This is a genomic window from Alteromonas sp. 009811495, assembly GCF_028865455.1.
In the GTDB taxonomy this organism is placed as follows: Bacteria; Pseudomonadota; Gammaproteobacteria; order Enterobacterales; family Alteromonadaceae; genus Alteromonas.
Genome location: NZ_CP113972.1, coordinates 3,690,036 through 3,747,706, shown reverse-complemented (window position 1 = coordinate 3,747,706; position 57,671 = coordinate 3,690,036). Strand labels below are relative to the sequence as shown.

At 44.2% G+C, this 57,671-nt stretch carries 47 protein-coding genes, 4 tRNA genes and 1 pseudogene (2 of these 52 cut by a window edge); 37 read left to right on the top strand and 15 right to left on the bottom strand.

Annotated elements, in window-relative coordinates:
* The 17 genes from OZ660_RS16870 to OZ660_RS16790 form a co-directional block, all read left to right on the top strand.
* A protein-coding gene (locus tag OZ660_RS16870) for a sulfotransferase domain-containing protein (RefSeq protein WP_274741723.1) crosses the window boundary here: on the top strand, positions 1-380 show its end. Its footprint begins 1,261 nt before the window's first position; 380 of the gene's 1,641 nt are visible here — the last part of the coding sequence; the start codon falls outside the window, past its left edge; its stop codon occupies positions 378-380.
* Between the two features lie 18 nt (positions 381-398).
* Positions 399-593 carry a hypothetical protein gene (locus OZ660_RS16865; protein WP_274741722.1) on the top strand — a complete coding sequence of 65 codons (195 nt, stop codon included), beginning with the start codon at positions 399-401 and terminating at the stop codon, positions 591-593.
* A 113-nt stretch (positions 594-706) separates the two neighbouring features.
* The gene (locus OZ660_RS16860; RefSeq protein WP_274741721.1) at positions 707-2,263 is read left to right on the top strand and encodes a methyl-accepting chemotaxis protein; all 1,557 of its coding nucleotides are present in this window, start codon (positions 707-709) and stop codon (positions 2,261-2,263) included.
* 90 nt (positions 2,264-2,353) lie between these two features.
* Entirely contained in the window at positions 2,354-3,361 is a 1,008-nt protein-coding gene (gene murB, locus OZ660_RS16855) for a UDP-N-acetylmuramate dehydrogenase (RefSeq protein WP_226434616.1), read from the top strand.
* Positions 3,358-4,344 (top strand): bifunctional biotin--[acetyl-CoA-carboxylase] ligase/biotin operon repressor BirA, encoded by a 987-nt coding sequence (birA, locus tag OZ660_RS16850; RefSeq protein ID WP_274741720.1) that lies wholly within the window; start codon positions 3,358-3,360, stop codon positions 4,342-4,344. Before murB ends, birA begins: the two co-directional genes overlap by 4 nt.
* Positions 4,334-5,092, top strand: coding sequence for a type III pantothenate kinase (locus OZ660_RS16845; RefSeq protein ID WP_274741719.1), 759 nt, complete (start codon positions 4,334-4,336; stop codon positions 5,090-5,092). The genes birA and OZ660_RS16845 overlap by 11 nt, the downstream gene beginning before the upstream one ends.
* Before the next feature lie 121 nt (positions 5,093-5,213).
* Positions 5,214-5,289 (top strand) — tRNA-Thr (locus OZ660_RS16840).
* Between the two features lie 7 nt (positions 5,290-5,296).
* A tRNA-Tyr gene (locus tag OZ660_RS16835) sits at positions 5,297-5,381 on the top strand.
* A gap of 33 nt (positions 5,382-5,414) precedes the next feature.
* Positions 5,415-5,489: transfer RNA gene (locus tag OZ660_RS16830), tRNA-Gly, on the top strand.
* Positions 5,490-5,496: 7 nt separating this feature from the next.
* Positions 5,497-5,572, top strand: a tRNA-Thr gene (locus tag OZ660_RS16825).
* Positions 5,573-5,640: 68 nt separating this feature from the next.
* A complete protein-coding gene (gene tuf, locus OZ660_RS16820; RefSeq protein ID WP_071816175.1) occupies positions 5,641-6,825 on the top strand; it encodes an elongation factor Tu in 1,185 nt (394 codons plus the stop codon).
* Between the two features lie 523 nt (positions 6,826-7,348).
* Positions 7,349-9,922 (top strand): bifunctional diguanylate cyclase/phosphodiesterase, encoded by a 2,574-nt coding sequence (locus OZ660_RS16815; protein WP_274741718.1) that lies wholly within the window; start codon positions 7,349-7,351, stop codon positions 9,920-9,922.
* A gap of 73 nt (positions 9,923-9,995) precedes the next feature.
* Positions 9,996-11,333, top strand: a complete 1,338-nt coding sequence (locus OZ660_RS16810) for an alkaline phosphatase PhoX (RefSeq protein WP_274741717.1) — start codon at positions 9,996-9,998, stop codon at positions 11,331-11,333.
* Positions 11,334-11,425: 92 nt separating this feature from the next.
* The gene (locus OZ660_RS16805; protein WP_274741716.1) at positions 11,426-11,596 is read left to right on the top strand and encodes a hypothetical protein; all 171 of its coding nucleotides are present in this window, start codon (positions 11,426-11,428) and stop codon (positions 11,594-11,596) included.
* A gap of 255 nt (positions 11,597-11,851) precedes the next feature.
* A complete protein-coding gene (locus OZ660_RS16800; RefSeq protein ID WP_274741715.1) occupies positions 11,852-12,904 on the top strand; it encodes a chemotaxis protein in 1,053 nt (350 codons plus the stop codon).
* A gap of 62 nt (positions 12,905-12,966) precedes the next feature.
* Positions 12,967-14,019: an aldo/keto reductase gene (locus OZ660_RS16795; RefSeq protein WP_274741714.1), complete on the top strand. Its 1,053-nt coding sequence runs from the start codon at positions 12,967-12,969 to the stop codon at positions 14,017-14,019.
* A 111-nt stretch (positions 14,020-14,130) separates the two neighbouring features.
* Positions 14,131-15,285, top strand: a complete 1,155-nt coding sequence (locus OZ660_RS16790) for a Na/Pi symporter (protein WP_202262558.1) — start codon at positions 14,131-14,133, stop codon at positions 15,283-15,285.
* 47 nt (positions 15,286-15,332) lie between these two features.
* On the opposite strand, the gene OZ660_RS16785 is transcribed toward OZ660_RS16790, so the two are convergent.
* Positions 15,333-16,496: a DcaP family trimeric outer membrane transporter gene (locus OZ660_RS16785; RefSeq protein ID WP_274741713.1), complete on the bottom strand. Its 1,164-nt coding sequence runs from the start codon at positions 16,494-16,496 to the stop codon at positions 15,333-15,335.
* Between the two features lie 265 nt (positions 16,497-16,761).
* On the opposite strand from OZ660_RS16785, the gene acs reads away from it, so the two are divergent.
* Positions 16,762-18,708, top strand: a complete 1,947-nt coding sequence (gene acs, locus OZ660_RS16780; protein ID WP_274741712.1) for an acetate--CoA ligase — start codon at positions 16,762-16,764, stop codon at positions 18,706-18,708.
* Between the two features lie 15 nt (positions 18,709-18,723).
* Positions 18,724-19,368, top strand: coding sequence for a response regulator transcription factor (locus tag OZ660_RS16775; protein ID WP_202262555.1), 645 nt, complete (start codon positions 18,724-18,726; stop codon positions 19,366-19,368).
* 35 nt (positions 19,369-19,403) lie between these two features.
* Here OZ660_RS16775 and OZ660_RS16770 read toward each other — a convergent pair whose 3' ends face one another.
* The 4 genes from OZ660_RS16770 to rimK form a co-directional block, all read right to left on the bottom strand.
* The gene (locus OZ660_RS16770) at positions 19,404-20,351 is read right to left on the bottom strand and encodes an amino acid ABC transporter substrate-binding protein (RefSeq protein WP_274741711.1); all 948 of its coding nucleotides are present in this window, start codon (positions 20,349-20,351) and stop codon (positions 19,404-19,406) included.
* Between the two features lie 71 nt (positions 20,352-20,422).
* Positions 20,423-20,857 (bottom strand): ATP-dependent zinc protease family protein, encoded by a 435-nt coding sequence (locus OZ660_RS16765; protein ID WP_159627707.1) that lies wholly within the window; start codon positions 20,855-20,857, stop codon positions 20,423-20,425.
* A gap of 17 nt (positions 20,858-20,874) precedes the next feature.
* Entirely contained in the window at positions 20,875-21,894 is a 1,020-nt protein-coding gene (locus OZ660_RS16760) for a succinylglutamate desuccinylase/aspartoacylase family protein (RefSeq protein WP_159627744.1), read from the bottom strand.
* A 62-nt stretch (positions 21,895-21,956) separates the two neighbouring features.
* Positions 21,957-22,862, bottom strand: a complete 906-nt coding sequence (gene rimK, locus OZ660_RS16755; protein WP_202262553.1) for a 30S ribosomal protein S6--L-glutamate ligase — start codon at positions 22,860-22,862, stop codon at positions 21,957-21,959.
* Positions 22,863-23,092: 230 nt separating this feature from the next.
* Here rimK and OZ660_RS16750 point away from each other — a divergent pair, with 230 nt between their 5' ends.
* The gene (locus tag OZ660_RS16750) at positions 23,093-23,722 is read left to right on the top strand and encodes a mechanosensitive ion channel family protein (protein ID WP_226433902.1); all 630 of its coding nucleotides are present in this window, start codon (positions 23,093-23,095) and stop codon (positions 23,720-23,722) included.
* Between the two features lie 35 nt (positions 23,723-23,757).
* On the opposite strand, the gene OZ660_RS16745 is transcribed toward OZ660_RS16750, so the two are convergent.
* Positions 23,758-27,204 (bottom strand): PAS domain-containing hybrid sensor histidine kinase/response regulator, encoded by a 3,447-nt coding sequence (locus tag OZ660_RS16745; RefSeq protein WP_274741710.1) that lies wholly within the window; start codon positions 27,202-27,204, stop codon positions 23,758-23,760.
* 258 nt (positions 27,205-27,462) lie between these two features.
* On the opposite strand from OZ660_RS16745, the gene OZ660_RS16740 reads away from it, so the two are divergent.
* The 4 genes from OZ660_RS16740 (at position 27,463) to OZ660_RS16725 (ending at position 32,081) form a co-directional block, all read left to right on the top strand.
* On the top strand, positions 27,463-27,729 hold the full coding sequence (locus OZ660_RS16740; protein ID WP_159627715.1) for a DUF4212 domain-containing protein: 267 nt from the start codon (positions 27,463-27,465) through the stop codon (positions 27,727-27,729).
* Between the two features lie 3 nt (positions 27,730-27,732).
* A complete protein-coding gene (locus OZ660_RS16735; protein ID WP_202262550.1) occupies positions 27,733-29,439 on the top strand; it encodes a sodium:solute symporter family protein in 1,707 nt (568 codons plus the stop codon).
* Between the two features lie 100 nt (positions 29,440-29,539).
* The gene (locus OZ660_RS16730) at positions 29,540-31,369 is read left to right on the top strand and encodes a DUF294 nucleotidyltransferase-like domain-containing protein (RefSeq protein WP_274741709.1); all 1,830 of its coding nucleotides are present in this window, start codon (positions 29,540-29,542) and stop codon (positions 31,367-31,369) included.
* Positions 31,370-31,400: 31 nt separating this feature from the next.
* Positions 31,401-32,081, top strand: coding sequence for a 3'-5' exonuclease (locus OZ660_RS16725; RefSeq protein ID WP_274741708.1), 681 nt, complete (start codon positions 31,401-31,403; stop codon positions 32,079-32,081).
* On the opposite strand, the gene OZ660_RS16720 is transcribed toward OZ660_RS16725, so the two are convergent.
* Positions 32,070-32,489, bottom strand: a complete 420-nt coding sequence (locus tag OZ660_RS16720) for an MAPEG family protein (RefSeq protein ID WP_274741707.1) — start codon at positions 32,487-32,489, stop codon at positions 32,070-32,072. The two genes, OZ660_RS16725 and OZ660_RS16720, sit on opposite strands and share 12 nt — an antisense overlap.
* A 217-nt stretch (positions 32,490-32,706) precedes the next feature.
* On the opposite strand from OZ660_RS16720, the gene OZ660_RS16715 reads away from it, so the two are divergent.
* Entirely contained in the window at positions 32,707-33,861 is a 1,155-nt protein-coding gene (locus OZ660_RS16715) for a tetratricopeptide repeat protein (RefSeq protein ID WP_274741706.1), read from the top strand.
* A gap of 62 nt (positions 33,862-33,923) precedes the next feature.
* Here the strand turns inward: OZ660_RS16715 and OZ660_RS16710 are convergent, their stop codons facing one another.
* From OZ660_RS16710 to OZ660_RS16690, 5 genes are all read right to left on the bottom strand, one after another.
* Positions 33,924-34,763 carry an isopenicillin N synthase family oxygenase gene (locus OZ660_RS16710; protein WP_202262545.1) on the bottom strand — a complete coding sequence of 280 codons (840 nt, stop codon included), beginning with the start codon at positions 34,761-34,763 and terminating at the stop codon, positions 33,924-33,926.
* Positions 34,764-34,931: 168 nt separating this feature from the next.
* Complete coding sequence (locus OZ660_RS16705) at positions 34,932-36,143, bottom strand: NupC/NupG family nucleoside CNT transporter (RefSeq protein WP_159627729.1); 1,212 nt, start codon at positions 36,141-36,143, stop codon at positions 34,932-34,934.
* A gap of 12 nt (positions 36,144-36,155) precedes the next feature.
* Positions 36,156-36,779: a uridine kinase gene (gene udk / locus OZ660_RS16700; protein ID WP_014950808.1), complete on the bottom strand. Its 624-nt coding sequence runs from the start codon at positions 36,777-36,779 to the stop codon at positions 36,156-36,158.
* 179 nt (positions 36,780-36,958) lie between these two features.
* Positions 36,959-37,909: a hypothetical protein gene (locus OZ660_RS16695; protein ID WP_274741705.1), complete on the bottom strand. Its 951-nt coding sequence runs from the start codon at positions 37,907-37,909 to the stop codon at positions 36,959-36,961.
* On the bottom strand, positions 37,906-38,802 hold the full coding sequence (locus OZ660_RS16690) for a PhnD/SsuA/transferrin family substrate-binding protein (protein WP_159627733.1): 897 nt from the start codon (positions 38,800-38,802) through the stop codon (positions 37,906-37,908). Before OZ660_RS16690 ends, OZ660_RS16695 begins: the two co-directional genes overlap by 4 nt.
* A gap of 382 nt (positions 38,803-39,184) precedes the next feature.
* Between OZ660_RS16690 and OZ660_RS16685 the strand changes: the two genes are divergently transcribed.
* Together OZ660_RS16685 and OZ660_RS16680 are read left to right on the top strand one after the other, a co-directional pair.
* Positions 39,185-42,394: a TonB-dependent receptor gene (locus OZ660_RS16685; protein WP_202262543.1), complete on the top strand. Its 3,210-nt coding sequence runs from the start codon at positions 39,185-39,187 to the stop codon at positions 42,392-42,394.
* A 186-nt stretch (positions 42,395-42,580) separates the two neighbouring features.
* On the top strand, positions 42,581-43,264 hold the full coding sequence (locus OZ660_RS16680) for a type 1 glutamine amidotransferase domain-containing protein (RefSeq protein WP_274741704.1): 684 nt from the start codon (positions 42,581-42,583) through the stop codon (positions 43,262-43,264).
* Positions 43,265-43,338: 74 nt separating this feature from the next.
* Here the strand turns inward: OZ660_RS16680 and argR are convergent, their stop codons facing one another.
* Positions 43,339-43,803, bottom strand: coding sequence for a transcriptional regulator ArgR (argR, locus tag OZ660_RS16675; protein ID WP_159627740.1), 465 nt, complete (start codon positions 43,801-43,803; stop codon positions 43,339-43,341).
* 236 nt (positions 43,804-44,039) lie between these two features.
* Here argR and mdh point away from each other — a divergent pair, with 236 nt between their 5' ends.
* A complete protein-coding gene (gene mdh / locus OZ660_RS16670) occupies positions 44,040-44,978 on the top strand; it encodes a malate dehydrogenase (protein WP_274741703.1) in 939 nt (312 codons plus the stop codon).
* A 360-nt stretch (positions 44,979-45,338) separates the two neighbouring features.
* Here the strand turns inward: mdh and OZ660_RS16665 are convergent.
* A pseudogene (locus tag OZ660_RS16665) lies at positions 45,339-45,584 on the bottom strand (DUF2071 domain-containing protein); the annotation flags it as partial.
* A 147-nt stretch (positions 45,585-45,731) separates the two neighbouring features.
* Between OZ660_RS16665 and OZ660_RS16660 the strand changes: the two are divergent.
* A complete protein-coding gene (locus OZ660_RS16660; RefSeq protein ID WP_274741702.1) occupies positions 45,732-46,763 on the top strand; it encodes an alpha/beta hydrolase family protein in 1,032 nt (343 codons plus the stop codon).
* A gap of 63 nt (positions 46,764-46,826) precedes the next feature.
* Here OZ660_RS16660 and ppc read toward each other — a convergent pair whose 3' ends face one another.
* Positions 46,827-49,448, bottom strand: a complete 2,622-nt coding sequence (ppc, locus tag OZ660_RS16655) for a phosphoenolpyruvate carboxylase (RefSeq protein ID WP_274741701.1) — start codon at positions 49,446-49,448, stop codon at positions 46,827-46,829.
* Between the two features lie 233 nt (positions 49,449-49,681).
* On the opposite strand from ppc, the gene OZ660_RS16650 reads away from it, so the two are divergent.
* The 8 genes from OZ660_RS16650 to nqrF form a co-directional block, all read left to right on the top strand.
* A complete protein-coding gene (locus OZ660_RS16650) occupies positions 49,682-50,302 on the top strand; it encodes an FKBP-type peptidyl-prolyl cis-trans isomerase (protein WP_269752166.1) in 621 nt (206 codons plus the stop codon).
* 260 nt (positions 50,303-50,562) lie between these two features.
* Positions 50,563-51,741 (top strand): enoyl-ACP reductase FabV, encoded by a 1,179-nt coding sequence (gene fabV, locus OZ660_RS16645; protein ID WP_274741700.1) that lies wholly within the window; start codon positions 50,563-50,565, stop codon positions 51,739-51,741.
* Between the two features lie 501 nt (positions 51,742-52,242).
* Positions 52,243-53,583, top strand: a complete 1,341-nt coding sequence (locus OZ660_RS16640) for a Na(+)-translocating NADH-quinone reductase subunit A (RefSeq protein ID WP_159627753.1) — start codon at positions 52,243-52,245, stop codon at positions 53,581-53,583.
* Positions 53,584-53,586: 3 nt separating this feature from the next.
* Positions 53,587-54,789 (top strand): NADH:ubiquinone reductase (Na(+)-transporting) subunit B, encoded by a 1,203-nt coding sequence (locus OZ660_RS16635; RefSeq protein WP_159627755.1) that lies wholly within the window; start codon positions 53,587-53,589, stop codon positions 54,787-54,789.
* Complete coding sequence (locus tag OZ660_RS16630) at positions 54,779-55,543, top strand: Na(+)-translocating NADH-quinone reductase subunit C (protein ID WP_274741699.1); 765 nt, start codon at positions 54,779-54,781, stop codon at positions 55,541-55,543. The genes OZ660_RS16635 and OZ660_RS16630 overlap by 11 nt, the downstream gene beginning before the upstream one ends.
* A gap of 10 nt (positions 55,544-55,553) precedes the next feature.
* A complete protein-coding gene (locus tag OZ660_RS16625; protein WP_014950795.1) occupies positions 55,554-56,186 on the top strand; it encodes an NADH:ubiquinone reductase (Na(+)-transporting) subunit D in 633 nt (210 codons plus the stop codon).
* 3 nt (positions 56,187-56,189) lie between these two features.
* Positions 56,190-56,798 (top strand): NADH:ubiquinone reductase (Na(+)-transporting) subunit E, encoded by a 609-nt coding sequence (gene nqrE / locus OZ660_RS16620; protein ID WP_014950794.1) that lies wholly within the window; start codon positions 56,190-56,192, stop codon positions 56,796-56,798.
* Positions 56,799-56,817: 19 nt separating this feature from the next.
* A protein-coding gene (gene nqrF, locus OZ660_RS16615; protein WP_202262536.1) for an NADH:ubiquinone reductase (Na(+)-transporting) subunit F crosses the window boundary here: on the top strand, positions 56,818-57,671 show its 5' portion. It continues 379 nt past the right edge of the window; the window shows 854 of its 1,233 coding nt (coding positions 1-854); it begins with the start codon at positions 56,818-56,820; its stop codon lies off the right edge, out of view.

Below are 57,671 nucleotides of genomic sequence, written 5' to 3'. Positions count from 1 at the left end.
TGATGAGTAAAAGCGACTTTATTAATCTTAATGATTCATTAGAACGAGAAAAAGAAAGGCTCATTAGTATAGCACCTGAGCTGGATGAGAAGCGCTTTACACAATTACTAACTTCATACAGAAACGCTGAAACTTTAAGTAGTGACGCAATTAATGAAGATTTTGCATACGTCATTGGAGGTTTGTGCAGAGATTATAAGTTGATTGCCTATTACTTATATTACCAGAGTTACCGGCATCAAAAAATTGAGTTGTATGAGAGCTTGAAGAAAAATTTGGTATCAAAGGTTGTAGCTTTTCTAGCGTTTCACTCATTACCAATAATGATACGTATTAAAAAGGTTGTTCAACGTCTCAGGAGTGCAAAATTACGTCTTTAGTTATATAAAGATTTTGCAATGTGCAATCAGCATGCGAAGTTTGATAAAGCATTGCTGCTAAGTAATGATTATCGAGTTAATAATCTAGTGCTCAGTAAAGAACAGGTTGATGATCTGGTGTCAAATGGTGCTATTTACGATGCCAGAAGGCCGCGAAATATTTATATCAATGGTTGGATGGTGCTGCATACCGACGAGTTAGTATCAGAATAACAACGTTTTAAATTGTTTACTTTTATTTAACCCCATAATACCAAGCGCTTATAGAAAAATAATGCACTGCACACTACAGTTAATTGATCTAAGTAAAATGTGGGGTGTAACTTGTGAAACATTTAGTGTTGGCGCTAGGTACAGGCACAATAACCGCATTGCTGATATATTTTGAAGCAAGCATGGTCATTTCTGTAGTAACCATCTTCTTAGCTGTTGCCTTGGGCTCATATGTTGCTAAAGACAAGAGTGACGGTAATCACAGTGATTCTCCCCATGTTACCAAACGCGGTAGCGAAGACGTTAGACATTCCAAAGAAGCGAACAACATCAGTGATGCCGCTAGCAGAATAGCAATAGGTGGGGCTTCTATTTCTTTTTTTCTTGAGCAATTGTCAAGTGCGCTCAGAGCTCAAGTAACGAGCATCAGCGAAATGTCATCTAGACTTCAGCATATTGAATCCTCGGGCGTGGAATTGGATACACTCGCTAAAGGTGCGTCTATCTCAATGAATGAATCTGATGAAAACACACAACAAGGCACAAAACTTCTTAAGGAGTTATCTTCACAACAGCAAAAACTGGTAATTAATATTAATGAATCATCTGCTGCGCTTACCGAACTGAAGAGTAAGGCAGAAGGTATTAGCACTATCACAAATACTATTAATCAATTAGCTGACCAAACCAACATGTTAGCACTAAATGCTGCTATTGAAGCGGCCCGAGCGGGAGAGCAGGGCCGCGGTTTCGCGGTAGTTGCTGATGAGGTGAGAGATCTAGCAAAGAAGACAGCAGACGCTACATCAGGTATAGAAAATTTACTTCACGATATGAACACTAGTAGTCAATCGGCAGTAGAGACTATGGAGTCAGTACTGACTTCTAGTAATGAGATGAACACGTTGTTAGATGAAAGTGAAAAAGCTATATCGCACGCAGGTTCACTCTCTACACAAGCGCGTGATGCCGTAAATACAATGCAAGAACGTGTAGAAGTAAATACGGAGCACAGTTCGGGTATAGGCGCGAATATTTCAGAACTTCAGACGACTACAGAAAACTTAGATACAGATTTATCTGATGTATCGCGTCAGGCCCTCCTGTTGAGTGAGCAAGCAGAGGATATTTTTAGACTGTTAGAACATTTTGATGTAAACGACAAAAACAGTATGGTACGCGATATAGCAGTATCAACAGCTAAAGCAATAGGTAAGCGGTTTGAAAAGGCTATTGAAGAAAATGAAATCTCTCAAGAAGCATTGTTTTCTTTTACTTACTCCCCCATAGCAAATACAAACCCAGTAAAACACTCTACACCGTTTGACACGTTCACCGATTCTGTACTGCCCACTATTCAAGAGCCTATTTTGGATGAGCACACATTTATAATATATGCGGGCGCCGTTGATAAGAATGGATATTTTCCTACGCACAACAAAAAATTTAGTCAGCCGCTAACAGGAGACTATCAGACAGATCTGGTCAACAACCGAACTAAGCGATTGTTTAATGATCCGACGGGCAGTCGATGTGGAAGCAATACCTCTGCATTTTTGTTACAGACCTATAAACGCGATACTGGAGAAATTATGCATGATCTCTCGGCACCAATTTTTGTTTACGGTAAACACTGGGGTGGTTTCAGAATAGGTTATAAAGCTAATTAAATAGGGCTTTGTTTTATTTGCTCCAATACGCTTTTATTTACGCTTTGCTTCCCATACCATTAGCGCATTGTTCGCAGCAAGTATAATGATATGCCGTCACTACAATCTTTCAGTACCTTCGGGCTTAATGCTTCTTGCAACGCTATTGAGCGTTTCTCCGATGTTCAAACGTTCTTGTCACTCTATGATAAAAATAAAACAACTTATCTGTTAGGTGGTGGCAGCAATACTATTTTTGCTGATGACTTCAACGGCACTATTTTATTAAATCAAATAAAAGGTATTAGCCACTACGATACTGAGGAATATCATTTTTTGAGAGTAGGGGCTGGTGAAAATTGGCATGAATTTGTGAGCTTATGCATGCAAGAAAAGTGGTATGGGCTCGAAAATCTTGCTCTTATCCCTGGTTCTGTAGGTGCGTGCCCTATCCAAAATATTGGTGCTTACGGACGAGAAGTAAATGCGTTTATAGACACTGTTGAGGTTGTTCTCCTTGAAACCGGCGAGCAAGTTAAAATTAGCAATGATCAGTGCGAGTTTGGCTACAGAGATAGCGTGTTTAAAAACGCATTAGCCAATAAAGTACTTATCACCCACGTTAATTTCAAATTACCCAAAAACATTCAGCCGGAAACCTCTTATGGTGAGCTACAAGCATTGCCGTCGCCGACACCTGAAGCGATTTATGACAAGGTAATTGAAATAAGAAAAAGCAAGTTGCCTGACCCTGCTAAATTGGGCAATGCAGGAAGCTTCTTTAAAAACCCTATCATTAGCCGCTCGCAGTTCGAAAACATAGCAAAAGAATATGAGGTCGTACCGCATTTTGATGTCAAAGACAAAGATGGCGATGCTATAAAAGTTAAAGTACCTGCTGCTTGGCTTATCGATAAAGCAGGTTTTAAGGGAAAAACGCTAAATGGTGTAAGGTGTCACCCTACGCAACCTTTAGTATTGACCAATATTGGTGGCGCTACGGGTAGCGATATTCTAACCATGGCAAGAGATATCATAGCTAGCGTACAAGAAAAATTTGGGGTCGCCCTAGAACCAGAAGTGCGCCTATTGGGAAACAAAGGACTTATTTCGCTATGAGACAGGCATCAAAAGCAATAAGAAAACATATTTTAGCTCTGTTGTCAGATGGGCAATTCCACTCAGGTGAAACCATTGCACAGCAGGTTGGCTTATCAAGAACGGCAGTAGCGGGTCATATTTCCCAATTAGCGGATTGGGGGTTAGATGTTTTTAAAGTAAAAGGCAAAGGCTATCGTTTAGAGCGAGGATTTCCGTTGTTAAGTGCAGACAGCATTAAAAAACATTTGGGTAACACCAAGCGAGCAATGATTGATGTGGAGTCGGTTCTTCCTTCTACCAATACTGAATTAAAAAAGCGCATTTCGAATAATCGAGATGATCTAGAAAATGGCGATGTCATTTTTGCTGAAATTCAAACCGCCGGTAGAGGCCGTCATGGGCGCACTTGGTTAGCGCCTGTCGGCGGAAGCCTTACTTTTTCTATGTATTGGTCATTTCCAGACGGCTACCAAAGTATGGCTGGGTTATCCTTGCTTGTTGGATTGGCGGTTTGTGATGCACTAAAAGAGTTTGGTGTGAACGATGCCGAATTAAAGTGGCCTAATGATATTTACTTGCAAGGGAAAAAACTCGCAGGTGTGTTAATTGAAGTAGAAGGGCAAATAGGTGCTACCGCACATTGTGTTATTGGTATTGGTCTAAATGTGTGTGTTCCTGATAACCAATATGATGTTGGTCAGCCCCACAGCGACTTAGCTTCCTATCTTGGCACTATACCCGATAGAAATGAACTTGCAGCTGAAGTTATCAAATCTTTGTGGGCTTATTTACCAAAATTTACCCAACAAGGCTTTGGTCCATTCGTTCCACATTGGGAAGCGTTAGACCTTTATGCGGATAAACGAATTGTTTTACAAATGGGTGAAAAACGTTTTTCAGGTATTGACCGAGGTGTTGACGCTAGTGGTGCGCTTTTAGTTGAGACCCAAGATGGCATAACACGCTTTCATGGTGGTGAGGTTAGCCTTCGTGGTAACTAATGAAAATAATATCGACGAAAGTCAGGTGATATTAGTCGATATTGGTAACACTAAAATAAAATATACCCTATTAAGTGATGTTGAAAACGAACCTTACAGCGGCGAAGACTCAGCCGCTTTGTTTTCTTTCATCGATAATATGCAAAATATTACGCATTTATATATCGCGTCGGTAAGAAATCAGGAACTGGTTGATGAAATTTCAACCATGTGTGGCAAGCGAAAAATTATTCTTGTAGAAAAGCACACAGAAAAGGAAGCCTTCGGTATAAAAAATAGTTACGACAACGAACAAAAAATGGGCGTTGATCGATGGCTTGCAATGGTAGGCGCAGCAGAAAAAGCAAAAAATGCATTTTTTGTCATGGATGTGGGTACGGCGATTACTGTCGATTTTGTTGTTGATGGTCAACATTTAGGCGGTTGGATCGTACCTGGTTTCCATGTAATGAAAGATTCTTTAGTGGCATCGACCAAAAAGGTGTTCGCAAATGATGAAATTCCAACCACCTTTGGGGTAGGAAACGATACAGAAGAATGTGTCGCTAAAGGGTGCCATGCAGCCCTGTATGGTGTTTATTTGAGCGCGATTGATTACATATCAAGCAAACGATCCAATTTTGACGTAATTTTAGGGGGTGGAGACAAAAAAATGTTTGCATTCTTAAAATCTGCTGATAACATGCGCCTCGCTCATTTGGTGATGCAGGGTCTTGCCCGCTACGCTCGAAGTGAACTGATAAAGTAAACCTCGACGTAAGTTTTTGATTAGTTGAAAAATTGGTCAAAAAAGAAAATTGAAAAATTTTCAAAAAGACACTTGCACAGAGTTAAACAATACTCTAGAATGCGCACCCACTTGATGTAGTGCCGACTTAGCTCAGTTGGTAGAGCAACTGACTTGTAATCAGTAGGTCGCCAGTTCGATTCCGGCAGTCGGCACCATCAATCTGGAGGGGTACCCAAGCGGTCAACGGGAGCAGACTGTAAATCTGCCGGCTCAGCCTTCGCAGGTTCGAATCCTGCCCCCTCCACCACTTTCTTATGAGGTGGCCAGAGAATTAGGATTTGCGGGCATCGTATAATGGCTATTACCTCAGCCTTCCAAGCTGATGATGCGGGTTCGATTCCCGCTGCCCGCTCCAAATCAGTGCTGATATAGCTCAGTTGGTAGAGCGCACCCTTGGTAAGGGTGAGGTCGGCAGTTCAAATCTGCCTATCAGCACCAGTATATTTCTCCCCAGCTCATGTAAAATTTCATAAATTTTTTAATGTAACTTTGCTGGGATAATAGAAATGGCAAAAGAAAAGTTTGAACGTACGAAACCCCACGTAAACGTGGGTACAATCGGCCACGTTGACCACGGTAAAACTACCCTAACTGCAGCTATCACTACAGTTCTTTCTAAAACTTACGGCGGTAACGCTCAGGCATTCGATCAAATCGATAACGCGCCTGAAGAGAAAGCTCGTGGTATCACCATTTCTACTTCACACGTAGAATATGACACTCCTACTCGTCACTACGCACACGTAGACTGCCCAGGACACGCTGATTACGTTAAAAACATGATCACTGGTGCTGCTCAGATGGACGGTGGTATCCTAGTAGTAGCTGCGACTGATGGTCCTATGCCACAGACTCGTGAGCACATCCTACTTGGTCGTCAGGTTGGTATTCCTTACATCATCGTATTCATGAACAAGTGTGACATGGTTGACGATGAAGAGCTTCTAGAGCTAGTAGAAATGGAAGTTCGTGAACTTCTTAACGAATACGAATTCCCAGGTGATGACCTACCAGTTATCCAAGGTTCAGCTCTTAAAGCGCTTGAAGGCGACGCAGAGTGGGAAAAGAAAATCATCGAGCTTGGTGAAGCGCTTGATTCATACATCCCAGAGCCAGAGCGTGCAATCGACAAGCCGTTCATCCTTCCAATCGAAGACGTATTCTCAATCTCAGGCCGTGGTACTGTTGTAACTGGTCGTGTTGAGCAAGGTATCGTTAAAGTTGGTGAAGAAGTAGAAATCGTAGGTATCAAAGAAACTACTAAGACTACTTGTACTGGTGTTGAGATGTTCCGTAAGCTTCTTGACGAAGGCCGCGCGGGTGAGAACGTTGGTGTTCTTCTACGTGGTACTAAGCGTGACGAAGTTGAGCGTGGTCAAGTACTAGCGAAGCCTGGTTCAATCACTCCACACGTTAACTTCGAAGCAGAAGTATACGTACTATCTAAAGATGAAGGTGGCCGTCATACTCCATTCTTCAAAGGCTACCGTCCACAGTTCTACTTCCGTACAACTGACGTAACTGGTGCTGTAGAGCTTCCAGAAGGCGTAGAAATGGTAATGCCTGGTGACAACCTTAAATTCAAAGTTGAGCTAATTGCTCCGATCGCGATGGAAGAAGGTCTTCGTTTCGCAATCCGTGAAGGTGGTCGTACAGTAGGTGCTGGTGTTGTATCTAAGATCCTAGACTAATCTAGACTTAGCAACATAAGCCCAAAAAAGCGCACTTAGGTGCGCTTTTTTTATGCTTTCTGGAAAGTTATGAAATCAATATGCCGTTTCAAACACGCGGTGAACCCATCCCTGGGCGCTCTGCCACAGCATCCATGCTGTGGAAGGTTTGAAACGGCATATTGATTTCACTCCCTCAGCAGTAGGAATAAGCTTGTGGGAGAGGAGAGAACACGCCGTAAAGCCATCCATGGCGGCTTCGCAGCTGCATCCATGCAGCTGAGAGTTCTAGATTGAATAAGCGCCACCCCTTTAGCATTTAATAAGCTTGTGGGAGAGGAAGGAACACGTCGTGAACCCATCCTTACCACTCTGAGTTCTAGTCTCGCCTGATGTACCGTTAGTCTATTTGAAAGTGCTTTTTGAGCGTCTACTCTTATTATTTGATTCAACGCAAATAAATCTCATTTGATTGCAGGTAGGGTTAGCGCCCTCCATGCCCCACGTTGCCTTGGCAATAAAACGCTAATCTTTTTTAGAGGAAATGATGCACTCACTAAAGCCAGTGTTCGATGAAGATGATTTCATTTCGTTAGTAAATCAAAATGCGAACAGTATTTATGAAGACCTCACTTCGCTCAATAGTCAGATAAATGCTGACTATTTGTTTCTTGGTGTGCGCGTAAAACAAAGTGTTAAGGTACTTGTGAGCGTTAGTAACGAAGCGCCACTCAATGACTTCAGTTATAGCTTAGTGGGCTCGCCATGTGAGCATGTTTTAGAGCATGGGGCATGTGGTTTTTCAAATGCTATTCAAACGCAGTTTCCAAATGATGAGGTGCTCAAACGACTTAATGGTGAAGCTTACTTAGGCGCAGGTGTTTTTAATGAAAATAACGAAAACGTGGGTATTCTCGTTGCGCTTTATTGTTCCGAGCAGTCTGGTATCTCGCAGTGGCTTTATGGGTTTGCAACGCAAGCCAAACTTATTGGTATGCATATTCAAAAGCGTTATTTGGAGATGTGCACTAATCATCACTTAGCGCTATTGGAAGAGGTCAGTGACATTTCTAACACCGGTGCGTGGGAATACTACCCTGACGAAGAAAGGTTGTACTGGTCAGCACAAACATATCGAATTCATGGTTTGCCTATTGGCCATCCAATTTCACCGCAAAAAGCAATGTCATTTTATTCATTAGCGTCGCAAGCGGAAATTAAAAAAGCATTTTCTACACTCTTAAATGACAAAGTTGCCTACGACCAAGAGTTTCAAATTGTAGATTCACAGGGGCAGCTAAAGTGGGTAAGAACCTCTGGAAAAGCGCAATTAAATAGCGAAGGAGCGACCACACGTTACTATGGCGCCTTTGAAGATATCACTGAGTTCAAAAAAACAGTCGCCATAAGTGAAGAGCGAGCGCTGCGTATTCAGAATATTCTCAATAGTATTAACGATGCAGTTATTAGCGTTAATGCGAGCGGTATTATTTGTCACTGTAACGCTGTAGCGTCACGTATTTTTGGATATTCAATTGACGAGTTGATATCGCAGCCCATAGAACTATTAATGCCAGAACCCTACGCTTCGAATCACAAGAAGTATATGCATCACTACGAGAAAACGGGTAATGCCAGAATTATGGGAGTGGGCAGACAGCTTCCAGCTAAGCGAAAAGATGGTTCTGTTTTTCAAATGGAGCTATCACTGTCTGAAAGTGCTGATATGGGAGAGAAGCGCTATGTAGGGGTTATACGAGACATTAGCGAACGTATTGAAGCGCAAGATACAATTTACAATTTGGCTTATACCGATTCGGTTACCCATTTACGCAATAGCCAGTGGTTTCAAAAAGAATTTCAGGACTTAATATTACGCTCTGCCATGCGTAACGAGTATGTTCACGTAATGCTTCTTGATATGGATAACATGGCGCAAATTAATACTCGCTTAGGTTTCATAAATGGTAACAAAGCCTTGCAAGTGATTGCAGAGAAACTGCTGTTTATCATTGGCCACGATTATGAGCTTTACAAGTTTACCAACGACCGATTTATTGTCCTTTCCAGCAAAACGTATCGCAAAGAAGAGTTGCACCGCTTTGAACCCGCACTTATCGAAAATGCGCTGTTAAACCCCCGCCATTTTGAAGTTGATCTTGAGGACAATCAGTGGGCGCTAAGTGCGTCTTTGGGCAGTGCAATATTTGACCCCAAAGAGCAGAGTTTCGAGCGTGTTATTAATGTATTGGAACTTGCTGTTAAGCGTGCAAAAAGTTCTGCTCCTTTTGGCTTGTGTCACGTGTCGAGTGATGGCATTGAAGAGTTTGATCGCTATGTGGCGATTAAAACCGCGTTGAAGGGCGCTATTGAGAATGATGAGTTAAGCTTAGCGCTACAACCACAAGTAGACCAAAATGGAGCGCTGACATCGTTTGAAGCGCTTGTACGTTGGCATTCTCCTGATCTGGGCATTGTGAGTCCTGCAGACTTCATTCCTATTGCAGAGGAAAGTCATGCTATTTGTGAAATAGGGCAGGTAGTGTTAGATAAATCCCTTGAAGCATTAAGGAGTTTTATAAGCCGGGGCATGGATGCGAGTATTGCCATTAACATTAGTGCACGACAAATTGTATTACCAGACTTTACCTCTTCATTACTGTCAAAAATCACTCAATACGCTATTGCTCCGCAGTTGCTCATGCTAGAACTTACAGAAACAGCGTTAGTAGCAGATATACAGTTGGTAAAACAAACCATGCTCGAACTAGCGCGTTACGGTTTTCGTTTTTCGGTTGACGATTTCGGAACAGGCTATTCAAGCCTTGCCTACTTGAAAGAACTGCCAATTAGTGAACTTAAGATTGATAAGTTTTTTGTGGATGATATATGCGAAAAAAACAGTGGCAAGGCATCGCAAATCGTCGATGCTATCATTGAAATGTCTAAAGCACTCAAGGTGACATGCATTGCTGAAGGGGTCGAAACGCAGGCACAACTCGACTATTTAATTGCGAAAGGTTGCGACCGTTTTCAAGGGTACTATTTCTCAAAACCGTTGCCGGTTGAATATTGGCAAAATATAACCTCCCCTACATTACCGATAGGGACTAGTTAACGTTTGATTGTGATATTGTAACAAAAGTGAGGTATGCTAGCGCTATAGCAAAAGTTAATTGTGGAATAGTGGCATGATTACACGTCGTCAGTTTATTGTTGGTTCTATTGCTTTTTCAGGCCTTGCGGCCAGTGCATTTGGAAAAAACACTTCTTTTACCAACATGCGAACCGCGAATATATATGGCGCATTAGTGCCAGATAGTAATGGTTTATTGGACTTGCCAGAGGGATTCAGCTACACGGTTATTTCTGAATTTGGTCAAGTTATGTCTGATGGTTTGCATGTACCAGATAGAGCTGATGGAATGGGGTGCCTTCCCATCGACAATGCCAAAAATAAGGTCGCCCTTATTCGCAATCACGAGCTACACCCAAAGCATATTGAACTTCAACCCCCTTCCATTCAATCACATGTCAACGAGTTGGCTTACGATACCTACCCCAATGGCATAGCTTTGCCTGGGGGGACCACTACGCTTATTTATAATACCGAAACAAAAAAGGTCGAGCGTGAGTTTGTTAGTCTGGCGGGAACCGTTCGCAATTGTTCAGGTGGTGTTACTCCTTGGGGAACGTGGTTGACTTGCGAAGAAACGGCAGACACACCCAATGGTACTGTGAGTAAAAATCACGGTTTCGTATTTGAAGTGCCTGCGAGTGCCTCGAAAACAGTTAAAGCAAAGCCCCTAAAAGCCCTTGGACGGTTTGTTCACGAAGCAGCGTGTGTAGACCCCACAACCGGATACGTGTATTTGACGGAAGATAGGGGAGATAGTCTACTTTATCGCTTTGTACCCAATGAATACGGAAAGCTTGAAGCCGGAGGTAGCTTACAAGCACTTGTTGTTAAAGGTCGCCCCCAATTTGATACACGTAATTGGCAACAGTCAGCGATGGGCGTTTCACAGTGGCTAGATGTGGAATGGGTGACGTTAGAGAACCCAGAAAGTCCGGAAGATGACTTACGCAAACAAGGTTATGAAAAAGGAGCAGCCTTGTTCGCGCGTGGTGAAGGAATTCATTGGGGAGACGGCGAGATGTACTTTTGTTGTACCAATGGTGGGGTTAAGCAACTAGGACAGGTTATGCGCTTAGTTCCCGTAACTGATGGACCTGACAAGCTACAGCTCTTTTTAGAAAGTGAAGATAAAAACCTTTATAACTTTGGAGACAATCTTACGGTTTGTCCAAACGGCCACTTATTGGTGTGCGAGGACCAGTATACCGATATAGTTGATAACCACTTACGTGGTATTACACCAAATGGTGAGGTATACAATTTTGCCAAACTACATGCGCAAACTGAATTAGCTGGCGCATGTTTTTCTCCAGATGGGAATACGTTATTTGTAAATGTGTATTCTCCCACAAAGACGCTGGCTATATCAGGCCCGTGGTTTAAAGGATAATCGCATTCATCGATTGTTTTGATTTAATTGTTTCGCTTTAATTAATTTGGGCGATTAATGATAATCCTTGTAACTTAACAAGGAGAGCAACAATGAGTGCATTATTAAAAAGATTATCAAGTAAAAGCCGCAATGTGGCGACTGTTCAAAGCGACACCAGAACGCAGTGTAATTACGCAAATAACTACTACGGCGACCAAGTTTGTGTAGCAGTAAAACCGGTAAAACCGCGTATTAACTTTCACGTAGGTATTCAAATATAAGTGAGCAGAATGGCTGCTCACGACCCCTCTATCGTTTGCTTTTTTGAAGTATATTGCCTTTCACACGACGTGATCGTCGTTAATTAGTCTACGCCTTCATCGTTAACTTTCATTCAAAGTTGCGACGAAGGTTTAATAAAAAATGTCATGTTTCCCACTTATAGTAAACGTAGTGCTTTTCATTACTTTGACTCGTATTTTTCAGCCACGCGATGTCAATGTACTTACCTGATTTCTCCTTAGAGGAGCGCGTTTATGAAATTCGATTCAATTAAGTCTCGCTTAGTGTTAATGACTCTCATCTGTGTAATGGGGATGAGCATGTTAGTAGTGAGTCAGCATTATTTTACTCAACGACTCATTGGCCTAAATCAACAGCGTGATGTCTTGCTTAGGATGGGACAAGATTTGCTGCAAATGCGCCGACATGAAAAAGATTTCTTGCTGCGGCACGACAGGCGTTATTTTGAGAAATTTACCGAGCGCTCGACGCTGTTTAGCACTCGCTTGGATACCTTGGTCCCCACATTCAATGAATACAAGCTTCCCATCACCGATGTTGAAAGCTTGTCGGTTTCTATAGATGCTTACAGCCGCACTTTTCAGCAAGTTGTGTCCTTACAAGAGCGTATTGGGTTAAGCAACGAACAGGGACTTCGCAAGCGGATTATCGATATTGAAGAAACACTCACATCAAATATTAGCAACCCATATTCTATAAGTCTGTTTACTGACTTGAAGCTTGCAGTGCGTAACTTTCAACTGACTCATGAAGGGCAGTATGCAAAGCAGTTAGATGTGTTAAGTCGCCAATTGCTCAGTGTAAATAGTGAGGGCGGTGAGCTTCTAATAGCACTTAGCCAATATCAAACTGTGCTGAAAGAACTTGTAGCAACTTATACCGCATTTGGCCTTACCCACAACGAGGGTTTACGTGGAGAGTTTAGGCAAAGCGCTCATAATGTGGAATCTCAACTAAAAATGATCGATGGCGCTCTGCAACCCATAATTGAACAACAAGAAGCACAAGTGCGTATCTACAGTTTGGGTATTGCAGCGCTAACATCCATCGTATTAATTCTGGTTTTAATCAAGAGTTTTGCGACATTCCATCGCGCTTTTGCTAACTTTGTGATGTTCTTTTGCCGCTCTAAACGGCAGTACCAAAAAATAGATACGCGTCAGCTTGGCTTTGCTGAATTTAAATCATTGGCTGAGTTAGCCAATGAGATGGTGGAATCACGCCAGGATATTGAGGCTAGGCTTGCAAGTGCTGAGGCTGAATTGGCCAGTAAGAAGGCGTCATAGCAAAGCGAAAGTATTGAGACTATACGAATAATTTCGCATGTTTAATTTGAAGGTAGTACAACATGAAATTCAATCGCTTAGGAACTAGCGACTTATCAGTGTCTGAGGTGTGTTTAGGCACGATGACATGGGGAATTCAAAATACGCAAAGCGATGCTGATCAGCAAATTGCTTGCGCGCTAGACAATGGCGTGAATTTTATCGATACAGCGGAAATGTACCCTGTACCACCCAATAAAGAGACATACGGTGATACAGAGCGAATTTTAGGAAATTGGCTCTCAAGAAACCATGCGAAACGTTCAGACATGGTATTGATGACAAAGGTAGCAGGGAGTGGTCTTCGTTATATACGAGAAGGTGGGCCAATTACAGCCGATGCTGTAACACGCGCATTAGACGATTCACTAGCTCGACTTCAAACTGACTATATTGATGTTTATCAACTGCATTGGCCAAATCGCGTTACACCGCATTTCGGTAAGCACTGGCCAGATAATACCGACCCCACAAAAACAGATCGCAACCGCGAGGTTGAGGGAATGCGAGATATTCTTAAGGGCATTCAGCAGGCTTTGGAAGCAGGTAAGATAAAACATTGGGGCTTGTCTGACGATACGCCTTGGGGAATTCATACATTTCTTAAATTATGTTGCGAGATGGACATTGAGAAGCCTGTCTCTATACAAAACGAATTTAGCTTATTGCACGCTAAAGACTGGCCATATCTTATAGAGATGTGCGCACTTGAAGATATTGCTTACTTGCCGTGGTCGCCTTTGGCAACGGGAATGTTAAGTGGAAAATATCAAAATGGCGCAAGACCAGAAGGTTCTCGCTGGACACTTGCGCAGCGCATGGGGTTATTTAGAGACAAAGCACCCGCGCAGGCGGCAACTGACAAGTATGTGGCGATTGCCAAGAGTATTGACATTACACCGTCACAGTTGGCCTTAGCATGGTGTCAGCAAGTACCTGGCGTAACGTCGACTATTATTGGCGCAACGTCAATTGAACAATTGAAAGAAAATATAGCGGCGTTCTCGTTGCAGCTGCCTCAAAAAACGCTAGAAGAGGTGCACGATGTATTGCGAGCGTACCCTCTAGGGTTTTGATACGCGATTAAAAGTCGATTTCTTAACCTTCAAAATGGCGAGCTCAGGCTCGTCATTTTTGTGTAATATGCACGTCATACTATGAGTCTTTCTGTATGCATACGAAAGACTATGTCCACAATAGATCCCCAATTGGCCGACCAGGCCGCATTAGATAATAACCACAATTGGCAGCGCTGGCTTGTACTTGCCTTACTTGTTTACCTGATGCTTATTGCGGTGAGCATGATAGGTAGCGGTTTTAAATATGCCACGGGCGATCACGCAAGAGAACTCTTTAACTTTGCATCGAACCCCATAATGGGGTTGATTATAGGCATGGTGTCAACCGCACTGATTCAGTCTTCTAGTACGGTTACATCCATTATTGTTGGGATGGTTGCTGGTGGACTTCCTATCACTATTGCGGTGCCCATGATGATGGGAGCGAACATTGGTACAAGTATCACGAACACGCTGGTAAGCCTTGGACACGTAGCGCGAAAAGAGGAGTTCCAACGCGCTTTTAATGCCGCGACCATCCACGATTTCTTTAATGTGTTATCAGTACTTATTTTCTTACCGCTTGAAATGGCATTTGGTATTTTAGAATACTTAAGTGGTCAACTGGTGGCATTGCTGCACACGGGGGAGGCATTGGGGCTTAATGGGGTAAACCCTATTAAAGCGGCAACGCAGCCGGTGACTGATTTTGCAACGCAATCGCTACAGTTTCTTCCCTCCATCTATCCTGGCGTGGCCAAAATTATAATTGGTATTGCTTTAATTATGCTCTCCATTACCTATATGGGGAAAATCATGAAGGCATTAATGGTAGGTAAAGCGAAAGAATTACTGCATAGAAGTATTGGGAAAGGCCCGTTGTCAGGCATTGCATCAGGTGCAGTGATGACCGTGTTGGTGCAGTCATCTTCAACCACCACATCATTGATGGTGCCCTTAGTTGGGAGTGATATTTTAAAAGCACGAGACATCTATCCGTTTACGCTAGGTGCTAATATTGGTACTTGTATTACAGCGCTTATAGCAGCACTTGGCGTAGTAGGTGTAAATAGCGGGTTTGCACTTCAAATTGCGTTGGTCCATCTCATCTATAATGTACTCGGAGTGGTCATTATTTATGGCATTCCAGTGCTGCGAAATATTCCACTTACGTTATCGTATCAATTGTCTGTTATCGCGTCAGAAAGAAAACTCTATGGCGCAGCGTACATTGGTGGTTTATTTTTTGTGATGCCTTTGGGCATTATATTTACCACTATGTAAAAACAAAAAAAACGGCGCATGTGCGCCGTTTTTTATTCCATACGTTTTTAGAAAGCGTACTTTGCTGATACTTGAATTCGGTTCATGTCACCCTCTAAACCAGACTCTACTTCTCTGTGAGCAAAGGCGTATTCAGCACCTACAGTAAGGGCTTTGGTTGGTGAATATAGGTAATTAACACGTGTGCTGTAAGTGCTTTCAGTAACACCAAGACCCGTTAGTGCTACATCATTGTCGGCCTCAAATGCTGAAAACATTATGCTACTGCGTGCTTTTTCACTCCACACATGACGATATGCAATGCCATAACCGGTTGTATCAATGGTTTCTAAGTCACCATTTTCAGTACGCACTGCACCGTTTGCGGCGTTTAGCGCTGAGTAACGACCCAAACCTGAACCGGTGTGGAATGTGAAACGAATGTCATCACCATTTGAAAGCTTGTACTTACCCGTTACAGATACGCCGTAACTGGTTTCATCGGCATCGATATCGCCTGCGTTGTCATAAGAGAGTTGGCGAAGTAGGCCAGCTACTTTCCAATAACCCCAATCGTGTTTAGAGGTGTAGGCCGCAACAAAGTCTGGAAAGCTATTGTCATCACTTACAATGCGTCCACCGCCACCAAATGGTGTGATAGTCGATTCAGGGTTTTCCAGTGCAAGCTGTAAGCCGCCGTTAGTGTATCGAACCATGACCTGACGACCAAAGGTAATACCGTCAGTTGTACCAATGAAATCAAGCGATTCGGGCAGTGCACCTACATCCATGAAAGTGGTCCAAGTTTGACCTACCAACCAGTTTTTATAGCTAATATAAGCATGGCGTACACGAGGGAGGTAAGAGTTACTAATACGTTCATTACCACCATCGGTCACCACGAAGTCGAGTTCGAATACACCATTAATTGTGTCACCTTCAGCTGTAGGCGTTGAAGTAGCAAAGCGAAAGCGTGAAGTTCTAATGTGCGCATCAAATTGCGCGTCTTCGTCAACGCCACCGACCGGAGTCAGTGAAGGGATGTAAAAGTCTCGTCCAACGCTGCCTGAGGCTATTGTGCCGTCTGAGTAATCACTCAGCATCGCGTCTACTTTTACGTAACCTGTGAATTTCACACTTGTGTCGCCGATCGTGGCTGCATGCACTGCGCCGCTTGATGCTGCTAAGCAAAGCGCTACTGCTGTTGCTGTGGTTTTTATTTTAGCTTTCATCGTGTATTCCAAAAAAGTGGTTAATTAAATGTAAATTCAACGTTAACATTGCTAATTGTGTACGTATTATCTCAAAATTAAATAAGCCCTTGGTCGCATAAGACTATAGTCGTACAAGGAAAGGTCGTTCTATCCATAAATAAAAGTACTTTTCGCATTTATAAGTCTGTTAAGACCAAAGTCTCATTTTGCTTTATGGGTGAATGGCTAGAGTGTTTCACCATACAACAAGATTTTTACATATTTGATTGTGGAGGCAATTTTTATGACCACCAGCAAAACCTATGCTGTACCTGACAACATTCTTCAGTCTACCCACCTGACGGCCTCTCAATACGATGCAATGTATAAGCAGTCGGTAGAGCAACCAGAAGCTTTTTGGGCTGAGCATGCTGGCGCACTGGAGTGGTATTCAGCGCCAACTAAAGTCAAAAATACAGTATTTGGTGAAAGCGATGTATCAATAAAGTGGTTTGAAGATGGTGAATTAAATGCCAGCTATAACTGCATTGATAGACACCTCGCTGACAACGCCACCAAAGTGGCATTTCACTGGGAAGGCGATTCACCAGAAGATAGTCAAGATATTACCTATCAGCAAGTTCACTATGAGGTGTGCAAACTTGCGAATGCGTTAAAGGCGATGGGTGTTGAAAAAGGCGATCGCATTGCCATTTACATGCCCATGGTGCCAGAGGCAGCTTATGCCATGTTGGCTTGCGCAAGAATAGGTGCTGTACATTCAGTGATTTTTGGCGGATTTTCGCCAAATGCTATTGCCGACCGCATAAATGATAGCGCGGCTAAAGTGGTGATTACGGCTGATGAAGGACGACGTGCCGGTCGTACAATCCCATTAAAAGCTAACGTCGATAAAGCACTTGCTGGTGACGCTTGTCCTTCTATTAACCACGTTCTCGTGCACAAGCTGACAGGTTCAGAAGTAGAGTGGAACAGTGAACACGACGTTTGGTGGCATGATGCTGTAGAAGGTTGTTCGGCGCAGTGTGAGCCAGAGGTAATGAATGCAGAGGACCCGCTGTTTATTTTGTACACATCGGGCTCAACAGGCACGCCTAAAGGCGTTGTTCACACCACCGGAGGGTACCTTTTATATTCAGCAATGACATTTAAATATGCGTTTGATTACAAGCAAGACGACGTATATTGGTGTACGGCCGACGTTGGCTGGATCACAGGCCATAGCTACATGGTGTATGGCCCTATGGTAAACGCGGCGTCGCAGGTATTTTTTGAAGGGGTGCCTACTTACCCTGATGTTAAGCGTATTGCACAAGTGGTTGAGAAGTATAAAGTAAATAGCCTATATACTGCACCCACAGCCATTCGCGCACTTATGGCCCATGGTGATGTACCTGCCGAGGGATGCGATCTCTCATCATTGCGTCTTTTGGGTACAGTCGGTGAGCCTATTAACCCTGAAGCATGGGAATGGTATCACCGCGTTATTGGTAAAGGTCGCTGTCCTATCATCGATACATGGTGGCAAACTGAAACTGGCGGTCACATGATCTTACCATTACCTGGCGCCACAGAATTGAAACCAGGCTCAGCAACGCGTCCTTTCTTCGGTATTCAGCCAGCATTATTCGATGCTGATGGCAATGAACTAGAGGGAGTGGCAGAAGGTAATTTGGTGATTAAAGATAGCTGGCCAAGCCAAGCTAGAACGGTTTATGGTGATCATCAACGCTTTATCAATACTTACTTCAGTGCATATAAAGGCGTGTATTTCACGGGTGACGGGGCCCGTCGTGATGAAGATGGCTTCTATTGGATTACGGGGCGCGTTGATGACGTATTAAACGTATCAGGTCACCGCCTAGGTACGGCAGAGATTGAAAGTGCGCTGGTGGCTCATCCGAAGGTTGCCGAAGCGGCAGTTGTGGGTTTCCCTCATGACATCAAAGGGCAAGGTATTTACGTATACGTAACGCCGAACGAAGGGGTAGAGGCCGATGAGGCACTCACTAAAGAGCTTAAAGCGTGGGTGCGCCAAGAGCTTAGTCCTATAGCAACTCCGGACATGATCCAATGGTCACGAGGGTTACCGAAAACGCGTTCAGGTAAAATTATGCGCCGTATTCTTCGTAAAATTGCCGCTAACGAGCACGAGCAGTTGGGAGATACTTCTACGTTGGCGGATCCATCGGTTGTTGATACACTGATAGAGGAGAGACTTAACAAGTAATCAAGGACATAGACGATGATAACGCTTTTGATCGCAGACGATCACCCGCTGTATCGCGATGCACTGAGAGGGGCATTGTCGTTGTCATTGCCCGCCTTAACATTGAAAGAGGCTGGCGACTTGAATACTACGGTCGATATTCTCAATAATGACGATATCGACCTGTTACTTCTCGACTTGCATATGCCGGGCAGTAACGATCTGTTCGGCTTACTCCACATTCGTAAGCTTTTCCCCGATCTACCCGTAGCAGTGGTTTCTGGTACAGAGGACACCGCGCTTATTTCAAAGATAATCAGTGTAGGTGCACTGGGGTTTATTCCTAAAACTGCCAGCGCCCACGACATTGCGAATGCGGTAGAGGCAATCCTCGATGGTGACGTTTGGTTACCTGACAACATAAGTGAAAATGTTGATGAAGTGGACGAGGCATTCTCTGAATTAGCAGACAAAGTTGCTTCGCTTACTCCTTCTCAGTACAAGGTACTTTGTTACATGCGAGATGGCCTATTAAACAAGCAAATTGGGTACAACTTGGATATTGCAGAGGCTACTGTTAAGGCCCACGTAACGGCAATATTTAAAAAGCTTGGTATCAACAACCGAACTCAAGCTGTACTTATCGCATCGCAATTAGAGCTAGAACCACCCTCGCAATAGCTATGTAAAGCTTGCGTTTAAAAGAGTGTAGGTACTCACTCTATTTGGTTTTGCGGAGGCAGGCTTTGGTGAGCGGTTTCCAATGATTGTGAAAATTCGGGTAAGAAGCGTTCGAGTGCTAGTCGGCTCTGCTCGCTTAATAATGGGTTTTCTATTTCGATAACTGTTCGTCCTTCAAGTAGCGACACGCTTTGTTGGTAACCTGGCTGTTGCGTCAACAGTGTTTGAAATCGGCCGGTTTCAAATAAAATGAGTAAGCCTTGTGCAATTCGTCCCGCTAGCTGGTGGTTATCGCTGCCCACAAAGAAAAAGATAGGGCTGGGGTAGGACACAACAAGGCTATCTTCGATTACCAGTCCGCGACTCAAACTCTCATCACTGAGCTCTTCTTGAATCTCCATTGCACTGCGCGGAAACATATCCGCGAACCCCTCAGAAACAATTTTGAATGACGCGCGATAAGTGGTCTCTAAGACAGGTATATTGTTGGCCTTAAATATTTTTGTATCAGGCCAATCGTACCCTAAAACAGCGCGGTATGATTGAAGTGCTTCAAGGCTTTTCACTTGGCTGAAGCGGGTATCGCCTTCGCGCACAAGCAATATGCGTTTACCAAATAGCCCAGCCATAATCGGAATGCGAACTGGAAGAAAATGTTGCTCACGTTCAATAGAGGTGACGCTCCATGTTACGTCGAGCATGCTGTGTTCTAAACTTCGTAGCTGTCTTTCTTGTGCCGTTTCCTGAGTGCTGACAACCAATTCAAACGTACCGTAACTGTCTTCGGTGACTTCTAGCGCTTCGGTGAGTAGTTGCTTTGCATACGCATATACTGCATCGCGACCGGGATGAACATTTGGCAACCTTAATACGCTGTGTGGCAGCTCATTGTTAACCACACTCGGTTGATTCTGTGCGACTGCACTGGTCAATGGCAAAAGTACTGCTCCTAGAAGCAGCACCGGGGTGAGTTTGAGAGTCATCTCAATGTCCATATTTCATTTTCTGACTCTTAAGTACCCCTACAACTCCTTGGAGTACTTAAGCTGAGTAGTTAATCTTTACCGGTCAGTAAGAAATCAAATTCAGGGTCGACTATAAATTGACCGCTCATCGCTTCACGACCTAATAGCATTAAGTAAGTCATTTCAGAGCGATCGGTCAGCGTTAACTGAATATCCCACTGGTTTCCGTCCATAATTATAGGCGTAATTATGACATAACGCTTTTCTAGCGTTGCCGTTGAGCTTTTTACGCGTTTTTGCCCTTCAACACGCGCTTCGCGACGCACCACACGATCTACATTGTGGATATCCGGATGAATGTCGAATTTGATCCAAAGTTCATCATCTTTTTCAAACTCTTCAATATTGTCCACGTGCAGCGATGAAGTGGCTGCACCGGTATCAACACGCACGTTTAGGTCTGTTATTGCAAGCTTTGGTAAATCACAAAGCTCAACTGCGCCTACAATTTTTTTGTCTTTCATGGGTTTTTCTACCAATGCTATTCAATAGTGCCTTGTTGGGGCGGCAATAAATTGTCTTGTAATAATTCTACGTGCTCAGCCACTGTATCAGGCTCTGAGAAGTAGGCAATGTGATAAACCGCTTCACCTTCTTGAGTAAGCGGAATGTTTTGTTTACCAATAACCACACCTTCTGCCGGACTTTCCAACGTACCTAAATAGTTACCGAACGGGTCTGCGATAATGGCTAGCTTATCGCCTTTTGCAACGTGGTCACCAAGCTGCGCTAAGTGGGTTACGAAGCCACTTTCAGGAGCTCGCACCCAGCCACTTTGTCGCGCAATAAAGCGTTCAATGCTATGCCCTTTACTACGACTCTTGTTCAGCATGCCTAAGTGACGCATGGTGTTAATAATTCCCTTTACGCCTGCGCGAATAGAAAACTCGTCATAGCGCAACGCTTGACCTGCTTCATACAACAGCATTTTTACACCGCTCTCGCTAGCGGCTTCGCGCAAAGAACCGTCTCGTAATTCGGCATTCAATAGCACGGGTACGCCAAAAGCCTTGGCCATTTCAAGTACATCTTCGTCATCAAGATCTGCTCGTATCTGGGGAAGGTTACTTCTATGAATTGCACCTGTGTGTAAATCTATGCCGACATCACACTTGCTCACAATTTCTTTGAAAAACAGGTTAGCTAATCGACCCGCTAGCGACCCTTTTTTACTACCTGGAAAGCTGCGATTAAGATCGCGCCTGTCGGGCAGATAGCGAGATTGATTCAATACGCCGTAAACATTTACCATTGGCACGGCTATTAACGTGCCACGAATGCGTGAAATCGCCTTGGAGCGAATTAGTCTACCTACAATTTCAATACCATTGAGTTCATCACCATGAATAGCGGCACTGACAAACATGGTTGGACCTGGGCGCTTTCCCCGTTTTACATAAACGGGGATGCTCATACTGGTAGCCGTATACAAGGGCGGCATTTCCAGTTCAATTTTCTTAGTTTCACCTGGTGCTACGTCTACATCACCAATTGTGAGCATGTCTTTTACTGCATTTCTTGCCACTAACGTTTTCCTATTTCTAACGTTGCGCTACTGCGATGTTAGCCTTTACCACGCGTTTTTGTTTTATGGGGCTCTGCACTTTTTTCAATAAATTCGATGATCATGGCGGCCACATCTTTATTGGTTGCTTTTTCAATACCTTCTAAGCCTGGTGATGAGTTAACTTCCATAACTACCGGGCCGTTATTAGAGCGAAGAATATCGACACCACAACAATTTAATCCCATTGTTTTCGCCGCATCTACGGCTGTTTTGCGTTCCGCTGGGCTTAAACGTACCAAGCTTGCTTGGCCGCCGCGGTGTAAATTAGAGCGAAACTCGCCGGGAGCCGCTTGTCGCTTCATGGCTGCGACCACTTTTCCGCCCACAACGAAACAACGAATATCAGCGCCGCCAGCTTCTTTAATGAATTCTTGTACCAAGATACTGGCATTTAAACCCATAAAGGCTTCAATAATCGACTCAGCTGCTTTTTGTGTATCAGCAAGTACAACGCCGATACCCTGGGTGCCCTCTAGTAACTTAATGACAACCGGAGCTCCGCCAACGGTTTTAATTACGTCGTCAATTTTATCGGGATGGTGTGCAAAGCCAGTACGAGGCATGCCAATACCTTTTCGCGATAAGAGCTGTAAAGAGCGTAATTTGTCGCGTGAACGGCTTATAGCAACCGACTCGTTAAGGCTATACGTCCCCATCATTTCGAATTGACGTACTACCGATGTACCATAAAAGCTTACTGATGCACCTATACGTGGAATAACGGCATCATAATACGGAAGCTTTTTACCATGGTAGCGCACAGACGGCCGCGCACTCGTTATGTCCATGTAGCAGTGCATTGTGTCGATAACGTCCACCTGATGTCCGCGTGCTTGTCCCGCCTCCACTAAGCGTGAAGTGGAGTAAAGACGTGGATTTCTTGAAAGTATTGCGATACGCATTATAAAAAGCCTGTAATTTGTGTTTGATAATTAGAATCTTTTCTTACTTACCCATACCACGTTAGAACGTGAATATAAATTAGACAAGTATTTTTGCGCGCATACTAATGTAAGGTGCAAAGTGTGTCTTACGAATTATTCTTGTTGTGTCGATTGCTTTTAATGCATGAAGTTCTGCCATATTCGCGATAGCATAAAAGAAAACGTTTCTACTTTTAGGGTTTTGTTTAATGAATGAGTGGTGGCACGCGTTTATGACGTGGTTAATTGAATACCAGTCAAACGTAGTGTGGAGCGGTGTGGTTTTACTAGTTTATTTGGCAATGTCGCGAAAGCTTTTGCCAAAACTTGAAACCAATATCGAAAAATCTAAGTTAAAGTCGAGCAGTGCGATTAAAGGACTATTTGCTGCAAGAGTGTTGGTCGCTACGCTGTCTCTAGCATTGCTATTATTGGCTTGGGGTATCGATTTCTCCGGTCTACTAGTGTTGTCGACCTCAATCCTGACCGTAACGGGTGTAGCCTTATTTGCTAGTTGGTCTCTTATCAGCAACATCACTGCTTACTTTATTCTTTTGACCAACGTTGCGTACCGAAGAGGCAACTATGTGCGTATTTTGGACGGTGACAATTATATTGAAGGTGTCATCGCTGATTTAGGTCCATTTAGTACTCGTCTTGTAACCGCAGACCGAGAAACTTTGATGTATCCCAACAACCTTATTCTAACTAGACCTGTTTTGCTTAACCCTAAAGCGAAGTGGGGAACGATGGGCAAGGTTGTGGCTAAATCTGCAATTGAACCGCCAGCCCAAAAGGTTGAAGAAAATAGAGTACCTGAAGAATTTTTAGGTAAATAATATACTCATGCTGTTATGGGCGATGCATATCGCCCTTAACTCACATTTTTCGCTTCTCGAATATAACGCGTCATACTTTGCAATAATGCTCTAAGCTTTGCCGGCTTCAAAGGTTTAGACAAAAAGTTTACGCCTTGCGCTTTGCATTGTGTAACTAAGCTTTCATCTGGCGTTGCTGTGATAAGCGCAGCAGGTACCACAACATTCAGTCGCGTTCTAATTTCTTCAATCAGCGCTAGCCCATTCTTTTTATCATCGTGACTCAGCTGATAATCCATAAGCAATATCTGCGGCTGAATGGTCTCGCACAGGGTTAATGCATCTTCCCAGTTATTGGCAAGCGCCACATTTATTCCCCACTTGGTGAGTAGGGTTTGCATGGCGTCGAGATTCTCTCTTTGGTCGTCTACACATAAGACATCCATACCACTGAACGTAGTGTGCCGTGCTTTTGTCGACTCGCCCGTAGACACCTTTGGCATCGCTTTTTCAAGAGAAAAGGCAAAACAGCTGCCCTTACCAACTTTGGAATTAACTTGAATATCACTGTTTAGCTGCAGGCTAAGTCGTCTAACTACACCTAGCCCAAGTCCAAGGCCGTGCTCTTTACTGTCGTTAACGCGAAAGAAGTCGCCAAAAATACTGCTTTTTTTCTCGCCTGATATACCGATGCCGGTATCCATTACTTTAAAGTGAACCCTATTCCCTAAAGGCTTCACGATGAAGAGTACTTTGCCTGTGTCGGTATACTTTACGGCATTTGAAAGTAAGTTTTGTACAATGCGATATAGATAGGTTTTGTCTGCGGTAACCCAGCAAGGTCTCATTTTGGCGGTGAAGCGCAAACCTTTTTCTTTGGCACGCATGGCCATCTCATCCACAAGAGGTGATAACAATGCACATACATCAATTGCTTCAAGCTCCGGTTTCATCTCCCCTTGATCTAAGCGCGCGATATCAAGCAAGGTGCCTATTAGGTTTTCACTTGAGGTGACACTGTGATTGAGCTTTTGAATAATCTCGTGAGCTGAGTCTGATAAGTCTTGTTCTTCAAGTGCACTGGCGTACAGTTTGGCCGCATTGAGGGGTTGCAACACGTCGTGGCTTGCCAGTGCTAAAAAGCGCGTTTTGCTAGCGTTGGCATCTTCAGCCGCCTTTCTTGCACGAATAAGTTCTTTTTCCGCTTCTGAACGGCGCTCTATTTCAAGGCGCAACTCGGCATTAATAGAATGCACTTCTTCGGTACGCTTCTTAATTCGCGCTTCTAGATCGATGTTGGACTCTTCAAGTGCCTGCTGAATCTCGACGTGACCGGTAATGTCATTAAAACTCGTTACAAAGCCACCGCCAGGCAGTGGGTTGCCAACCATCTCGATTACGCGTCCGTCTTTGCGTTGTCGCGTAAAGCGGTGGGGCATGCCTGAGCGCAAATGCCCTAATCGTTTTTCGACCTCAGCTTCCACATTGTCGGTGCCAAATTCGCCCTGAGAGGCGTTGTATCGAATTAACCGCTCAATGGGGGTACCTACTGCAAGTAAATTATCTGGGTATGGATATAAGTCTGCATAGCGTTTGTTCCACGCCACTAGATTCAAGTGTTTATCGACAACACTGATGCCTTGGTCCATATTTTCGAGCGATGTTAATAGCGCAGTCATATTGAACTGCATTGCTTGGGTGGTATCGTCGAAAAAGTTAATGATTTCAGTGAAGTCCATCTTCTTTCCACGAAGTGCACTGTCGAGTAATACTTTTGCACTCGACGCACCAATCACGCCTCCTAGAGCACGCTCACAAAATGAAAGAAAAGACTCGTCGGGCGTAGCTTCATGCTTAAGCTCGCAATGATTTAGCTGCTGATATTGCTCAAGCAATTGTTCACAGCGACCCGTTCCCATGAATGTTGATAGTAAGGTTATAAGGTCAGAAACCGTGACATTAGTCGCTTGGGTTTTAACGGTATTGTTTGCAGATATTGCAGGGGAAACGAAGGCCTCGGCCTGTATTCGGTCGATAAGACGTTGAGGGGCGAACCAAGAAAAAATGGTATATACCAGTGTATTTGCCGCCAAACTTATCATCGCTCCTTGGCTAATAAGCTCATTTTGTTCCAATTGTGATACTTGCTCACTCACAATGGGAAGGACTAGCCATAGCACCCATATAACAAGGCCTATCATTAGACCTGCATAGACACCGTGCGCATGTGCTCGTTTCCAGTATAGACCACCAACAATGGCAGGGAGTAATTGAATAACTAAAGAGAATGCGATAAGGCCAATTGAGTGTAACGAACGGCTGCCAGTCATTTGCTGGTGGTAGAAAAATGCCATCAATAGAATAAAGGCAATAACAATTCGGCGAATAAGTCGTATACGGCTAGATAGATCCTGCTTGTTATCTGCTTGTCCACTAAAGGCAAGAATGCGCGGCAAAATAACATCATTGGTTAGCATTGTACTCAACGTCAACGTGGCAACGATGATCATTGCCGTTGCCGCTGATAAACCGCCTACAAAAACGATAACTTGTAAAAGTGCAGACTCTGAAAAGACCGCAAGGGATAATACATACGAGTCAGGCTCGATACCGGTATCTACAAAAATGGCCTTGCCGGCAATGGCAATAACAGGGATAACGGCTGATATAACGGCAAGATATAAAGGGAACAACCATCGTGCAGTGCGTATATGACCTAAGCTTAGGTTATCGATAATGGCTACATGGAATTGTCTGGGAAGACAAATAATGGCCGCAGCAGCCATCACAGTTTGCGCTATAAATGAAAAAGAGCCGAACTGAGAAAGGGCTGCTTCGTTGACGAAGCTCTCAAAGAAAGGCCCAGTTTCTGTGCGTTTCCACGCACTGTAACCCACAAAGGCAACGAGCACTAATGCCAATAATTTGATGGTTGATTCAAATGCTATAGCAAGCATTAAGCCTCGGCGGTACTCAGTTACATCGGCTTGTCGGGTTCCAAAGTAAATAGCGAATACCGCAATAAATATAGTGGCAGCCAGAACAATGACATCGCTATTAGATTGCTGCGTCAGTAACTGAAACGTAGCACCTACCGCTTTCAGCTGCAGTGCAATATAAGGGATGGTAGCAAGTAGGGCGATAAGCGTTACTACCAATGCCACCGTTTGGCGTTTTCCGTATCGAGACGCAATAAAGTCGGAAATAGTGGTAATGTGCTGCTTCTTACTTACCAAAGTCATCTTGTAAATGAACTTATAGCCCAATGCGTAAACCAAAATTGGACCTAGCATTATGGGCAGGTAAATCCATGTATCGCGACTGGCTTGGCCTACCATGCCGAAAAAAGTCCAAGCGGTGCAATAAATGGCTAACGCGAGTGAGTAAATGGCTGGGTGTGAAGTTATAGCGCGCGCTTTAGTAGAGTTTTTCTCTCCCCAACTTGCTAATGAAAACAGCAAAAATAGGTAAAGCACTGCCAGTGTAACCCAACCAAAAACCATAACTTTCCTTTTAACCTTGTGTTAACAATCTAATCGACATTATAAACGTTTCGACCATAGTCTTACCTACGACCATGGTCTCATTTTGAATTCTCATAGCCAGGTCTAGAGTAATACGCGAGCTCCTAAATGCTTGACTTTGCTGCATTGGGTGGTTTTTACAACCCACCATGTTATGCGGCAATAACGTTAACAAAGCCGGGCGTTAGGAAAATGTAAAAACATAACAACTAGTTAACCTGACATGAGGGTGAAACAATGGCATTTAGAAACGAAGAAGACAAAAAAGCTTATTGGAGGGAGAACCTATCACTCCTTGCCAAGCTTTTGGTCGTATGGTTCATCGTATCATTTGGCGCCGGCATACTGTTTGTCGATGCATTAAACGAAATTCAATTCTTTGGCTTTAAACTGGGCTTCTGGTTTGCTCAGCAAGGCTCTATTTATGTGTTCGTTGCTTTGATTTTTGTCTATATGGCAAAAATGAACGCGATGGATAAACGCTACGGTGTAGACGAGGAGTAAGCCATGGACGTTCAAACACTCACATTTATCATTGTTGGTGCATCATTCGCACTATACATTGCAATTGCAATTTGGGCACGTGCTGGCTCAACAAACGACTTCTACGTAGCGGGTGGTGGCGTGCCTCCTGTGATGAACGGTATGGCTACCGCAGCCGACTGGATGTCAGCAGCGTCGTTTATCTCTATGGCAGGTCTTATCTCGTTTATGGGGTATGACGGTGCGGTTTACCTTATGGGCTGGACAGGTGGTTATGTATTGCTTGCGCTATGCCTTGCACCTTATCTACGTAAGTTCGGTAAATTCACGGTACCAGACTTTATTGGAGATCGTTACTATTCACAAACCGCGCGAACCGTTGCCGTATTCTGCGCCATCTTTGTTTGCTTTACCTATGTTGCAGGTCAAATGCGTGGCGTAGGTGTAGTATTCAGTCGCTTCTTAGAAGTAGACATTGTGGCAGGTGTGGTAATCGGTATGGTTATCGTGTTCTTCTACACCGTACTAGGCGGTATGAAAGGCATTACCTATACACAGGTAGCGCAATACTGCGTACTGATTTTTGCTTATATCGTTCCAGCCGTATTTATTTCAATTATGGTAACAGGTCACATTCTTCCGCAAACAGGTTTTGGTGCCACACTTGCTGATGGTTCCGGAATGTACATGCTGCAGAAACTCGATATGCTGTCCGTAGAATTGGGCTTTAACGAATACACCTCGGGCACAAAATCCACTATCGACGTATTCTTTATTACTTTCGCGCTAATGGTGGGTACAGCCGGTCTTCCTCACGTAATCGTTCGTTTCTTCACTGTTCCAAAGGTTCACGACGCACGTAAGTCAGCAGGTTATGCGTTGGCGTTTATCGCACTACTTTATACAACAGCGCCATCTCTTGCTGCATTTGCTCGCGTGAACATGATTGAGACAATCAATGGTTCTGAAATGACGGGTACGAGCTATGCTGAGGCACCATCGTGGATCAAGAACTGGGAGCAAACTGGCCTAATCGGTTTTGAAGATAAAAACGGCGATGGCAAGATGTTCTACTCAGGCGATGAGCGCAACGAGATGAAAGTTGACCGCGATATCATGGTATTAGCCAACCCTGAAATTGCGAATCTGCCAGCATGGGTTATAGCACTCGTCGCGGCTGGTGGTGTAGCAGCAGCGCTGTCAACATCTGCAGGCTTATTATTGGTTATCTCCACGTCAGTGTCGCATGACCTATTGAAACGAAACTTTATGCCGAATATCACCGACAAAGCGGAGCTTATGTATGCGCGATTGGCAGCGGGTGTGGCCATTGTAATTGCAGGTTACTTCGGCATTAATCCCCCGGGCTTTGTGGCGCAGGTGGTCGCTTTCGCCTTCGGCTTAGCGGCATCAAGTTTCTTCCCAGCTATTATCATGGGTATCTTTAGCAAACGTATGAATGACAAGGGCGCTATTTCGGGCATGATTTCTGGTCTTGCTTTCACAGCAACCTACATCATTTACTTCAAGTTTGTTAACCCAGCGGCCAATACACCTGAAAACTGGTGGTTCGGTGTGTCGCCAGAAGGTATCGGAACACTTGGTATGATGGTGAACTTTGTTGTGGCATTCCTTGTGTTCAAGGTAACTGACGAAGCGCCTGAAGAGATTCAAGAACTCGTAGAGAGCATTCGTTATCCGAAAGGAGCAGGCGAAGCGTCAGTTCACTAGGAAGTAAATCTCTGAAAAAGCAATATTGCCAACCTACTGACGCGAGTGAGTAGGTTGGTTTTTTGTTTCACACAAGGTTGTGACATGTTGAGGACAACATATGGCAGCAATTGCAAAGCAGGTTGAAGATTTCCTTTCTACTTCAGCGCCATTTGATGTGCTGGAGGATGAGCAAAGAGCGCATTTGATCAAAGGTGCTGAGATAATTTACCTTACTGCTGATAATGCAACTGATCTTAGCCAAGATGCAGCAAAGCTTTATTTAATACAAAGTGGACAATTCTCTGTAGAGGATGGTCAAGGTGCAATACGCCATTTAAGTGAAGGCGATTATTTTGGTTATCCGGCCATTATGGACAATCGCAAAACGGCATTATCGGTAACGGTAGATAGTCCTGGCTTAGTGTTTTGTTTTGAGGCCGAACGGGTTACGTCATTATTAAAAATCTCTGCAATAGGGAACTTCTTTGTTGGGCTTCGCAATAATGCACTGCAAAATAATGCTATTGCCGATAGCAATTCCATGTGGCTTTACAAGGGGTTGACCGATGTAATTAGTAAAGCACCCGTCTCGGTTAACACAAGCACACCAATCTGCAATGCAGCGCAATTGATGACCGAGCAAAAAGTATCGTCGCTTTTGGTAACCGACGGCACCAAGCTTGTCGGTATTGTGACTGATAGAGATTTGCGCTCAAGGGTTGTGGCGACATCATTAGACACCCATTTACCCGTCAGCGAGATTATGACGGTTAACCCAACGCAAATTAACGGCAATAGAACCTTATTTGACGCCATGGCGTTAATGACTGAAAAAAACATCCATCATCTTCCCGTCATTGACCATTTGTCATCTCAACCGTTAGGTATGATAACGGCGAGCGATATTATTAGGCATCAACGGGGTAACGTTTTATTCATTATTGGTGAGCTCTCAAAAGCGGAAAACTTATATGAGTTAACGCGCCTTTCTTGGCAGCTACCTCATTATTTCTCTGCTCATGCAAAGCGAGCGGGTGATTTTGATATCGCAGGAAAAATACTATCTCAAGCAACGGATATTATGACGCGCAAGCTCATTGGTTTTTTCCAGCAAGAGCATGGCAAAGCGCCAATGATGTTTGCGTGGTTGGTGTATGGCTCGCAGGCTCGTGAAGATCAAACTATGGGATCAGACCAAGATAATGGTCTGCTACTGGCGAGTGAGCCTAACCAACAGCAAGCGAAGTACTTTGCTGATATGGCAGAGTATGTATGTAACGGTTTAGCAAAATGCGGGATCAAACTGTGTGACGGTAATATTATGGCGAGCAATCCTGCGCTTAGGCTTTCACTGTCACAAGCCATAGACGAAGCAAAGCAGTGGGTTGCTGCGCCTACAAAAGATGCCATCATGCATTTCAATATCTATTTGGATGTACGCTGTGCAGCAGGAGATAGTAGCTTGTTCAAAGCAATGCAAAAACAGCGAGCACCCTTACTTAAACAAAATATGTTTTTGGCAGCCTTGGTGCGCCACAGCAATGATGTAGCAGTACCCCTATCTACATTTCAACGCTTTACTTACGAAAAAGGACGTAAACACAAAGACAGTATTGATCTTAAGACACGGGCCGTTGCACTTATCAATAATATTGCGCGCATTTATGCTCTAGCTGACGGGCAATTGATGCCAAATACTCTTGCAAGATTAGAAGCGCTATCTGAGTCATCTCAATTATCTAAAAGAGATGCAGCAAACCTCAAAGATATATGGTTATTCTTAAATAGGCTTAGGTGGCGACATCAGCTGGAAAATAAAGTTACTGATAACTGCGTCTCAGTAAGCACATTATCATCTATAGAAAAGCATCAACTAAAAGCAGCATTTAAAGCCATTGAGCGCACTAACCAAGCTATGGTAATGAAATTTTCTGGTGGTATGGGGTAAAAATGTGTGAGTTCGTAATGAAGGTCAAAATGTGATTTCACAACTAATTTCGTCTTGGTTTTCTAAATTGAGTCCAAACAATGCCATTGCAACTCAAACTAATACAACGTTAAGCGAATGTCGGTTCGTCGCCATTGATTTAGAATTGACGAGCTTAAACCCGACAACCACAGCGATTACTTCTGTAGGGTACGTAGAAGGGCAAAACGCAAGACTCAATCTATCAAGCTGTGGCTATTGCGTAGTGAATACATCTGAGGACTTAGGGCAAAGCCCCGTTATTCACGGTCTTACCCATGACCTAGTATCACAAGGCGTAACCCTTAAACACGCGATGAACGCGTTATTGCCTCTGTTAGAGGGCAGTATTCTTGTTTTTCACAACGCAGCACTAGATTTAAGTGCGTTGGATAGGGCATTTGAAGCACTAAACCTGCCCGATATTGAAGTTGTTTATGTCGATACGCTAAAACTCGCTATGTATCAGCTTAATAAACAACACCAAGTGTTGCCGAACAACAGTGCAACACTCGGTGTGTGTCGACAACGTTTAAACCTTCCTGCGTTCCCTGAGCATAATGCCCTTGACGACGCACTGGCCACATTAGAGCTCTTATTTGCACAGTTAAACCAGCTTGGGGTGACATCAGGCGATACGCTTAAATCACTATCGCATACTCAGGCTCTAGGGCGATATAAGCTAGGTAAATAACGCGTAGAAGGCCAGCGCAAAAACGCCTGCGGTACAAAGTACACCAAGCATATAGAAATAGCTCCTCGGGCTGGGATTCTTTTCGGTGGCAATGGCGTAATAAAGGGTCATATGAATGATGCGAGCAGCGGCATAGATCCATACCAACCAAGCCAAAACGGTAGTGGGAGCGCCAAGCAGAATACACAGTAAAGCGGGTATCACAAACTGATGAATATTCTCTAGCGAGTTATGAAATGTTCGGTGGCTTCTAAACACAAAGCTGTCGTGAGAGAGCGACTTGCTCACCTTACCTGGAACATAATGTGACTGCTTGCGGTGCGCTACTGCGGCAACGATATTTTGCAGAAATACGGTGGCTAGGATCACCAGCAAACCGGCAATACTATATGAGTAAACAATAAACATATGAATCTCCATTTCTTCAAAATCGTTACGCGGCAGGTGAAGAGATGGATCGAAAGCTAGTCGATGATTAACTTTCTGTAACTAGGCTGCGTTTGACGACCAGTTTACAAGCTATTGCGATTAAGCGACAAAGTGAGCTAAAAACGGGATGTAAAAAAAATGTAAATATAGGCGCTAGGACTATACTTAATGTATCGAGTAACAAGAGGTGCCTGTGATGAATACTCGAATAATTATAGTGGTCTTATGTACCCTTCTTGTAGCCTGTCAGTCGACAGAACGAAAAGTGACAAGTGCGTCGCCAACATTACTTGATGACAGTTTATTTCCGTCGTACGGACTATTCCCCGTTGAAACCCCAGAAGAAATTTTTTACCTCGATGAAGAGGCGCAGCAGTTTGCCGAACGTGCTGTATACGAAAGCAGTGCTTCGGAAAAAAATGTAAAACGCTTGGTAAAATCTATTTTTGGGCGTTCAGAACACGGCGTACTTTACCGAAATAGCGCCAATACTACGGCCAACACAACTTTTAGTAATCGGGCTGCCAATTGCCTCTCACTGTCAATTATGGCCTATGCATTGGCTGAGCATGCAGGATTAAAAGCAACATTTTACGAAGTTGATATTCCTGAGTATTGGACAAGAAGAGACGGCTTTAGCTTATTAAATGGTCATATTAACTTACGCGTCGCCGTTCCCAATGAGCCATTACTGGTGTCGATTGGTTCATCTTATGCAGATATAGATTTCGACCCACAAATGATTCAAAGTGACTTCCCGCGCAATGCTGTGCCAAAGGAGCGGGTGTTATCCATGTTCTACAATAATAAAGGCGCCGATGCGCTCGTAGCGAACAGCTACAGTCGAGCTTACAGCTACTTTCGTGCAGCGGCTACTCTATCGCCATCACTCCAACAAAGTTGGGTTAATTTAGGTGTACTGTACAGAATGGTGGGAGCGTATGAACAAGCGGAACTTGCTTATAAGCATGCGCTTACTATCAATGATAGCCATCTAACTGCATGGGAAAACTTGGCTATCTTGTACATTCACCAAGAGCGAGATGAAGAAGCTAAAGCAATAACTGAAATGGTAGAAGCAAGACGACGCAGTAACCCTTACTATCATTTTATATTGGGTGAGCAAGATTATGATGAAGGGAAGTATGCAAGGGCTATAGAGCATTACCAACGAGCACTGCGCATCGACGATAGCCGTCATGAAATATTGTTTAGTCTTGCCAGAACCTATCACCAGCTTGGTGATGTTAATAACGCCCAGCGTTATTTGGAGAAAGCGGTAAGGCATTCACCTAACGAACAGGATAGATCGCGTTATATGTCGAAAATAGCTGCGCTTGCAAGCCGATAACTAAACAAAAAAAAGCCGCAGACTAGCTGCGGCAAAGAATAACACTACAAAAGGAACTTAATTTATATAACGCCCAGCTCACGGAGGCGCTCTTGCAGGTATGACCCTGCAGTATGACGTTCTGAAAGAACAACATCTGGTCTAGGGTGCAAAAACAGTGGCAACGAGATACGCGACTTCGTCATATCAGCACCATCTGGGTTAACAACCCTATGGGTAGTTGATGGGAAGTAATGGCCCGATGCTTCTTGAAGCATGTCACCAATATTTACGATTAGGTTTCCAAAATCGCAAGGCACTTCTAACCAGCTACCGTCTTTAGCTTGAACTTGCAAACCAGGCTCATTTGCTGCCGGCAAGATAGTAATCAAGTTAATATCTTCGTGGGCCGCAGCGCGGATTGCATCTACTTCTTCATCACCCTTAAGCGGTGGGTAATGCAAAATACGTAGTAACGTTTGATCTGAATCTTTGATCATGTCGCCAAGTGGCTGACTGTACTTTGCGCTTACCTCAGCAGGTGAATGCTTTTCTATCCACCCAAGTAGCTCTTTTGCTAGCGTGTTGGCCTCAGAGTAATACTGAGAAATCTGCGGTAGCAATGACTCAGGGCACTGGCCCCAAGGGTAATAGTGGTAATATTCTTTAATATCTTTTTTCGTAAAGCCTTTGGCTACCTCAGAAACACTCTGAGGGAAAAATCCGTCTTGTTTACCTTTGTTGTACAGGTAGTCATTCTTCTCTTCACTATCGAAGAAGCCCTGCCAGTTATCGTAAATACCTTGAACCAATGACTGCTGGATAGGGTGGTTTTTCAAAACACCAAACCCTGTCTCGCGAAGTGACTTCACGAATTCTTCTTGAGCGTTTTCCGCTTGGTAATCAACAGCAACTAATTGCATAACTTTATCCCGTATATTTTGACTGCGGCATTATAAAGGTAGACGGGCTACAGAAAAAAGTCGTGAAATTGATACAAATCAACTCCACGAGGAATTTGCGCGTAATTTACATAAACCTGACCAATTAGTCTAGTAAAAACTTGACCAATTAGTCTGTTTTAACAAATTTTAACCGAGTGAGAGGTAAAAGCCCGCTAGTGCGGCACTCATCAAGTTGGATAACGTTGCAGCAATAACAGCCTTTAATCCCAGTCGCGCAATTTCTTTTCTGCGTGTTGGTGCCATAGCACCAATTCCACCCATCAAAATAGCGATAGAAGAGAAGTTTGCAAAACCACAAAGTGCAAAGGTGATAATGGCCTGAGACGCTTCAGATAGCTGTGATTGGTTTTCTAAGAAATTGAGGTATGCAACGAATTCGTTGACCACCATTTTCTGACCAATAAAGCTACCTGCAAGTTGTGCTTCCTCCCATGGTACGCCGATTGCCCATGCGAGAGGTTGAAGCACATAGCCCAGGATCCCTTCAAACGTTACATTTTCATAGCCAAATAGCGCAGCTGTCCAGCCAACAAGGCCGTTGAACATCGCGATAAGTGCTATGAAAGCGAGTAGCATGGCACCTACGTTTAACGCAAGTTGCATGCCTGACGCTGCGCCACTAGCAGCAGCATCAAATACATTGGCGTAGCCGGTATCTTCCGCATCTACGTCATTCAAATTTTCATTGGGTTTACTGGTTTCTGGCAAAATGATTTTTGCCATTAATAAACCACCCGGCGCAGCCATAAAACTGGCAGCGAGTAGGTATTTTAAATCAACGCCCATACCTGCATAGCCAGCCATTACAGAACCCGCAATAGAGGCGAGGCCACCCACCATAATGGCAAACAACTCAGAACTGGTCATATGGGGTATAAACGGACGCACAACTAATGGTGCTTCTGTTTGGCCAACAAAAATATTGGCAGCCGAAGACATTGACTCTGGGCGGCTTGTTCCCAGTGCTTTTTGCAAAAAGCCACCGATGACTTTGATGATAACGCCCATCACTTTAAGGTGATACAGCACGGCAATTAACGCAGAGAAAAAGACAATAACGGGCAACACATTGAACGCGAAAATAAACGCGATTGACTTATCGCCTATTGGGCCGAATAAGAAATTAATACCTTCTTGGCTGTACGCAATGATGTTGGCGACAAACTGAGTCGCCGCCAATAAGACTTCTTTGCCTGGTTCAGAATAAAGGACGAAAGCACCAACGGATGCTTGGATAGCAAATGCGCCACCCACCGTACGCCAATTAATACTGCGCTTCGCCGATGATAATGCGAAGGCAATAGCCAACAGGAGCGCGATGCCCAATAAACTAACCATATGTGAATTCCCTTAAAGAAGCGCTTGCTGAATGTGTGATTTGATCACATCTAATGCAATTTGATTTTTTCCACCTTGTGTTACCACAACATCGGCAGTAAAACGGCTAGGCTCAATAAATTGATGGTACATTGGCTTTACAGTTTCTTCGTACTGTTTTGCCACAGATTCTATGCTACGACCACGCTCTTTTAAGTCACGCATCATTCGACGCATTAAACAAATATCAAGCGGGGTGTCGATAAAGATTTTCACATCGTACAAAGGAAGTAAGTCTGTACGCGCTAACAGCATAATGCCTTCCAATATAATTACAGGCGCAGGATTAAGGCGCTCGGTTTCTGGAAGGCGAGTGTGCGTCTTGTAGCAATAGTGTGGATAGTCGATGGGTTGACCATCACGCAATGCTTGAAGATGTGCTTTTAATAGCTCATGTTCAAATGCATTAGGGTGGTCGTAGTTGTTCTTCTCACGTTGCTCCATGGGCAAGTGATCCTGTGCGCGATAGTAATGATCTTCACGCAGCACTTGAACAGGGCGACCTTGCGCACTGAAGCCGTTAAACAAATTTTTTGTAAAAAGAGACTTTCCAGAGCCTGAAGCTCCAGAAATGGCAATAATTAATGGCGATTGCATAGTACTATAAAGCTGGTTTTCTTGGTGCAAAGATACGCGTTTAGGCCTCGCGAATCAATGTTATATTCACAAGATCTTCGTTTTTGGATCGGTCTTTGCTTTAACTTTATTGTATTTTCAAGGCATTGCAGTGCGTTTAAAAAAACACAAAAAGTTTTCCAAATGGTCAGTTTTCGCTACTAATTACCTATTATTTCAATATCCTCTAACTTTATTTCCGACAGGGCATAGGAATGTTGCTTAGAGCGAGAGCCCTCGCCCTGAGCCCGAGGTGGATAGTATATTTCTTTTTCTTCAGTGAACCCGGCAAACACTTCATCAAGGGCTGCACGGATCTCGCTCAAGGTTTTGTCTAAGTTCGCGTTAAAGTCTGGCCTTTTACGTTTGGTATGGCCAAGTTCAATCAGTCTACCAAAGCTCTTGTTAGCAAGAATCATCAGTTCATGCGGCACATCTTTATGCGGAGGAAGCGGCTGATTGGGGTACTCAATACAAAACTTAACTAAAGCAGTATAGAAACATAATGGCTTATTCTGTAGTGCAACCACCTTGTCATCAACACCGTTGGCAAGTGTTTTATCTTTGAGGTTAATAATGAGCTTAGGTGTTGGCGGCAGCAATTCTTCTTCAACAGCAGACACTTTTTTACGCTTTTTCGTTGCAATAGCAAATACTGGAAGCAGTAAAAGTGAGCAAATCAATGCTATAAAACTAAATCCCACCCCACTCCATGGCGACTTACTGCGCATCTCAAGTACAATGTGCTGCTCTGCATTCATCAGTAAGGTAGATGTCACGTCAGGGTATTGTGTGAAATCTTGAGATTGGGTGCTGATTTCCTGAATATGACTCACTAAGACAGGATAGCCTTCTTTAGTGAGTTCGCTATTTAATCTATCTAAATAGCGATAGATAGCGTACTGATTGACTGGCGTATTAAGCGTTTCATTACCCACATCTAGAAATGCGCTGTCTAGGCTTATACGGCGTTCGACTTTATCTTGCGCTTCATGGATATCAGCCTTAAATGAAAAGTACTGGCCAATTAGCGCAATAGTCTGTAAGCACAGAAATAGCAGTGCCCAGTTTAACGCTATGCGTGCAGGTGATTTGAACTTAGGTTTGATCATTTGTTACACCCCGCTTCAAGTGTAATATTTTTGTAATATGGTCGCGGGTGAGCCATAGCTATTTCATGTACAACAGACTGCATAGCACAGAACAAATCGGTGTTTTGTGTCTGCATTTTTAGATACCACTGCATTCCACCTATGCTTTCTTGTAACGGTGTTGCGTAATTTCTTGAAAAGCGGTCACTGTCATCTTCAGCCCAATAAGACGAAATAATATCAACGTCACCTGCTAACAGTGCTCTTCGAAGCTCTTGGTGCGAACTGTAATATACAATTGATACGTTTGTGTCGCTTAACCCTAAATTTTGTAGAACAGTTTTGGGCACAATGTGGCCTGAGCGACTACTGGGGTAATCTAATAGACCAATCTTTTTACCAAGCAAGTATTCTTTATTTAACTGCGGGCGTTCGCGTAACGCAATGAAAAAGGCACTGTAATTAGGGTGCGATGCCACTCTAGACAACCCATATATTTGGTCAGCGCCAAAAGCGTCGACCACGTTCTTTTTCACTAATGCTAGGTCAACAACGCCGTGGTTGATGTAGCGAAAGGTGTCGTAGTCGCTTTGGCCGATGATAATTTTTACTTCGCCGAATTGCCTTTTTATTGTGCTGTCAGCGCACAATCTGTCTCTTGCCATTTCAGCAATGCGGCCATCGGTAACGTACACTGAAAAAATGTCGCTATTCGCACTTAATTCAGTTTTGCAGTATAAAAATTGACCGGTTTGCGGGGTAATGTCATTATAAATATTGTTTTTTTGTAAATAGCTAAAAGCACCGCACGCGATAGCGACGATGACAAATAATATCCACTTTCCGGAGGCAACAATTCTAAAATTCGCCAAAAAAACGACCAAATGAATTAACGATTTATGTAGGGATTTCATCAGTTAAGGTTATTTATTGCAATAGGTAAATTTATTTTAAAGCGTTAAGTTGTTGAAATAAGGTTTATTTTTATAGGTAAACCTGATTTTTATTAAACGCTGTTTATTAGTCGCACATCTGCCAAGAATAGAACCGTCCAATCGCTGCAGATAGACAACAATAATAACAAGTAAATTAACTTGACCATGTGGTCAAGTATTTTTTTGCAAAGTCACTAGCCTCGGGCGATTGGTGTTAAATAAAAATGTAAAACTGTAATAAATTTGACATGAACCTCGATAACAATTTCTCGCGGTACTAAAATAGTCAATGGTCTTGATAGGGACAACGCCCTGCGCAAGTCCATAAAAAAGAATTTTAAACAAAAAGGGAAACACACACATGAACTTCAAAGCAAAACTCAGCCGCGTTGCTATCGCTGTTGCTGTTTCTGCTGGCCTAGCTGGTACAGTTATGGCGCAGACAACAACGTCAGCAATTCGAGGCAACGTTGTTAGTGAAGCTGGTTCAAACCTTGCTGGTGCAACAGTTACCATCAAGCACGAACCTTCAGGTACAGTATCTACTGCAACTACAAACGAAAGTGGTACCTTCTCAGCACGTGGTCTTCGTGTTGGTGGTCCATACACAGTAACGATTACAGGCGACGGTTTTGTTCCTACAAAAGTAGAGAACGTTTATCTTTCTCTTGACCAGGCGCTTGCATTACCTATCACTGTTGAATCTGCTCAAAGCACCGAAGTTATCGTTGTAACGGGTAGCAGTGCTGGTACTGGCTATACTAACGAAGGCTTGAGCACTAGCTTAGGTTTAGAAGCACTTAACCAAGTTGCTTCAATTGACCGTGACATCACTGATGCTGCTCAACTAGACCCGTTTGCGTCTGTTAACGTGCAAAGCGGTGGTGCGAAAGAACTAACAATTGCTGGTGCAAACAACCGTTTCAACTCTTTAACTGTTGATGGTGTAGCACTAAATGACCGTTTCGGTCTTAACGCTAACGGTTACCCAACTCAGCGTTCACCAATTTCTTACGATGCAATTGAATCACTTTCAATCCAAACTGCTCCGTTTGACGTTGAGTACAACGGTTTTACTGGCGGTACAATCAATGCCGTAACTAAATCAGGTACTAACGAGTTCCACGGTTCAGTAGCTTACTACTACACTGACGACTCAATGATGGGCGACAAGAACGGTGATGAAGAGTTTAACTTCGACTTCGAAGAAAAAACGTTCGTTGCAACACTTGGTGGTCCAATCATCAAAGACAAGTTGTTTTTCTTTGTTGCATATGACAAGTTTGATTCTGTTGCTCCACTGAACAATGGCCCAGCGGGTTCAGGTGCGGTTAACGAATTCCCGAATATTACATTAGATGATGTTGCGCAAGTTCGCCAAGTCGTTTCTGATGTATGGGGCTTCGATATCGGTGACTTTCAGAAAGACGATGTTCAGGACGAAAAGATCCTTGCTAACATCGACTGGAACATCAATGCTGATCACCGTGCTAAGTTCACTTACATGAGTACCGAAGGTAACGCTATTAATGAGCAGAACGGTAATAACTTCCTAACTCAAGATGACAGAATTTCTCCTTCTTCTGCATGGTACGACCGCTCAGAAAAAGTTGAAAGCTTCATTGCTCACGTTTTCTCTGACTGGACGTCAAATTTCTCGACTCAGTTCAAGATTGCAAGTACGACTCAGGAAACTGGCCAGAACTCACTTAACGGTGCAGAATTCCCTAACTTCGCTGTTTTCCTACGTGAAGTAGATGGCGATGAGAACTACCTAACAATTGGTCCAGACCGTTTCCGTCACGGTAACTCACTAGACCAAGACTTCTTCCAAGTTAAATTAGTAGGTATTTACACTACTGGTGACCACATCCTTAAACTTGGTTACGAGCGTGAAGAAGTAGACGTAGACAACTTGTTTGCGCAGAACTCTGAAGGTTCATACTTGTTCGACAGCATTGAAGACTTAGCAAATGCACAAGCGTCTGCGCTTCTTTATAACAACGCTGTTACTAACAACGAAAACGACCTTCGTGCAATCTGGGGTTATAACTACAACTCACTATACTTCCAAGATTCATGGGAAGCGTCAGCTGAGCTAACTATCGACGCCGGTATTCGCTATGACTGGTATGAGTCAGAAGGCTCTATCCGTGAAAACCAAAACTTTGTTGACCGCTACGGTTTCACAAACACGACAGACATCGATGGTCTTGACGTAATTCTTCCTCGTGTGTCTTTCCAGTGGTATGCGTCTGACTACACAACTGTTCGTGGTGGTATTGGTCGTTTCTCTGGTGGTGCACCAAGTGTTTGGATTTCAAACAGCTACTCTAACGATGGCGTGATCTCTGATGATTACGAAGATTTTGGTTCTGGCCAAACTTACCAAGTACCAACTACGCCTGATGCGGCTACTGGTCAGTATATCCCTCAAAATGTACTTGATGCGCTAGCGAATACAGCACCTGACGGCACTGTAAATGCACTAGCACCAGATTTCGAAATTCCTACTACATGGAAAGTAAGCTTGGGTGTTGCACACGAGCCAGAAATCGAAGTACTTGAAGGCTGGTTGTTCTCTGCTGACGTTCTATATAACAAGCTTGAAAATGCAACTTACTGGTATGACCAGCGCTGTGAAAACCCTGTTGGAACAGCACCAGATGGTCGTGGCGTATACGACTGTAGCGAAGGTCCAGAAGCGATTGTTACAGGTTCTGTAGACGACGGCGACGCTATGCTATACGCATTGTCTGCGTCAAAAGCGTGGGAAACGTCTTACGGTTCGTTCGACTTCTTCACTAGCTATACATACGCTGATGTAGAAGATGTGGGCTACGGTACTTCATCTACTGCAACATCAAACTACTCTGACTTCGCAGCTTATGACCGCCAAGCGCCACGTGCTGGTACGTCTAACTTCCAGACTGAGCACCTATGGAAAATGCGCTTCAACTGGAGCAAAGAGCTAATCGACGGTTACGAGACTAAAGTGTCTGTATTTGCTGAACGTCGTTCAGGTCAGCCTTACAGCTACACATTCGACGAAAACAACGCGTGTGTGCTAGATGTTGGTGGCGGTCGTTGTGCGCGTGAAAGCCGTAACGATGATGCGGGTCACTTGCTATACGTTCCTAACGGTATCGACGATCCGTTGTTTGCATCTACGTCATTCGGTGGCGACCTAGCTGCTCAGCAAGAGTTCATTGATTACATCAACAGCTCTGAGCTTGCACAGTACAAAGGCGGCATCGCTGAGCGTAATGGCGACAACTCTCGTTGGTCTACTATCATCGATGTACGTATTCAGCAGCAACTACCTGCATTCTACCCAGAGCATAAGCTTACTGTGTTCTTCGATATCGAGAACTTCGGTAACTTACTAAATGACGACTGGGGTCGTATCGAGCGTACTCGTTACGAGTATGAGCGTGCAGTGGTTTCTGCAAACATCGTTGATGGTCAGTACGAGTACTTTGACCTGAACAGCGACAGCCGTATTAAGAACCTAGAAGTTCTTGACCAGTCTGTTTGGCAAGTTCAGTTCGGTATTAAATACGACTTCTAATCCAATGGTGTGAACCAATTGTAGTGTTAGGTGCCACTTTCCTTAATCGGGGGTGGCACTTTTTTATGCCCAAAATTCAATAGCTCCGCTTTCCCTTTCATTAAGATTTTCCCAAAAATTGATCTAACGCCTCTCTTTATGCGAACCAACTTGCACACGATTTTAAAAACCAAGCAAGGAGGAATAATGTCTAAGCATGTATTAATGGTAATGACATCACATGAGCTAATGGGCGATACGGGCAAGAAAACCGGTATGTGGCTAGAGGAGTTTGCCGCCCCTTACTATGCATTTAAAGATGCCGGCTACACTTTAACGTTAGCATCGCCTATGGGAGGCCAAGTACCAATTGACCCCAATAGTCTAGCGGATGATGCCATGACAGATGACGCTATCCGTTACACAAAAGATGAAGTAGCACGCAGTGCTGTAGCCTCAACAATTCCACTAGAAGATGTAAGAGCCGACGAGTTCGATGCGGTGTTTTATCCAGGTGGGCACGGCCCGCTTTGGGATTTATCGGACAATGCGCATTCAATCAAGCTAATTGAAGACACTATTGCAGCGAAAAAACCGGTTGGTGCAGTCTGCCACGCGCCTATTGTACTTAAAGATGTAAAAGACCCAGAGGGTAAGTACCTAGTTGATGGGAAAGCGGTAACCGGATTCTCAAACAGCGAAGAAGCTGCAATGGAGCTAACCGAAGTGGTGCCGTACTTAGTTGAAGATGAGTTGGTCAATAAAGGCGGTAAGTATGAAAGTGCTGATGATTTTGCTGTGAAAGTGTGTAGTGATGGACTGTTGGTGACCGGGCAAAATCCGCCATCATCTCGTCCGGCTGCTGACGCGCTCATTAATTTGTTGTCGTAGCGTTACGATTAGATGCAAAAAAGCCTCGAACCTTAGATAAGGCTTCGCGGCTTTTTGCTATTCGACAGGTACACCTATACGTTTTCGAACAAGTCTTCTACGCGTTGACGAAGCTCTTCAATGTTCGATACATCGGCCGGCGCAATAAAAATAGTATCGTCGCCAGCAATAGTCCCTAACACGCCGTCTTTTTTGCTTAGGGAGTCGAGAAGGCGTGCAATAAGCTGTGCTGCGCCTGGGCTTGTTCTAATGATAACCATCACGTTGTTATGAACAATATCCAGCACCAACTGTTTAAGCGGGCTTTTTGCTGTAGGCATACCAAGCTCTGGCGGTAAGCAATACACCATGTCGCCTCGGGCGTTACGCGTACGTACTGCACCAAACTTACTTAGCATGCGAGATATTTTGGACTGGCTAATATTGTCAAAACCTTGTGCTTTTAAAGCATCAACAATTTCGCCTTGTGAACCGTAACTTTCTGCTTTAAGTATTTCTTTGAAAGCTTTTATCAGTTGCTCTTGTTTTGCGTTAGCCATTAGCGCTCTTTCTATTCTATCGTTCGTTAAAAAGGTTTTTATTTATTGTTGCTATATTGTGCCCCACAGGTGGACTTTGCGCAATTTGTTTGCATAATCATTCATGATAATGAATATCGCATAAAAATCGCTAAAAATAACGTTAATAAGACGATCCGGTGATTGAGTTTTCCCCCGCGTTGCATTAGTGTGACGTTCCGTTTAAATACGTGAAGTAATCCCATAGGAGAAATGGTATGAAAGTAGCCGTGTTAGGTGCTGCCGGTGGTATTGGTCAGGCGCTGTCTTTGTTGTTGAAAACACAATTGCCAGCAGGTTCAGAATTAGCGCTTTACGACGTAGCGCCAGTTGTTCCTGGTGTTGCTGTTGATTTGAGCCACATCCCCACTGCAGTAAAAGTAACCGGTCACGGTAAAGATGACCTAGCTGAAGCACTAACTGGATCTGACGTTGTTCTTATTCCAGCGGGTATGCCTCGTAAGCCAGGTATGGATCGTTCTGATCTGTTCAACATCAACGCCGGCATTGTTAAAAACCTAATTGAAGGTGTAGCTGATAACTGCCCGAACGCGTGTGTTGGTATCATCACTAACCCTGTAAACACAACTGTTGCGATTGCAGCAGAAACGCTAAAAGCAAAAGGCGCTTACGACAAGAACAAGCTTTTCGGTGTAACTACGCTTGACGTTATCCGTGCTGAAACGTTTGTTGCTGAGCTTAAAGGTGTAGACGTATCTTCTGTACACGTACCGGTAATCGGTGGTCACTCTGGTACTACAATCCTTCCTCTTCTTTCACAAGTTGAAGGTGTTGAGTTCACAGACGAAGAAGTTGCTAGCCTAACAACGCGTATCCAGAACGCAGGTACTGAAGTTGTTGAAGCAAAAGCGGGCGGCGGCTCTGCAACCCTATCTATGGGTCAAGCAGCAGCACGTTTCTGTCTATCTCTTGTTGCAGCAATGCAAGGTGAGAACGTTGTTGAGTACACTTACGTACAAACTGACGACAGCGACGACGCAGCATTCTTCGCACACCCAGTTCGCCTAGGTGCGAACGGTGTTGAAGAAATCTTGCCATACGGCGAGCTTAGCGCATTCGAAGAAAAAGCGAAAAACGATATGCTTGAAGGCCTACGTGGCGACATCAAGCTAGGCGTTGACTTCGTAAACGGCTAATAGCGCTTAAAGCGGATGCACTAGCATCCGCTACAAAAGGCTGGATACGTAAGGCCTACACAGACACGCCGAGATTCCATCCATGGAGGCTTGGCTGCAGCATCCCTGCTGCAGACAGTCTGTTACGACCTTACGTATCCAGCCTTTTTGTTGCATCTCTGTAGGCTTAGTCACGGCTTCCTTGGCACAGGAGAGCCTACTTATCAAAGCCCCGCCAACTCCAAACACCTCTATAGCCTAATCACTCAAGTAGTAATAAAGCGCAGTCTGTTAAGACCTTACGTATCCAGCCTTTTTCGTTGCGTCTATGAAGGCCTCGTCACGGGATACTTAGATGAAAGGGCTTGTATTCTCTTTGCGTTATCCAATAACTGTGGGTGGTAAGTAAATAGTAAACTCATTGATGGGTTCTATCAGGACGCTATAGGGTGAGTGTTGTTCTGACTCTTTGACAATGTCGAGATCAGATAAAAGCTTAAAATTCGCAGATACAAGTTTAGCTGGCTTTACTGCTAATTCTTTATGCCAGACTCGGTAAGTCCCCAGTTTGTTATCCCTTCGATAATAAAAACCGGCAAGAGGGTGGGTTAAATAAACTAAAGCAGAAACCTGCTTCGCAATTGGCCGTTTAATTCAATGCACAACGACAAATTTTGTTACTAATCAGGTTCGTATTTTGTTGAGTTGCATGCGTTTTCGTTATTTACTAGCTTCATTCTGACTGTTTTTATTTGAATTCAACAAGGATGTGTTATGAGTCTTTTAAAACGCACTGCTTTACTTTCCATCGCACTTTTAGCCCTTTGCATAAACGTCAATACGGTTGCAGCTACAAGCAATACTGCGCCATTAGCAGATACTGCATTTGCTAAACTGCCAGAAGCATTAACCCTTAAAGGCGATGCACTTCCCTTTACTGATTACAAAGCATGGTTAGCGCATGCGCAAAGCAATAACCAAAAAGTCGCCTATGTGGATAGATGGCAAAAAGCGGTAAACCCTAAAAAATTCAATGCGCTTATGAAGACAACAAGTGCGCAATGGATTGAGTATGAATCGGATGGTTTAAAGATTTCAGGTGTTATGGTGTCACCAAAGCATGTTGGCGACAAAAAATTACCAGTGATCATTTATAATCGCGGTGGTAACCATAAGCATAATGTAACGCGCATAGCGGTGGTTGAGCGTTTAATGCCGCTCGCCGAACAGGGTTATATTGTTTTGGCGAGTAATTATCGAGGCGCTAAATTTAGTCAAGGCAAAGATGAATTTGGTGGCGCAGATGTAAACGACGTTTTGCGACTGATTGAAATAGCCAAGCAATTACCTAATGCCGACACCAATAAGATTGCCTTATATGGCGTAAGTCGTGGCGGCATGATGACTTGGCGGGCGCTTAGAAAGAACACAAGTGACATTGCTAGTGCAGTTATTGTAGCAGGCCCGTCTGATTTACATACAACTGTGGCGCGCCGCCCAGACATGAAGGCGCTGCTTAATAAACTTGTTCCGAATATGGAGCAAAACCAAACAAAAGCCCTTGATGAACGCTCTGCGGTAAAATGGATTGATGAGCTAAATCCGAATGTACCTATTTTGCTAGTGCACGGAAGTGCAGATGTGCGCGTCGACGTTTCACATTCGCTTAAGGCGGCACAGCATCTAAAAGACAATAACCACTCGCATAAGCTGGTTGTTTTTGATAACGGCGATCACAGCTTAACGTTCTATCGCGAAGAGGTGGAAAGCGAAATCAATAGTTGGTTAGCGTTGCACTTTCAGTAACGCAATAAAAAAGCCCGCTACGTGTTAAGAAGCGGGCTTTTATGATTTACAGGGGTAGAGTACTTAACCTGTGTTACGCATACCAATGGCAATACCGGCAATGGTAACCATCATTGCGCGCTCTAAGCTGGTATTTTGCGACTCATCACCGGCTTTACGGATTCGGTCAAGAAGCTCAATTTGCAGGTAGTGCAGAGGCTGTAAATACGCTGCGCGAATTTCCATAGACTCTTTGCCCTGCGGATCGTTTTTCATAATGTCGTCGTCACCGGTAATAGCAAGCAGCGACGAAATACTTTCTTTAAGCTCTGTACGCAGTGCTTCACCAAAGTGCTTAAGCTCTTTAGGCACAAGACGTTCGTCATACGCTTCACTGATACGCGGATCGGCCTTGTGGAACACCATGTCTAGCATTGATAGACGAGAGCGGTAGAAAGGCCATTCACTGAACATTTCGTTCACGACCTTTTCGTTCTCTTCGTTTTTAATGCTATCAATGGCGCGCATCACGCCTAGCCAGCTCGGCAATACCAAGCGAGTTTGTGCCCATGCAAAGATCCAAGGAATAGCGCGTAAGCTCTCAATACCACCTTGTGGCTTACGTTTAGCTGGTCGACTTCCTAGCGGCAATTTGCCAAGCTCTTGTTCAGGTGTGGCAACGCGGAAGTAAGGCACAAACTCTTCATCGTGTCTTACCGTTGCGCGATAGTTATCGCGGCCTTGCGCGGCCATTGCGGTAATAAGCTCGCGCCACTCTTCTTTTGGTGCCGGTGGTGGGAATAACATAGCTTCAATGATGGCACTGGCGTAAATACCCAAGCTGCGCTTAGCCAGCTTCGGCATACCGAATTTGTAGCGAATGGTCTCGCCTTGCTCCGTTACGCGGAAGCCACCTTCTAGCGAGCCTGGAGGCTGCGAATAAATGGCTGCATGCGCTGGCAGGCCACCACGACCAATCGTACCACCGCGACCGTGGAATAAGGTCAGACTTACATCAAACTCTTCAGCAATGGCAACTAACGCTTCTTGTGATTGGTACTGTGCCCAGCCTGCAGCCAGTGCACCAGCGTCTTTCGCTGAATCTGAGTAACCAATCATAACGAACTGACGACCCTTCACATAGCCGCGATACCAGTCGATGGATAGAAGCTTGCGCATGACATCAGGTGAATTGTTCAAGTCGTCCAGTGTTTCAAACAAAGGAGCAACAGGCATTGGCCAGTCTACGCCACTTTCTTGAAGTAGAAGCTGTACTGCCATGACGTCTGATGGCTCACTTGCCATCGAAATAATATAAATACCGAAACCATGCTTGCTGTGTTTAGCAATTACTTTACAGGTATCCAGTACTTCTTTTACGTCGTCAGAAGCATCCCATTGTGCAGGGAATAACGGGCGCTTAGAACCAAGTTCACGCAATAAGAAGGCCTGCTTGTCAGCTTCACTCCACTGTGCGTAATCACCAAGACCTAAGTAGCGGGTCAACTCACTAAATACATCAGCGTGACGTTCTGAGTCTTGGCGAACGTCAAGACGTAACAAGTGCACACCGAATACGCGGGCACGACGAATAGTGTCTAACAGTAAACCATTGGCGACTACTTGCATGCCGCAATCAAGCAATGACTGGTAGCACAGCATTAATGGCTCAATAAGTTCTTCGTCGTAATTAATCCAGTTAGAGGTATCTGGGTTTTTACCCGCTAGGTAGTCACTGATACCGTCACGCGTTGCGACAAAACGGTCGACCAACGGGCGAAGTAGGGCGCGATAAGGTTCATTGGCATCACCTACTTTTGCGCGAAGCTCTTCGTTGCAGTCATACATTGACAGCTCTACTTGCAAACGGTCTAGGTCGATTGCAAATAGTTTGGCTGCACGTTTACGAGCAAGTAATAACACTTGTTCAGTGACTTTTGACGTTACGAATGGGTTACCGTCACGGTCACCACCCATCCACGAACTAAATTGAACAGGAGATGCATCGAGTGGCAATGATACTTGATAGTCTTCATTTAAGCGGCCGTCTAGCTCGCGCATGAAATCTGGTACAGCTTCCCAAAGTGAATTCTCAATAACTGAGAAACCCCAACGTGCTTCATCAACAGGGGTAGGGCGTACCGAGCGAATTTCTTCGGTGTGCCAGGCCTGAGCAATCAAATCTGCAATGCGCGTTTCAATCTTAGTTCGCTCAACATCACTCAACGATTCTTGGTGAATGGCCTGTAAGCAGTTTGCCAGCTCTTTGTGTTTGTGAATTAAAGTGCGGCGCGTTACCTCAGTTGGGTGAGCGGTCAGTACTAAATCAATGTTTAGCTTGGCTACTGCTTCTTGCACTTTATCAGCAGTAAGTTCAGCTTTATCTAGGTGTTTGAACAGCGCATCTATCGACGCATCAACATTCATCGCGGCGTTGTATTCTTGCTCGGCAATGTTACCTAAGTTTAAGAATTGCGCGAAAGCACGACCAACAGTTAATAAATCACTGTCAGACATGTTTTTGAAAGTTTCTTTCAGTTCTTCGCTGCAAGCAGCATCGCCCTGATAAGACGCTCGGCCGCCCTTTCTTATCTTTTCAATACGGTCAAGCCATTCTTGACCCAGTTGATTTTTGATAGTTTCACCAAGGGTTTTTCCTAGGTAACGAACGGTGTCTTTTAGTTCAGCATCGTAGTGTGTTTGCATGCTATCCTCCTAAATATATGGTCTTAACCATACTGTGTCCTTTACAACTTGTCTAACCACTTTCGGTTATAATTTACAACATTTTGATACTTTTACACCCATCATAGTATTGCTCAAAGCAAGATGATTTCTGGTGTGATACACTCTCGCACCGGAAAATGCAGAAACATTCTCGCAGCATGCGTTTTGTTTGAAATTTGTACTGCATTTGTAATTAAATTTCAGGAGTTATCGTGACTGATACATTCAATACAGTAGAAACCCAAGCAAGTTACGGCATTGGTTTTCAAATGGGTCAACAATTGCAATCAAATCCTTTCGATGGTCTAGCAATTGATGCTGTGGTAGCGGGCCTTAAAGATGCATTCGCAGGTCAAGCACCTCAAGTTGACAATGACACGCTACGTGACGCGTTTGGTGAAATTCACAAGCGTATGCAAGCGGCTAAAGAAGAAGCTAGCAAAGCGGTTATTGAAGAAGGCACGAAGTACCTTGAAGAAAATGCGAAGCGTGATGAAGTTACTGTGACTGAATCTGGCCTTCAATACGAAGTTATTGCTGAAGGTGACGGTGACACTCCTGTTGCGGCAAGCACTGTTCGCGTACACTATCACGGCACTCTTATCAACGGTACTACTTTTGACAGTTCATATGAGCGCGGTCAGCCGGCTGAATTCCCAGTGGGTGGCGTAATCAAAGGTTGGACTGAGGCACTTCAGCTTATGAAGGTGGGTGCTAAGTATCGTCTATATATCCCACATGATCTTGCTTACGGTGAGCAAGGTGCAGGTGCCGCTATCGCACCTTACAGCACGCTTGTATTTGATGTTGAGCTACTTGACATCCTAGGCTAGTTCGCCTTTGAGGGAGTGCCGCCCGGCGCTCCTTTTTACAAGAGCGTATTGGTCTTTGCTATAAAAATGTACCACATACGTCAATACACTTTAGAAATCTTCAACAAAATCTCTTTTCTTCACACTACCTTTCGGTATGGTATAGCCTAATACTTTCACACTTTCTTACAGCGGACAGTCCCTTGGTATCTATCTGCTCCGAGTTGTTATCAGTAGCTTCGGCATTACAATAGCGCCATGCTTAAATAAGGAAAATTATTATGGTTATCAAGCCTAAAGTAAGAGGCTTCATTTGTACAAACGCACATCCTGTTGGCTGTGCCGCGTCGGTAGAAGAACAAATTGCTTATGTAGAAGCAAAAAGCGACTTAGGCGAAGGCCCTAAAAACGTTTTGGTGATCGGAAGCTCTACTGGCTACGGTTTGGCATCGCGCATTACATCAGCATTTGGCTATGGTGCGAAAACGCTTGGTGTGTGTTTTGAAAAGGCACCTACAGAACGTAAAACGGGTACAGCTGGCTGGTACAATACGGCGGCTTTTCACGCGCAGGCAAAAGCAAAAGGCGTATACGCTGAAACCATCAATGGCGATGCGTTTTCTGATGAGATAAAACACGAAGCGATTGAGAAAATTAAAGCGGAAATGGGCAAAATTGACTTGGTGATTTATAGCCTTGCGTCACCGCGTCGAACCGATCCTGAAACAGGCGTGACATATAAGTCTACGTTAAAACCTGTTGGGCAAGCATATACAACAAAGACCTATGACACAGACAAAGACAAAGTTCACGAAGTGTCACTAGAGCCTGCAAATGATGATGAGATTCTTAATACCATCAAAGTGATGGGGGGCGAAGACTGGGAGCGTTGGATGGACTTCTTACGCGAAGCGGATGTGTTGGCTGAAGGCTGTAAAACAACCGCTTACACCTACATAGGCAAAGAGCTTACATGGCCTATTTACGGTCAAGCTACTATTGGAAAAGCCAAAGAAGACCTAGATCGTGCTGCTGCCGCTATCATTGGCAAAAACAGTGATTTGCTGGTTCAAGCGAACGTTAGTTCATTAAAAGCTTTGGTGACTCAAGCAAGCTCTGCTATTCCCGTAATGCCACTTTATATTTCGTTGATTTACAAAGTAATGAAAGAAGAAGGGACGCACGAAGGGTGTATTGAGCAAATATTCGGTTTGTTTACCGAATGCCTATTTGGTGAAACGCCAACCCTTGATGAAGCTAATCGTTACCGAATGGATGGCAAAGAAACTAACGATGCTACACAAGCCAAAATTAAAGCCATTTGGGATGATGTTACCCAAGAAAACTTTCATGATGTGAGTGACTATAAGGGCTATCACCATGAGTTTTTAAAACTGTTTGGATTTGACATTGAAAGCGTAGATTACGAGCAAGATGTTGACCCAATGGTTAATTGGTAATACGCAAATAATATTTACTGATTTGTACTGAAGCCGTCTGATATGACGGCTTTTTTTGTTCTTGGCGTTAGTTTTGCTCAGTTTTGCTATTAATTGCGACTAAAGGTTTACATTAAATTGTAGAAAAATTTGGCTTTATTCTGAAATTGCGTGGCACAAACGTGTGGGTTAATGCTAAAATCCCGAAATTAAGTAGGGGGCTTTCTACCCACTACCAAAACAGCAGTAGCGATTGCAGCGCACAATAATAAAAATAAGTGTGAATTTCTGCTGGTGGTCTATAAAAATAGAGCGCATTAAAAACGCTCGCAAATTGGAATGAATGATTACAGCTTCATAACAGGCTGACTGTAGTTATGCTGACCAAAGGTTTTACAGCAAGTTCCGACAATCAATGAATTAGGTGTTTATCACCTGTTAATAGTGCGCTTTTGCATGCTGACAGGCAGGTTTTCTGCGGTCATGCAAAAGGGTATTTCTATTAGAGTAGTGCGATTACATATGATAAAAATCAAGAAAGGTCTCGACCTCCCAATTGAGGGAGCGCCGAAGCAGGAGATTGCTGATGCATCTGCTGCAACGCGCGTTGCCATTCTGGGAGAAGAATATGTGGGTATGCGCCCTACCATGCACGTCCAAGTTGGCGATGTAGTGAAGAAAGGTCAGGTACTTTTTGAAGACAAAAAGAACCCTGGCGTTAAATTCACTGCTCCAGCAGCGGGTGAAGTGGTAGAGGTTAACCGTGGTGCAAAACGTGTTCTTCAGTCTGTAGTTATCAAGGTAAACGGCAACGATGCTGTTAGCTTTGATAAAATTGCAGCTGACCAGATCGCGAGTGCTTCACGCGAGCAACTTCAATCAATCCTTGTAGAGTCTGGCATGTGGACAGCGTTGCGTACGCGTCCATTTAGCAAATCTCCTAAGCTTGACTCTGTACCAAGTTCAATTTTCGTAACAGCAATGGATACAAATCCACTTGCAGCTGATCCAGCTGTAATTATTGCTGAGCGTCAAGACGATTTTGTAAATGGTCTTAAAGCGCTAGCGCAATTGAGCGGTGGTAAAACTTTTGTTTGTAAAGCGCCTGGTGCTTCTGTAGCAACCGGTGATGCAGCAGTTGATGTTGAAGAGTTTGGCGGTCCTCACCCTGCGGGCCTACCAGGAACTCACATTCACTACCTTGATTCTGCTGGCATGAACAAAACAGTGTGGCACATCAACTACCAAGACGTTATGGCGATTGGTGCGTTGCTGACTACAGGTGAACTTGATAGCCGTCGTGTTATTTCTTTAGCGGGTCCTGCTGCTAAAAACCCTCGCTTAGTTCGTACAGTGATTGGTGCAGACCTAACTGAACTTACTGCTAGCGAGCAAGAAGACGGTGAAGTTCGTGTTATCTCAGGTTCTGTACTTAACGGTACAACTGCGATGGGCGTACACGGTTTCCTAGGTCGCTTCCACACACAAGTTTCACTATTAAAAGAAGGTCGCGAGAAGAAGTTCTTCGGTTGGATCATGCCTGGTTCAAACCAACACTCAGTGACTCGTGCTTACTTAGGTCACCTAAGTGGCAGCAAGAAATTTGATATGACAACAACTACCAATGGTTCTGAACGTTCAATGGTTCCAATTGGTAATTACGAACGCGTTATGCCCCTAGATATCATTCCTACGCTACTGCTTAGGGACCTGATTTCTGGTGATACTGACGGTGCTCAGACGCTGGGTTGCTTAGAGTTAGACGAAGAAGATTTGGCATTGTGTACTTATGTATGCCCTGGCAAATACAATTACGCGCCTATCTTACGCGACTGTTTGACCACGATAGAGAAAGAGGGTTAAGTCATGGGTTTAAAAGCGTATTTAGAAAAGATCGAACCAAACTTCGAGCCAGGTGGTAAACATGAAAAGTGGTATGCGCTTTACGAAGCTGCGGCGACCATTTTCTACACCCCAGGTAAAGTAAACAAAGCTAACACGCACGTGCGTGATAGCATCGACCTTAAGCGCATCATGATCATGGTATGGATGGCAACATTCCCAGCTATGTTCTTCGGTATGTACAACATCGGTTTCCAAGCGCAAGAAGCAATTGCAGCTGGTGCAGGTACACTACCTGACACGTGGCAAGCGGGCTTATTCGCTGCACTAGGTGGTGACTTGACGAATGCAGGCACATTGGGCTTGTTCTTCTACGGTGCGTGTTTCTGGCTTCCAATCTACGCAGTTACGTTTGCGGTAGGTGGTTTCTGGGAAGTACTTTTCGCTTCTGTGCGTAAGCACGAAGTTAACGAAGGTTTCTTCGTAACATCGGTACTGTTTGCACTAACGCTTCCGGCTACTATCCCACTGTGGCAAGTTGCACTAGGTATTACTTTTGGTGTTGTAATTGCAAAAGAAGTATTCGGTGGTACAGGTCGTAACTTCCTTAACCCAGCACTTTCTGGTCGTGCATTCCTTTACTTTGCGTATCCAGCGCAAATTTCAGGTGACCAAGTATGGGTAGCAGCTGATGGTTATTCAGGTGCAACGTCTCTAAGCCAAGCGGCTTCTGGCAACCTTGACTACGCGAACATGGATCAGTGGATGAACAGCTTCATCGGTACTATCTCAGGTTCAGCGGGTGAGGTGTCGACTCTTGCTATTATTCTTGGTGGTTTGTTCATCATGTATATGCGTATAGCAAGCTGGCGCATTGTTGCTGGTGTGGCGATTGGTGTGGCGTTCTTCGCAACCTTGCTAAACCTAATCGGCAGCGATACGAACCCTATGTTTGCAATGCCTGCTCATTGGCACTTTGTTGTTGGTGGTCTTGCTTTTGGTATGTTCTTTATGGCGACAGACCCAGTTTCTGCGTCGTTCACAAACCAAGGTAAGTGGGCTTACGGTATCTTCATTGGTTTCATGACGGTACTAATCCGCGTCCTTAACCCAGCCTTCCCTGAAGGTGTAATGCTAGCAATTCTATTTGCTAACTTGTGGGCGCCACTGTTCGACTATTTCGTCGCACAAAGCAATATCAAGCGGAGGGTAGCACGTGTCGGCTAAGAAAGAATCTTTAGGCAAAACGGTAGGTATTGTTGTTGCCGTATGTTTAGTTTGTTCAATTGTTGTTTCTGGCGCGGCTGTTGGCCTTCGCTCTTTACAACAAACAAACGCAGCTCTAGATAAAAAGAGCAACATTCTTAATGCTGCAGGCCTTTATGAAATGGGCATGAGCAATAGCGCAATTGAAAGCACGTACAGCGAGCGAGTAGAGCAGCGTTATGTAAATCTTGACGAAGGTACTTTTGTAGAAGCGCCTAAGCCAGATTACGATATGTATAAAGCAGCCAAAGAAACTGAGTACAGCACTAAGGTAACTAACAGTAATGTTGGTTTCCAGCGTCGCCCTAACGTGGCAAGTGTTTACTTAGTGCGCGACGACGCAGGTGATGTATCTCGTATCATTCTTCCTGTGCACGGCAGCGGCCTTTGGGATCTTATGTACGGTTTCTTAGCGGTAGATGCTGACGGACAAACAGTTCGCGAGCTTATTTACTACCAGCAAAAAGAAACGCCAGGACTAGGTGGTGAAGTGCAAAACCCTGCTTGGCAGGCAAAATGGGACGGCAAGGAACTGTATGAAAATGGCGAAGTGGCTATTCGTGTAGTGAAAAATGCTAACCCTAGCAATCCTCACACTATTGATGCGCTTTCAGGTGCAACCCTAACCAGCAACGGTGTTGAAAACACAGTACGTTACTGGGTAGGCGAGCAAGGCTTCGGCCAGTTCCTGAAGAACCAAGCATGGCGTTCATAAGGGAAGTCTCATGGCAGATACTAAAGAAATGAAAAAGGCCCTCTTTGGGCCAATTCTGGACAACAACCCGATCGCCCTTCAGGTACTAGGGATTTGTTCAGCACTTGCTATTACAACCAAGTTGGAAACAGCGTTGGTAATGTCGCTTGCGCTTACTAGCGTTGTAGCGTTCTCAAACTTGTTTATTTCACTAATTCGTAACCAGATCCCATCTAGCGTTCGAATTATTATCCAGATGACCATCATTGCGTCGTTGGTAATCGTTGTTGACCAAATTCTGAAAGCCTATTCGTATGAAATATCGAAGCAGCTGTCGGTATTCGTTGGTCTGATTATCACAAACTGTATCGTAATGGGTCGTGCAGAAGCCTATGCCATGAAGAGCCCACCTCTGATGAGCTTCCTTGATGGTATTGGTAACGGCTTGGGTTACTCTTTCATTCTAATTGTTATCGGTACAATTAAAGAGCTATTTGGTTTCGGTACTATCTTAGGTTTCGAAATTCTTCCACTTGTTCAAAACGGTGGTTGGTATCAGGGTAACGGTTTGTTAATCCTACCATTCAGCTCATTCTTCTTAATCGGCGGTATGATTTGGTTTATCCGTACTATCCGTCCAGAGCAAGTTGAGCCTAAGGAGTAAGTCATGGAACATTATTTGTCGTTATTTGTTCGCTCAATCTTCGTTGAGAACATGGCGTTGTCACTATTCTTGGGTATGTGTACCTTCCTTGCGGTATCTAAGAAAGTTAAAACTGCTATGGGTCTTGGTGTTGCCGTTATCGTAGTACTAGGTATTTCTGTACCGGTTAACCAAGTTATCTATGTAAACATTCTTGCACCTGGCGCATTGGCTTGGGCAGGTTTCCCAGAAGCTGACTTAAGCTTCCTAAACTTCCTAACGTTTATCGGTGTTATTGCGGCATTGGTACAGATTCTAGAGATGAGCTTAGATAAGTTCTTCCCTGCGCTTTATAACGCACTAGGTATCTTCCTTCCGCTAATTACTGTTAACTGTGCGATCTTCGGTGGTGTAGCGTTTGCGGTTCAACGTGAATACAACTTTACTGAAAGCATCGTATACGGCGTAGGTAGTGGTATGGGCTGGGCACTAGCAATTGTATTGCTAGCGGCAGTACGTGAAAAACTGAAGTATGCCGATATGCCTGATGGTGTTCGTGGTCTGGGTTCTGTATTCATGATCGCGGGTCTAATGGCCCTTGGCTTCCAGTCTTTCACTGGTATTCAGCTGTAATAAGCTCGGGAGCATCTAAATGAATAATGTAGAAATATTTCTTGGCGTCGGCATGTTCATTGCCATTGTATTGGCGCTAGTATTTATAATCATGTTTGCTAAGTCTAAGCTGGTACCAACTGGTGATGTAACTATCACTATTAATGGTGACCCAGACAAAGCAATTAAAACTGCACCGGGTGGCAAGCTACTAGGTGCACTAGCAGACGCAGGTTTCTTCGTATCATCAGCATGTGGTGGCGGTGGTTCATGTGGTCAGTGTCGTGTAGACGTACATTCTGGTGGTGGTGAGATTCTACCTACAGAGCTTGACCACATCACTAAAGGTGAAGCACGCGAAGGTTGTCGTCTTTCATGTCAGGTTGCCGTTAAGCAAGACATGGAAATCGAACTTGAAGAGTCTGTATTTGGTGTTAAGAAGTGGGATTGTGAAGTTATCTCTAACGATAACAAAGCAACGTTCATCAAAGAACTTAAGCTTAAAATTCCAAATGGCGAGAGCGTTCCATTCCGTGCGGGTGGTTACATTCAAATTGAAGCGCCTGCGCACCACGTTAAGTACAAAGAGTTCGATATTCCTGAAGAATATCGTGGCGACTGGGAGCGTTTCGGCTTCTTTGATATTGAGTCTAAAGTTGACGAAGAAACAATTCGTGCATACTCAATGGCGAACTACCCAGAAGAAGAAGGCATTATCATGCTGAACGTGCGTATCGCTACGCCGCCGCCTAATAACCTAAGCCTGCCTGCAGGTAAGATGTCATCGTACATCTGGAGCCTGAAAGAAGGTGATAAAGCGACTATCTCTGGTCCATTTGGTGAATTCTTCGCGAAAGACACTGATGCAGAAATGGTATTCGTTGGTGGTGGTGC

Bases quoted from the DNA above. Each gene is read 5' to 3' on its own strand.
- OZ660_RS16865 (WP_274741722.1), top strand. From the start codon at position 399: ATGTGCAATCAGCATGCGAAGTTTGATAAAGCATTGCTGCTAAGTAAT.
- murB (WP_226434616.1), top strand. From the start codon at position 2,354: ATGCCGTCACTACAATCTTTCAGTACCTTCGGGCTTAATGCTTCTTGC.
- birA (WP_274741720.1), top strand. From the start codon at position 3,358: ATGAGACAGGCATCAAAAGCAATAAGAAAACATATTTTAGCTCTGTTG.
- tuf (WP_071816175.1), top strand. From the start codon at position 5,641: ATGGCAAAAGAAAAGTTTGAACGTACGAAACCCCACGTAAACGTGGGT.
- OZ660_RS16815 (WP_274741718.1), top strand. From the start codon at position 7,349: ATGATGCACTCACTAAAGCCAGTGTTCGATGAAGATGATTTCATTTCG.
- OZ660_RS16810 (WP_274741717.1), top strand. From the start codon at position 9,996: ATGATTACACGTCGTCAGTTTATTGTTGGTTCTATTGCTTTTTCAGGC.
- OZ660_RS16805 (WP_274741716.1), top strand. From the start codon at position 11,426: ATGAGTGCATTATTAAAAAGATTATCAAGTAAAAGCCGCAATGTGGCG.
- OZ660_RS16800 (WP_274741715.1), top strand. From the start codon at position 11,852: ATGAAATTCGATTCAATTAAGTCTCGCTTAGTGTTAATGACTCTCATC.
- OZ660_RS16795 (WP_274741714.1), top strand. From the start codon at position 12,967: ATGAAATTCAATCGCTTAGGAACTAGCGACTTATCAGTGTCTGAGGTG.
- OZ660_RS16790 (WP_202262558.1), top strand. From the start codon at position 14,131: ATGTCCACAATAGATCCCCAATTGGCCGACCAGGCCGCATTAGATAAT.
- OZ660_RS16785 (WP_274741713.1), bottom strand. From the start codon at position 16,496: ATGAAAGCTAAAATAAAAACCACAGCAACAGCAGTAGCGCTTTGCTTA.
- acs (WP_274741712.1), top strand. From the start codon at position 16,762: ATGACCACCAGCAAAACCTATGCTGTACCTGACAACATTCTTCAGTCT.
- OZ660_RS16775 (WP_202262555.1), top strand. From the start codon at position 18,724: ATGATAACGCTTTTGATCGCAGACGATCACCCGCTGTATCGCGATGCA.
- OZ660_RS16770 (WP_274741711.1), bottom strand. From the start codon at position 20,351: ATGACTCTCAAACTCACCCCGGTGCTGCTTCTAGGAGCAGTACTTTTG.
- OZ660_RS16765 (WP_159627707.1), bottom strand. From the start codon at position 20,857: ATGAAAGACAAAAAAATTGTAGGCGCAGTTGAGCTTTGTGATTTACCA.
- OZ660_RS16760 (WP_159627744.1), bottom strand. From the start codon at position 21,894: ATGCTCACAATTGGTGATGTAGACGTAGCACCAGGTGAAACTAAGAAA.
- rimK (WP_202262553.1), bottom strand. From the start codon at position 22,862: ATGCGTATCGCAATACTTTCAAGAAATCCACGTCTTTACTCCACTTCA.
- OZ660_RS16750 (WP_226433902.1), top strand. From the start codon at position 23,093: ATGAATGAGTGGTGGCACGCGTTTATGACGTGGTTAATTGAATACCAG.
- OZ660_RS16745 (WP_274741710.1), bottom strand. From the start codon at position 27,204: ATGGTTTTTGGTTGGGTTACACTGGCAGTGCTTTACCTATTTTTGCTG.
- OZ660_RS16740 (WP_159627715.1), top strand. From the start codon at position 27,463: ATGGCATTTAGAAACGAAGAAGACAAAAAAGCTTATTGGAGGGAGAAC.
- OZ660_RS16735 (WP_202262550.1), top strand. From the start codon at position 27,733: ATGGACGTTCAAACACTCACATTTATCATTGTTGGTGCATCATTCGCA.
- OZ660_RS16730 (WP_274741709.1), top strand. From the start codon at position 29,540: ATGGCAGCAATTGCAAAGCAGGTTGAAGATTTCCTTTCTACTTCAGCG.
- OZ660_RS16720 (WP_274741707.1), bottom strand. From the start codon at position 32,489: ATGTTTATTGTTTACTCATATAGTATTGCCGGTTTGCTGGTGATCCTA.
- OZ660_RS16715 (WP_274741706.1), top strand. From the start codon at position 32,707: ATGAATACTCGAATAATTATAGTGGTCTTATGTACCCTTCTTGTAGCC.
- OZ660_RS16710 (WP_202262545.1), bottom strand. From the start codon at position 34,763: ATGCAATTAGTTGCTGTTGATTACCAAGCGGAAAACGCTCAAGAAGAA.
- OZ660_RS16705 (WP_159627729.1), bottom strand. From the start codon at position 36,143: ATGGTTAGTTTATTGGGCATCGCGCTCCTGTTGGCTATTGCCTTCGCA.
- udk (WP_014950808.1), bottom strand. From the start codon at position 36,779: ATGCAATCGCCATTAATTATTGCCATTTCTGGAGCTTCAGGCTCTGGA.
- OZ660_RS16695 (WP_274741705.1), bottom strand. From the start codon at position 37,909: ATGATCAAACCTAAGTTCAAATCACCTGCACGCATAGCGTTAAACTGG.
- OZ660_RS16690 (WP_159627733.1), bottom strand. From the start codon at position 38,802: ATGAAATCCCTACATAAATCGTTAATTCATTTGGTCGTTTTTTTGGCG.
- OZ660_RS16685 (WP_202262543.1), top strand. From the start codon at position 39,185: ATGAACTTCAAAGCAAAACTCAGCCGCGTTGCTATCGCTGTTGCTGTT.
- OZ660_RS16680 (WP_274741704.1), top strand. From the start codon at position 42,581: ATGTCTAAGCATGTATTAATGGTAATGACATCACATGAGCTAATGGGC.
- argR (WP_159627740.1), bottom strand. From the start codon at position 43,803: ATGGCTAACGCAAAACAAGAGCAACTGATAAAAGCTTTCAAAGAAATA.
- mdh (WP_274741703.1), top strand. From the start codon at position 44,040: ATGAAAGTAGCCGTGTTAGGTGCTGCCGGTGGTATTGGTCAGGCGCTG.
- OZ660_RS16660 (WP_274741702.1), top strand. From the start codon at position 45,732: ATGAGTCTTTTAAAACGCACTGCTTTACTTTCCATCGCACTTTTAGCC.
- ppc (WP_274741701.1), bottom strand. From the start codon at position 49,448: ATGCAAACACACTACGATGCTGAACTAAAAGACACCGTTCGTTACCTA.
- fabV (WP_274741700.1), top strand. From the start codon at position 50,563: ATGGTTATCAAGCCTAAAGTAAGAGGCTTCATTTGTACAAACGCACAT.
- OZ660_RS16640 (WP_159627753.1), top strand. From the start codon at position 52,243: ATGATAAAAATCAAGAAAGGTCTCGACCTCCCAATTGAGGGAGCGCCG.
- OZ660_RS16635 (WP_159627755.1), top strand. From the start codon at position 53,587: ATGGGTTTAAAAGCGTATTTAGAAAAGATCGAACCAAACTTCGAGCCA.
- OZ660_RS16625 (WP_014950795.1), top strand. From the start codon at position 55,554: ATGGCAGATACTAAAGAAATGAAAAAGGCCCTCTTTGGGCCAATTCTG.
- nqrE (WP_014950794.1), top strand. From the start codon at position 56,190: ATGGAACATTATTTGTCGTTATTTGTTCGCTCAATCTTCGTTGAGAAC.